This is a genomic window from Novosphingobium sp. MD-1, from assembly GCF_001014975.1.
Classification (GTDB): Bacteria; Pseudomonadota; Alphaproteobacteria; order Sphingomonadales; family Sphingomonadaceae; genus Novosphingobium.
This window is the reverse complement of the sequence record NZ_BBXA01000030.1, coordinates 17501-75171: the sequence shown is the minus strand read 5'-3', so window position 1 is coordinate 75171 and position 57671 is coordinate 17501. Positions and strand designations below refer to the sequence as shown.

The window sequence follows — 57671 nt, the reverse complement described above, 5'->3', positions numbered from 1 at the left end:
CCAGCACGGCAGGCTTGGCGAACGCATCGAACTGGTCGCGGAAGACAAGATCGGTGTGGCACAGGCCGACACCGGCGATCCGCACCAGCACCTCGCCCGCGCGCGGCCCTTCGACCGTGACCTGTTCGAGCGTGAAATCCGCATGGGCGGCCCGCGCAACGGCGGCGGTACAGACAGTCATCAGGCTCTCCTCATCATCTTTCCGCGCCGTTCATTTCCTGAAGTCCCGGCAATCCGCTTCGGTGAACGCATGGGCTGGCCCCAACAACCGGCGCAGCAAGAATTGCGAAAAATGGCAGCATGCCATGCAATCCAACGGACCAATTTAATCGATCAGTTAATTTCGTCCAACCCGTTTGTCTCCCCGTTAGGTCAATCGGGCGCAAGGACCATCTTGAGCGCGCCGGCTTCCCGGCTGTCGAACAGACGATAGGCTTCCGACCCTTGCGACAGCGGCATCCGGTGGCTGATGTAGCGCTCCGGCCGCAGTCGCCCGGATTGCACCAGCGGAAACAGCGCGGGGAGTTCCTCGGGCACGGAGCAGGTGCCGATGCGGAAGGTCAGCCCGGCGGCAAACGCGCGCTCCAGCGGAAAGGCATAGCGCCGCGATTGCTGGACGCCGATCACCGAAACCGTGCCCCGGCGCGCCACCAGCCGCAGCGCCAGATCGACCGTGGCGTCCGACCCGACCACCTCCACCACGCAATCGAGCTTGCGTCCCTTCGTGGCCTCGCGGATCGTTTCCAGCGCGGCATCGGGATGCAGCGAGATCGCCCCCGCTTCGGCGGCCAGCGCGCGCCGTTCGGCAATCGGATCGATCGCATAGACCACATGCGCGCCCATCACGAAGGCGCTGTCCACCGCCATCAGGCCGATCGGGCCAAGGCCGATGACGGCCACGGCGCTGCCCGGCCGGATATCGGCGTTGCGCGCGCCGAACCAGGCGGTCGCCAGCGCGTCGGTCATCATCAGCGCCTGATCGCCGCTCACGCCTTCGGGAATGGGCACCGCGTTCATGTCCGCCGCCGGCACGCGGAACGCTTCGGCCTGCACGCCCTGCAGCCGTGCGGAAAGGCCGTAGCACGATCCCAGGCCGGATTCGCAGTTCAGGACGTTGCCGGCAAGGCATGACCGGCACGCGCCGCAGCCCACCGCCGCCGGCACCATGACCTTGTCACCCACTTTCACGCGCGAAACGGCGCGCCCCACCTCGACCACCTCGCCCACGGCCTCGTGCCCCACGCAGAAGCCGATATCCTCGGAAAAGCCGTGTCCGTGGTAGATGTGCAGATCGCTGCCGCAGATCGAGCAAGCGTCCATGCGGATGATCGCATCGCGATCGGATTCGAGCACCGGATCGTCCATCGTCTCGTGCCGAATGTCCCGCGCGCCATGGTATCGCAGCGCCTTCATGCCCTTGCCCTCCCCGGTTCAGCGCGCGTTGGCAGCGACGTATTCCGCAATCTTGAGCTTGCCGAGCTGCGACATGTGGACTTCCTCCGGCCCGTCGGTGATCCGCACGTAGCGGTTGAGCGTGAAGAAGTGGGCGACCGGGGTGTCATCGCTCACCCCCATGCCGCCGTGGACCTGGATCGCGCGATCGGCCACGGTCTGCGCCATCTGCGGCGCGATGACCTTGATCGCCGCGATCAGGTCGCGCGCCACCTTGTTGCCATGGCGATCCATCGCGTCGGCCGCCTTCAGCGTCAGCAGGCGGGCCATCTCGATCTCGCAGAAGCTGCGTGCCACGTCCTGACGAATGCTGCTCTGGTCCGCCAGCTTGCGGCCGAACGCGATCCGGCTGTCCGCCCGGCGCGCCATGTATTCCAGCGCGCGCTGCGCCTGACCGATCGAGCGCATGCAATGGTGGATGCGCCCCGGCCCCAGACGGCCTTGCGCGATCTCGAACCCGCGCCCTTCGCCCAGGATCAGATTTTCCCTGGGCACGCGCACGTTGTCGAAGCGCAGTTCCACCTCGCCGCCCGGCGAATTGTGCGAACCGAACACCGTCAGGTGCCGCACCACCGTGATGCCCGGCGTATCGCGGGGCACCAGGATCTGCGAATGCTGCGCATGGCGCGGCGCGTCGAAATCGGTCTTGCCCATCACGATGAAGATGTCGCACCGCGGGTGCATCGCGTTGGAAATCCACCACTTGCGGCCGTTGATGACGTATTCGTCGCCCTCGGGCCGGATCGACAGTTCCAGATTGGTGGCATCGGAGGAGGCGACCTGCGGCTCGGTCATCACGTAGGCCGAACGGATTTCGCCATCGAGCAGCGGCTTGAGCCAGCGCTGCTGCTGCGCCGCGCTGCCGAACTTGGCCAGCACTTCCATGTTGCCGGTATCGGGCGCGGAGCAGTTGAACACCTGGCTGGCCCAGGGCACGCGGCCCATGATCTCGGCCAGCGGCGCGTATTCCAGATTGGTGAGTCCCGGCGAGAACGCGCCGTATTCGTGCGGCAGGAACAGGTTCCACAGCCCGGCATCGCGGGCGCGGACCTTCAGCGCCTCCATCCCCGGCCATTCCTGCCAGAGGTTCGCCTGATCGTGGACGAAATCGGCATAGGCCTTTTCGTTCGGATAGACGTGCTCGTCCATGAAGCCTTCGAGCCGGGCGATCAGCCCCTTCACCTTGTCGGTATGGTCAAACTGCATGAGGGGATGCTCCCGGCTGTTTCAGAGGGACAGGCCGCCATCCACCACCAGCGTGTGGCCGGTGACGTAGGATGCCAGCGGCGACGCGAGGAAGATCGCCGCGCCGGCCATGTCTTCGGGCGTGCCCATGCGGCGCTGCGGAATGGCGGCCAGCGCCCCGTCGAGCCGCTGCGGATGCGCGGTGGTGACCTTGGTCAGCTTGGTATCGACCAGCCCCGGCGCCAGCCCGTTCACGCGGATGCCGTCCGCCGCGAACGCCTGCCCCAGCGATTTGGTCAGGCTGATCGCGCCCGCCTTGGACGCGGCATAGGCCGGATTGCCGATATTGGCCTTCAGCCCCGAAATCGAGCTGACGATCACAACCGCGCCGTGACTTTCGGCCAATTGCGGCCGGAACTTGCGCGCGCAATGCATCAGGCTGTCGAGATTGACCGCCATCACCCTGTCCCAGCCGGCGCGCTCGAATTCGCCGCGCTTGTAGACGACTGTCCCCTGGCAGAGGATCAGGACGTCGAGCGAGGGGAACGGCAACGCCGCCGCATCGATGGCGTCGGGATCGCCCACGTCGACGCAGGAATAGCCCAGGCCCGTCAGGTCCGACCCATCACCCGGATCGTACTCGTCCGCCGATGCCCGCGTGCCCCAGACGTGGACTTTCCCGCCACGGGCGCGGAACGCCTGGGCGATGCCGTTGCCGATGCCGCTGGAACCGCCCACGACCAGCACGGTCTTGCCGGAAAAGTCGGTATCTGTGGGCATCCTTGCCTCTCCTTTTGCCGGCCCTCTCTTCCCGTCAGCGGGGCGCCGGACGATCCCGTCCCGCACCCCGCCGATCGGGTATCACGCGTCAGAACGTGGCGCGCAAGCGCAGGCCGTAGGTACGTGGCGCGCCGAGATAGCCGTTCTCGTCACCGGTCTGGAGCGGTGTCGGGAACGACTGGGTAAAGTAGGTGCGGTTGAACAGGTTCTGCACCCACCCTTCGACCAGCAGGTTCCACTTCGGAATCTTGAAGCCCAGGTTGGCGTTGACCAGGCTGACCGGCCCCTGTTCCGACCGCGACGCGGTGCTGATGAGCTGGCGGCTGGTGTACTGGTACTGCACACGCCCCGTCAGGTTCAGGTTGTCGCTCAGCGGCTGATCGAGATTGAGCGCGACGTTGGCCGAAAGCTTCGGCGCGAAGCGGAACCGCGAATCCGACAGGACCGGATCGATCGAGGCATCCTTCGCGTACTTGGCGTGGGGGATCCAGGTGCCGTCGATGCCCAGCGTCAGGCTGTTGGAAAGCTGGAACAGGTTCTCGATTTCGACGCCATAGTCCTTGGCCGACTTGGCGTTGAGTACGGTGAAGCGCAGCCCCACGAACTGCGCGATCTGGAGATCGGACAGGTCGTAGTAGAACAGCGCGATGTTGGTCCGCGCGCGCCGGTTCAGGTACTGGAACTTGGCGCCCACTTCATAGGCGTTGACCTTTTCCGGCTTGTAGGTGGGATCGAGCGGCGTCGACACGGTCGATGTCGGGCTGATCAGGCGGATCAGGCCCTGAAGCTGCGGCGGAAGCGCGTTGAACACGGTCGGGTTGTTGAACAGCGTGCCCGCCGCGTTCGCATCGATGTTCACGCCGCCCGCCTTGAAGCCGCGGTTGTACGTGGCATAGAGCATGACATCGTCGACCGGACGGTACTGGATGCCCAGCGTCCCGCTGACCGCCTTGTCAGTCCGGGTCTTGTCATAGTTCGGGCTCGGCCCAAGGCCGAGAACCGTGAACACGGTGTTCGGGAACGGCGAGAAGAAGGCATTGCGGAACGCGCCCTGCTTCTTTTCGACCGAATAGCGCACGCCGGCGATGATGTTGACCTTCGAGCCGAGCGCGAAATCGAGATGCGCGAAACCGGCGTAGGAACGCGCCTTGCCCGACATCGCTTCCACCGCCCACGGGCCGACGGATGCGTTCACCGTGCCGGCCGGAATGCCCGAAGCGCCCAGCACCGCGTTCCAGTAGGCCTGCCCTTGCGAAGCCCAGGGCAGCGTGCGGCCCATCTTCAGCTTTTCATCCGAGACGAAGCCGCCGAATACGGCATCGGCGTTCAGCGCGCTGATCTTCGTGTTGTAGGTCAGTTCCTGCGAGATGAAGCGGCTGTCGAAGTTTTCGTAGTAGCGGAAGATATCCGCGCCCGAGAAATCCGGGTCCATGTCGCGCTGGTCGAGCTTGAACTTGCGGATCGCGGTTACCGACTTCAGCGTGCCGCCGCCAAGGCCGGCCTCGATCTGCAGCGTGCCACCGTAATCGGTGATCGTCTGGCGGCCATTGCCATTCAGCGTCTGCTGAAAGTCGGACAGCTTGCGCGAAGGCACCTTGCCGCCGTTCAGCGTGGTCAGCAGGTCGACCAGCGGCTGCGTCGGGCCGTTCTTGAAGTCCGAAGTCGCATAGCAGCAGTTGCCGCCGCCGTGTGAATAGTCGCCGATCAGGCGGATGGTGAGGTCCGGCGTCGGCTCGAACAGCAGTTGCGCCTTGATCGCCTGCGTGGAATCGCCGTTCAGGTGCTCGCCATTGGTGGGGTTCGTGTAGAACCCATCGCGGTGCGAGACCACGCCCGCGATGCGGAACGCCGCGTGATCGCTGATCGGCACGTTGCCTGCCGCGCGCACGGTGAAGGTGTTGTAGTTGCCATAGCTGGCGTCAAACAGGCCCTCCATGCGGTCGGTCGAAGGCTTGGCCGAGGAAAGCAGCAACGCTCCGGCGGTGGTGTTCTTGCCGAACAGCGTGCCCTGCGGACCGCGCAGGACCTGCAGGTTGTCGATATCGAGGAAGCTCTGCAGCGCGGCGGCGGCGCGGGTGCGGTACACGCCATCGATGAACACGCCAACCGAGCCTTCGAAGCTGCGGCTGTTGCCCGTGGTGCCCAGGCCGCGAATGATGACGTTGGCCGTGGAGCTGGAAATGTTGGTGGCGCGGAACGTGATCGACGGGCTGACCGCCTGGATGTTGGAGATGTTCTCGACGCGGGCGGTTGCCAGCGCTTCGCCGCTGGCCGCCGTGATGGCGATCGGCACGTTCTGGAGATTTTCGGCGCGACGCTGCGCGGTGACGACGATTTCCTGGAGCCCGGCGCCCTGATTATCCGCCGTGCTTTCCTGAGCGATCACGGGCGTTGCCACAACCGACGAAACGACCATGCCGGCAACGCCGGCAAGGAATACTGCCTTCATGCTTACTACCTCTCTCACTATCCGCTCTACGCCGGATCAGACGGATGGAGTCTGCTTCAATCCTGCGATTAAATCTTGACATATCACGCCACGATCATGACCAATAGCGACAGGAGAGTTTATGACGCCGGTCGCGCATCCATCGTCCATGCAGCAATTCGTCCGGTACGCGCGGCTTACCGGCATACCGCTGGAAGATATTCTCGACCGCGAACTGTGGTCGATCGTGCAATCGAGTGCGACGCGGGAAACCGTGCCCGCGCACGCCATGGTCGATATCATGCAGATCTGCGCGATCATGGCAAACCGTCCGGAAATCGGCGTGGCCTTCGCATCCTGGTGCAACCTGAACGGCTACGGCCCGCTGAGCCTGCTTTGGGGCCACTGCCCGACGGTGGGGGAAACGATCCGCGTCTCGAACCGCTTTCTGCATCTGGAAAGCGATGCACTGGGCGTCCGCTCCATCGAAACCGAGGACGAAATCGCGCTCGTCCAGTTCGTCACCATTCCCACCCGTTTCGGCGGCAGCCAGTTCGTGGAGGCCACGCTCAGCTTGCAGGTTCGCATCCTGCGGCTCGTGCTGGGGGCCGACTGGAGCCCCTTGCGCGTCGAGTTCGACCATCCGCCGCCGCGCAACCTCAACCTCCATCGCACCTTCTTTCGCTGCCCCACTACTTTCGGCGCCGACCGTTCCGCCGTCGTCATCCGCCGCGAGGAGATGAAACGCACCAATCCCAACGGCAACGCGCACCTGCTCGCTTATCTCGAACGCCAACTCGCCGCGACCATGCGCCCCAGCGTGCGCGATTTCGTGCGGCAGGTGGAAGAACTTGTCGCCGCGCATCTGGCGGGCGGACAGGCCACGCTGGAGCGCACCGCCGCGCTGCTGCGACTTGGCGGGCGCAGCCTGCAACGCCGGCTGGCGGCACACGAGATGACCTTCGGCGATGTTCTTACCAATGTACGCCTGCGCGTTGCGCGGGAATATTTCGCGCTTGAGGCAAAACCTAACCTGTCGGAACTCGCTCACCGCCTGGGCTATGGCGAGGCCAGCGCCGCCAGCCGGTTCCTGCGCCGGCACATGGACAGCGGCGCCCGCGCCCTGATCCTGCGCGGCAAGGCGATCCGCGCCCAGCTGTGACCCCGGCAAAACCGGCTCTCACACCAGCAAGAATTGTCAAATCCCGGCGCAACCCTGTGAAACGGCAAAGCGCTCTCCCGAAGATATAGGGTTTCTTCAGATGCAGGCCGGGCCAGCCGGCTGCGAATGTCATGGGAGAAATCCGAATGCGCACCGCCCTCGCCACCGCCCTGTTGCTGGGTGGCGCCTCCTGGCTTCCGACCATCGCCCTTGCGCAAACGGCTGGAGACGGCGCCAGCGACAGCGCCTCCGCGCAGGACGTGATCGTGGTGACGGCCCAGCGGCGCGAACAGTCGGTGCTCGAAGTGCCGATCGCCATTTCCGCCATCGGCGGCGACAGCCTGGCATCGAAGGGAATCACCAATTCCGCCGCGCTGCAATCGGCGGTGCCCAACCTGCAGATCAGCAGCCCCTATGGCTCGACGCAGCCGAATTTCAGCCTGCGCGGCATCAGCGTGGCCAACGAATACAACTCCAACCAGGCCTCACCCGTCGGCGTCTATCTCGATGACGTCTATCTCGCCAACCGCACCTCGCACGGCATGGGTCTGTTCGATCTTGATCGCGTGGAAGTGCTGCGCGGGCCGCAGGGCACGCTGTTCGGCCGCAACACCACCGGCGGCGCGATCAACTTCATCACCCGCGCGCCCGGGCTGCACGACAACGAAGGCTATGCCGAGGTGGGCTATGGCAACTTCAACACCTGGACAGCCCAGGCTGCCGTGGAAACGACGATGGTGGAGAACGAACTCGGCCTGCGCCTTGCCGCCAACTACATCAAGGGCGATGGCCAGATCCGCAACGTGTTCCCGGGCGGACGCGACGGCAATTCGCAGGATACCTTGCAGGGCCGCGCCACGCTGCGCTTCCGTCCCGGAGACGGACCGCTGGACGTGAAGATCAAGGTCTATGGCGGGCGTGATCGTGGCTCGCAGGCAGCCGTTCAGGGCTTCCTGCCGGCGCGTGCCGGCCTCGGCTTCTTCGAGACTAGCGAAAACCGGCTCGGCCTGAACCGTACGGAAGCCTACGGCATCTCCGCCAACGTGGCCTACCACGTCTCGGATGCCCTCACGCTGACCTCGATTACCTCGCGCGATGCGGGCAAGCAGAACCTCCAGCAGGCGGCCGACGGCGCGCCAGTGGACATCCTCGATATCAACTGGCGCTCTTCGTACAACCAGTTCAGCGAGGAGCTGCGGCTGAACTACAGCACCGACATGCTGAGCCTCGTCGCGGGCGGCTTCTATGGCTGGGACACGGTCGTCACCGACAACACCTTCAACATCGGCAGCGCGCTGGGGCCGGGCGTCAACGGCGGCTTCTTCCAGCACTATCGCCAGCGCCGATCGTCCACCGCGCTGTTCGCCCAAGGCGATTACAAGCTGGCCGACCGGCTGACCCTGACGCTTGGCGCGCGCTACACCTGGGACCGCGCGACTTATCGCGATGGCTATGCCTATCTCTTTGCCGGCGATATCGGCGGCGCGCAGACGCCGCTGGCGACGACCGTGCCCTGCGCCGGCGTGGCGGGCACCTGCGCCTATGATCCGACGGCACGCTACGCCATCGACGGGCGCAACCGCGCGCTGACCGGCCGCGTGGCGCTGAGCTACGAACTGCCGGGCGGCACGCTGCTCTATGCCAGCTACAACAGAGGCTATCGTTCGGGCGCGTTCAACGGTGGCGGCTACACCTCCTCGGCCGGGATCACCTATATCGCGCCGGAGCGGGTCAACGCCTATGAAGTGGGCTTCAAGGGCCGCTACGGCGGCATCCTGACGCTGACCGGGTCGGCGTTCTACTACGACTATACCAACCAGCAGGTGCAGGACACGCGGCCCGGCCCGGTCTCGTTCCTCGTCAACGCGCCCAAGTCGGAAGTCTATGGCGCCGAACTGGAGGCCAGCGCGCGCCTTTCGCGCATGTTCAAGCTCAGCGCCTCCGCCGGCTACCTGCACGCCCGCTACAAGCAATTGACTTTGCAGGGCACGAAGCTGGACGGCAACAACCTGCCCTTCGCCCCGGAATGGACGTTCCAGGCCGGCATCGACGCCACGCTGATGGACAACGCCACCGGCAAGATGACGCTCTCCCCCACCGTCGCCTATTTCAGCCGGCAGTATTTCTCGCCGTTCAACGCGATCAACGCCACCGGCACCACGCAGAACAATGCCGAACTGCAACAGGGCGCCTACGCCAAGGTGAATGTCAGCGCCGCGTTCCAGACCGGGCGCTTCACCTTCAAGGCCTTCGCCAACAACCTGTTTGACCGCCAGACCTACGCCTACGGCCTGGACTTGCGCGGGGCGGGCTTCCCCTACAACTTCCTCGTGCCTTCCACGCCGCGCACGTTCGGCGGCTCGGTCAGGGTCGCGTTCTGATGAGCAAGGCCCGCGCCATCGCTTCCAGCCCCATCGACCTGAAGGACGCCCGCCTGTTCGAACAGGGCGTTCCATGGGAGGCGTTCGCCCGGCTGCGGCACGAAGAGCCGGTGTACTGGAACCCGGAAAGCGATGGTGCGGGCTTCTGGGCGGTGCTGCGCCATGCCGACATCGTGGAGGTATCGCGCAACCCCGCCCTGTTCTCCAGCGCCTACGAAAACGGAGGCCACCGCATTTTCAACGAGAACGAGGTTGGGCTGACGGGCGCGGGCGAAAGCGCGATCGGCATCCCCTTCATCTCGCGCGATCCGCCGGTCCACACGCAGTACCGCAAGCATATCATGCCGGCGGTTTCACCAGCACGGCTCGGCGATATCGAGGCGCGCATCCGCACGCGGGTGGAGCACCTCGTCGCGGCGATCCCGCTGGGTGAGGAAGTGGACCTCGTGCCCCTGCTGTCCGCTCCTCTCCCCCTGCTGACGCTGTGCGAACTGCTCGGCCTGTCGCCCGATCTCTGGCCCAAGCTCTATGACTGGACCAACGCCTTCGTGGGCGAGGACGATCCCGATTTCCGCCAGAGCCCCGAAGCCATGGCGGCAACGCTTGCCGATTTCTTCGCCTTCGCAACCCAACTGTTCGAAGCGCGGCGGGCAGCGCCTTCGCACGACATCGCCTCGCTGCTGGCCAACGTGGAAATCCATGGGGAGAAGATCGCCTTCCGGGATTTCGTCGGCAATCTGATCCTCGTTCTCGTTGGCGCCAACGAGACCACGCGCAATTCGCTGTCGCACACCGTGCAGCGCTTTGCCGAAAACCCCGATCAGTGGGCCATGCTGCGGCGCGACCGCTCCCTGTTGAAGACCGCCACCCCGGAAATGGTCCGCCATGCTTCGCCCGTCCTGCACATGCGGCGGACGGCCATGGCGGATACCGAGCTGGGCGGCCGGAAGATCGCCAAGGGCGACAAGGTTGTGCTGTGGTACGTTTCGGGCAACCGCGACGAGACGGTGTTCGATGCGCCGGACCGGTTCGACATCACGCGGGCGAAGAACCCGCACCTGGGCTTCGGATCGGGCCAGCACGTCTGCGTCGGATCGCGCTTGGCCGAAATGCAGTTGCGCGTGGCGTTCGACATTCTCGCGGATCGGGTTATGTCTTTCGAGGTTATACGGTCGCCGCGCCGGTTCCGCTCGAATTTCCTCAACGGGCTCAAGAACCTCGACGTCATATTGCGGCCGGCGTGAGAGGCAGTCGAATGGCGGAAAGCTGGACCAACGAGCAGATCATCTCCGACGTGCTGGGGCGCGGCGCGGACATCCAGCTGGGCGGCGGCGAGAAAGGCTGGCAGCTTTCGCGCTGGCGCCAGTTCGTCGGCAGCTATGAGCTGCCCGCCCTGCCCAGCCCCACGTTCGTGGTCCACATCGCCGGCAAGCCCCGCGTCAAGACCTGGGACCGCGATGGCTGGAGCGAGGCAAGCTCGATTCCCGGTTGCGCGACGATCATTCCTTCGGGCCGCCCGACCGGATGGCTCGTCGATGGCGAGTTGGACGTCGTGACCCTGTCCATCGCGGAAGACCAGCTTCGCGCCGTGCCTGCGCGCGACCAGTTCGACCGGATGCGCTTCGCCTTTTCCGACCCGCTGGGCGTGGCGCTGACGCGGCAAGTGCTGGCGGAACTCTATGCGCCGGAGACGCCGGAGCGGAACGTCTATGTCTCCACGCTGGTCGATGCGCTGAAGGCCCACATGCTGCGCGGCCCGGCGGACGCCAACGCCACGGCCTTTCCAACCTCCGACTTCTCCGCCTATCGCATCCATCACGTCATGAACGCGGTGCTGACCCACCCGGAGGAGGAACATACGGTGGAATCGCTCGCCGCCGAAGTGGGCCTCACGCCATCGCATTTCTGCCGGGTGTTCAAGCGCGCCACCGGCCTCAGCCCGCACCAGTACGTGATGAAGGCCCGGCTGGAGCGCGCGCAGGAAATGCTCTCCAGCACCGAACTGACGGTCGCGCAGATTTCGGAAGCGCTCGGCTTCGGCAGCCAGAGCCACTTCACCCGCGCCTTCCGCAGCTTCGCCGGCCAGCCGCCGACCGCCTGGCGGCAGTTAAAGCTGCATTGACGCGCCAACCAGGATAGCCGGCCGAGATAGGCCGTTGGGCTTTCGCGCCGGGCCTGCTAGGCGCGCGGCATGTTGACGATCAACGATATCACCGTGCGGCTGGGCGGCCGCACCATTCTCGACCGCGCCTCCGCCTCGCTTCCCACCGGCGGCAAGGTCGGCCTGATCGGCCGCAACGGCGCGGGTAAATCGACGCTGATGAAAGCGATCATCGGGGAAATCGAGCCCGACGATGGCGCGATCGACATGCCCCGCCGCGCGCGGCTGGGTTATATCGCGCAGGAAGCGCCGGCCGGCACCGCAACGCCCTTCGAAACCGTGCTGGCGGCCGACAAGGAGCGCGAACAGCTTCTGGCCGAAGCGGAGACCTGCACCGATCCCGATCGGCTGGGCGACGTTCATGATCGACTACTGGCGATCGACGCCTACAGCGCCCCTTCCCGCGCCGCGCGCATCCTGATCGGACTGGGCTTCGACGAAGATATGCAGGCACAGCCTCTCGACAGCTTCTCGGGCGGCTGGAAAATGCGCGTCGCGCTGGCGGCGCTGCTGTTTTCGGCGCCCGACCTGCTGCTGCTGGACGAACCGTCGAACCACCTCGACCTTGAAGCGACCCTGTGGCTGGAGAACTTCCTCAAGTCCTATCCCGGCACGCTGATCGTCATCAGCCACGAGCGCGACCTGCTGAACAACGTGGTCGATACCATCCTGCACCTGCAGGGAGGCAAGATCACGCTTTACCCCGGCGGCTATGACAGCTTCGAACGCCAGCGTGCGGAGCGCGCCGCACAACTCGCCGCCGCGCGCGCCGCACAGGACGCGCAACGCGCCAAGCTGCAGGACTATGTCGCCCGCAACAGCGCCCGCGCCTCCACCGCCAAGCAGGCGCAATCGCGCGCCAAGATGCTGGCCCGGATGCAGCCGATCACCGCGCTGATCGAAGACCCGACGATGCGCTTCGACTTCCCCAGCCCCGACGAGTTGCGCCCGCCGCTGATCACGCTGGACAAGGCGGCGGTCGGCTATGCCCCCGGCGCACCGGTGCTTGCACGGCTCAACCTGCGCATCGATCCGGACGACCGCATCGCGCTGCTCGGCCGCAACGGCAACGGCAAGACCACGCTGGCGCGCCTGCTGGCCGGCCAGCTCGAAGCGATGGATGGCGTGATGCGCCTCTCGGGCAAGACGCAGATCGGCTATTTCACCCAGTATCAGGTGGAGGAACTGGCCAGCGCCTCAACCCCGCTCGAACTCATGACACGGGCGATGGACGGCAAGACGCCCGCCGCCGTGCGCGGGCAGCTCGGGCGGTTCGGGTTCTCGGGCAATACCGCGACGGCGCAAGTCGGCACGCTTTCGGGCGGCGAACGCGCGCGGCTGGCGCTGGCGCTCGTCACGCGCGATGCGCCGCACCTGCTTATCCTCGACGAGCCGACCAACCACCTCGATGTCGATGCGCGCGAAGCGCTGGTACAGGCGCTCAACGCCTATGACGGCGCGGTCATCCTCATCAGCCACGACCGGCACATGGTGGAACTGACGGCGGACCGGCTGGTGCTGGTCGATGGCGGCACGGCGACCGAATACGCCGGGTCGATGGAAGACTACATCGACTTCATCCTGGGCCGGAACCAGCCGCGCGAAGCGCAGTCCAGCGACGCCAAGGGCGCCAAGCCCCAACGCAAGGCCGGCGCGCAATGGCGCGAGGACATGCGCGCGCTGAAGAAGCAGGTGAGCGAGGCGGAAACGCGCATGGGCCGGTTGCAGAAGCAGCTTTCGGCGTTCGATGCCGCGCTGATCGATCCGGCTTCCGCGCCGAACGACCTTGCCCAGCTCAACATGGGCGAACTGTCCCGCCGCCGCGCCACCGTGGCCGACGAACTGGAAGAGGCGGAGGCCGCATGGCTGGACGCCAGCGAGGCGCTGGAAGTGGCGCAGGCTGGAGGCTGAGGCGTACCTAGGCTTCCATGGCAAAGGCGTGCGCCTGCAGCGCCGCCGCATCGGGAACCTCGATCGCGCCGTACCGGCGGCGCACCAGCCCGCGTTGCTCCAGATCGGCAAGGCAGGCGTTCACGGTCTTGCGGCTGAGGCCGACCATCTCGCCCAGCGCCTGCTGGCTGAGAGGCAGCGCCGCCCCGATGCGCGCGTCGGAGGCGAAGCGCGCCAGCCGCGCCGCCAGCCGCTGCCGGGGTGGCAAGGCGGTGATTTCGGCCAGCAATTGCACCATCATCCGCAGTTGCGCGTAGTTGAGGCTGGCGATGGCCTGCCAGATCAGGGGTTCGTCGCGTGCGATGGCCGTCAGTGCGGCGTCGGTCACCTGGAGAACCAGACTGGCCGCCGTGCTGATCGCGGTGACCAGCCGGGGGCCGCCGCCGAAGCGCGCCGTCTGGCCGATGGCATTGCCGTGGCCGATCTGGCCGATCAGCACGTCCCGATCCCCCGGCGCCTGCGCATAGATCTGCAACGCGCCGCGCACGACAACGAGAATGCCGCTGTCGTCATCCCCTTCGGCATAGGCCCAACGGCCCGCAGGCAGCACCCGCAACGTGCCGTGGGCCAGCAGGCGGCGGCGCAGGTCGCCGCCATGTCCATCGAGCCAGCCGCACCGGTCGAGCGCGGCGGCCGCCATTGCAAAATCGTCTTCGCCCATGGCCGCGCAGCCTAAGACGTCAGGGTACGCCTGTCATCGCCCCAGGCAACGGCGATCGCTCCCCGTCCCGCCTACTTCCCGGTGGTGAAACCGATCTGCACCTTGGGCGGGTACTTGCGCAGCACCTGCTGGTAGCGCGCGATTTCCGCGCCGACCGGAATGGCGATCGGCAGGTGCCGGATCGCCACCGAATTATCCTCCTGCGGATTGGCGTAGAGGTTGAACATGGTGCCGCCCGCCGTCTGGCTGACCGTGCCGGTGAACCCGCCGTGGTTGCCGTTGGGCGTCATCGCATAGGGGTCCTGCGTCAGCATGGTGAACTTGAACTCGTCCATTCGCACCGCGGCGAACTGGGTGTTCCAGAAATACAGGATGCTGCGCCGGTTCGAGGCGCCGTTGTCGGCGAGCAGGAACGAGGTCTGGTCAACCCCGTCGAGATAGTTGCCCGCCCCCATCTTCTCGCCGATCGCGGCCCCCTTCACGCCGGCAAGGCTCAGGCTGGTGGGCAGGATGTCCGCGAAATCGAACAGGCCGTCGGACTTGCGCGGCCCGATCATGCCCTTCCAGTACACGAACGTCGGCACGCGGACTCCGCCTTCCCAGGTCGATCCCTTGCCACCCCGGAACGGCGTGCGGCCGTGGGGATCGATTTCCTGTTCCGGCCCGTTGTCCGACGTGAACACGATTATCGTGTTGTCGATCTCGCCCGTCTCTTCCAGCGTCTTGTAGAGCCGCGCGAAGATGTCGTTCATTTCGACGAGGCAGTCGGTGTAGTCGTTTCGCGCGGGCGAACGGCCGGCGTAGAAAGCGTTCGGATAGTTGTCGAAATGGCAGCCGCGCGTGCCGTAGTAGAGGAAGAACGGCTTGCTTCCGCCCTTCTGCCGCTTGAGGAAATCGACGGCGTAATTGGCCCAGCGCTGGTCGAGATCGCGGCTGTAGTCCACCGTGATAAGGCCCACGTTCTCGATCTTGCCGCCCTTCGCGGCGTGAACGTCGTACTTGTTGAACGGCGCTTCCTCGATCAGCCGGCTGCGCGTGGGGCTGAGCGCCACTTCCGGATTGAAATTGGGATCACGCCATTCGGTGTACATGTCGGACACCGAAAGGAAGCCACGGAAATCGTCGAAACCGGCATTCTGCGGCTGCGACCCTTCATTTTCACCCACGTGCCACTTGCCGATGGCCTGGGTGACATAGCCCTGTGCCGAGAGCATCGAGGCGATCGTCGGCTTGCCGTTCAACCCGCCGGCCTCGCCATACATCGGCGGCCGCAGCAGGCCATGATGGATCGGCAATTGCCCGGTGAGAATCGTCGCGCGCGAGGGCGAGCAGCTTGGCTGCGAATAGGCGGAGGTGAGCACCAGCCCTTGCGCCGCCACCTTGTCGACATCGGGCGTCGGCGCGCCCAGCGTCACGCCGCCGCCGTTGAAGCCGAAGTCCATCCAGCCCACGTCATCCATCAGGAACACGATGATGTTGGGCTTCTTTCCGGTCTTGCGCTGGAGATCGGCCAGCTTCTTTCCGGCTTCCGCGGTCTGGTCCGGATGATCGATCATCGGTTCCATGTTGTCGGCAACGGATTTGCCGGGAATCCCGATGTACTGGTCCTGGAAGTCATAGCCGGGCGCCTTGCCGCGCTTGATCGGGCCGGGCGTGCCCGGTCCCTGCACGACTCCGCCGCCCACCGGCTCGCTTTGCGCCCATGCGGCATGGCCGCCCGTAGCCACTGCCAGCGCAATGGCGGCGCACCGCCAGAACCTGCCGGTCCGCTTCCTGCCCATCAGAACCTCCGCCTGCTTTCCGTGATCTCCCATCCACACCATAGCAGACCGAGAGATCCGGATTGTCACGAAGGTTACATTTGAACGCCGCCCGGTAAATCCATCAATACGCGCCGCCGAGCGCGTTCACGAGCGCGACGCTGGCACGCATCTGCTGCGTTTCCACGTTGAGCAGCGCACGCTGGGCATCCAGCGCCTGCGTCTGCGCCGTCACCACTTCCAGATAGTCCGCGCCGCCATCCCGGTAGCTCGCCAGCGCCAGCGTGCTGCTGCGCACCGCCGCATCGGCCGCCGTCTTCTGGTCCACCACCTGCTGGCCGAGCAGCCGCCCGGCCGCAAGCGCGTCCTCGGTCTGGCGAAACGCCATGAGCACGGTCTGGCGGTACTTTTCGGCCTGTTCGGTATACTGCGCCCGGGTCAGCCGCACCTTGGCCGCGCGGCGCCCGCCGTCGAACACCGCCAGCGCGGCCGCGATCGGCCCCAGCCCCCAGAACGTGTTGGGCGCGATCAGCAACGAACCGTCCGTGGTCTGGAAACCGCCGGAAAGGCCAAGCGTGACTGTAGGGAAGAACGCGGCCCGCGCCACGCCGATCCGCGAATTGGCGGCAGCCATACGCCGCTCTGCGGCCGCGATGTCGGGCCGGCGCTGGAGCAGCTCGGAGGGAACCCCGGTGGCCAGCGCCAGCGGCAGCAAGGGCTGCGCGCGTGGCGCAATGGAAAAGTCCGAGGCGACCGCCCCCACCAGCGCGGCGATCTCGTGCTCGGTCGCCGCGCGCTGGCTGGCCACGGCGGCTATTTGCGCACGCGCATTGCCCAGCACCGTCAGGGCGCGACTGACGTCGATGCCCGAGGCAATGCCGCCATCATGGCGTGTCCGCGTCAGGTCATAGGCCCGCTCGAACGCCGCCACCGTTTGCCGCAGCAGTTCGGCTTCCGCATCCAGCCCCCGCAACCGGGCATAAGCGTCCGCCACCGAGGTCTGGAGGCTGAGCCGGGCCGAGACGACGTCCTCGTCGCTCGCCTGCGCTTCCGCGCGCGCGGCGGAAACCGAGGCGCGGATACGGCCCCACAGGTCCACTTCGTAGCTCAACCCGCCACCGACAATGGCGTTGTTGTAGGTTTGCGCGCTGCCATTGGACAGCGGGCGGTCGGCGGACACGCGTGTTCGAGCGAAGCTGCCGCTGGCATCAATCTCTGGCACCAGCGAGGCCCGCTCGCCTTTGATCACGGCCTGCGCCTGATCGTAGCGGGCGAGCGCGGCGGCGAGCGTCGGGCTGGCCTTTTCGGCGCGGTCTTCCAGATCGTCGAGCACCGGGTCATTGAAACCCTTCCACCATGTCCCGCGCGCCGCGCCGTCCATCGGCGTTGCCGCCGCCCACCCCTTCACTTCCTTGAAGGCATCCGGGACCGCCACGCTGGGCGGATGGTAGGCGGGCGTCATCGAACAGCCCGCCAGCAATGCCGGCAGCAGCGCGGCGTAAGCCACCTTGCCCGCGCGCATTACTTGCCGGCCTTTCCGCTTTCGGAAGCCTGCACGTGCACACGGTCGCCGGTCTGGATCGCATCGGGCGGGGTATCGACCAGGCGTTCCCCCCGCGCGACGCCGGACGAGAGCAGCACCGTGGCGCCTTCGTCCCGCGCGATTGTCACCGGACGGACGGTCACGCGGTTGTCCTGCCCGACGACAACCACGCTCGGCCCCTTGCTGCTGTAGAGGATCGCGCTGCCCGGCACCGACACCGCGTTGCCTCCACCACCGCCGACCTTGAAGCTGACTTGTGCGAAGGCGCCCGGCTTCAGGGCGCCATCGGGGTTGTCCGCCTGCAATTCCACCAGCACGGACCCGGACTGCGCGTCCACGGCACCGGCGCTGCGCGTCAGCACCGCATGGAACGTGCGGCCGGGATATTCCGGCAGGCTCAGATCCGCCGCCATGCCGGGCGCGATATCGGCGGAATAGTTTTGCGGCACTTTCACATAGATGCGCATCCGGTGCGTGTCCGACACCGTGAACAACGGCTGCGAGGAGGCGTTGCCCGCCACCACCAGCGCGCCCACCTGGGCCGATCGGCTGGTGACGGTGCCGGCGAACGGCGCCGAAAGCCGGGTGAAGCCCTGCAGCGCCTGCAAGCGCTTCACATTGGCCAGCGCCGCGTTCGATACCGCCGTGCGCGCGGCAAGATCGCCGGCCTTCTCGTCAGCCGACTGCCGCGAAACGGCATCCTGCGCCAGCATCGCGTGCCAGCGCGCGGACGTGGTGGCGGCCAGCCGCTGGTTGGCCAGCGCCGTCTGGTAATCGGCGCGCGCGGCGGCGAACTGCTGATCGACTTCGGGCGCATCGAGCACGGCCAACACCTGCCCCGCGCGCACGCGATCGCCGATGTCCGCCAGCCATTGCCGCACATAGCCGTTGGTCCGCGCATAGATCGCCGCGCTGTTGAACGCCTGCACGTTGCCTGGCAGCACCAGCGGCGCGCCATCGGCATCGGCCTTGGGCACGACCACGCTGACGGTGGGAATCGCCGCCTCGGCCGCGGTCTGGCGCAGCGCGCCCGTGGCATGGATGCGCACGCCCACGCCCACGGCCACCACGGCCAGCGCCACCACCACTGCGCCCATCCCGGCGCGCTTCAACCCGCGGCTGTCCGGACCGGACGAGATGGAAGGCTGGATTTCCTGTTCGGTATGCGAAGTCGTGTCATGCATGGCTGGGTTGCAGCTCCGGGGACGTGGCTTCGACCTTCCGCTTGCGGTGGGCGAAGCTGAAAACAACGGGAACGAAGAACAGCGTGGCGATGGTGGCGCAGACGAGGCCGCCGATCACGGCGCGGCCGAGCGGGGCATTCTGTTCGCCGCCCTCGCCGAGGCCCAGCGCCATCGGCGCCATGCCGATAATCATGGCCAGCGCCGTCATCAGCACCGGGCGGAAGCGGACGAGACCGGCTTCCAGCGCGGCCCGTCTGGCATCGCCGAACTCCGCCAGTTTCTCGCGCGCGAAGCTGACGACAAGGATCGAGTTCGCAGTGGCGACGCCCATGCACATGATCGCACCGGTCAGGGCTGGCACGGACAAGGTGGTGCCGGTGCCGAACAGCATCCACACGATCCCGGCCAGCGCCGCCGGCAGCGCGGTGATGATGACGAAGGGATCGACCCAGCTCTGGAAGTTGACGACGATCAGCAGGTAGATCAGCACCACCGCGCCGATCAGGCCGAAGCCAAGACCCGAAAACGCGGTGTTCATCGTGGCGAACTGGCCACGGATGGTCACGTTCACGCCCTTGGGCTGCTCCTTTTCCAGCGCCTTGATGGCGGCCTGGATGTCACCCGAAACCGCGCCCAGGTCGCGCCCTTCGGTCGTGCCGTAGATGTCGAGCGCGGGCTGAATGTTATAGTGCGAAATGACGGGAACGGTATTCCCGCGCGAAACACCGGCCAGGCCCCCGAGTGGCTGGATCGCGCTGCCGGCCGCGCCGGAGACTGGCACGTTCGAAAGGGCGCTGACGGAATCCAACAGGTATTCCGGCGCCTGCGCCACGACCGGGTATTGCACGCCGTTTTCGGGATTCACGAAGAACACCGGTGCGGTCTGCGAGGTTCCGGCCAGCGAAGCGGCGAGACTGTTGGTCACGTCGCGCTCCGTCAGGCCATATTGCCCGATACGGGCGCGACTGACGTCCACGTTGAGCTGCGGCGCATTGGCCGGTTGCTGGATACGCGCATCGGCAAGGCCGGGGATCAGCTTCATCCGCGCCAGCAGCTTCTGGGCATAGACCCGCGATGCCTGCACGTTCCTGCCCGTGATCTGCACATCGATCGGGGCCGGCGCGCCAAAGTTCAGGATCTGGCTGGTGATATCCGCGGGCAGGAAGGCGAACGTCGTGCCCGGAAAGCGGCGTGCCAGTTCGGAGCGCAGGCGCGATACCACGCGGTCGGTTGGCTCGTGCCCTTCCTTCAGCGCAATCAGGATATCGCCGTCCTGCGGGCCGATGGTGCCGCTGTTGTTGTACACGGTGTTGATCGAGCTGACCGGCAGGCCGATGTTGTCCGTCAGCGATCCCAGCTGGTCCCCCGGGATGATCTGGCGGATCGCGGTTCCGATCCGGTCGAAGCGCGCCGCCGTATCCTCGATCCGCGCGCCCACCGGCACGCGGACATGCATCGCGATCTGGCCGGAATCGACGCTGGGAAAGAAATTGCTGCCCAGGAATGGCAGCAGCCCGAACGAGAGCACCACCACAGCGAGAAAGCCCACAATGAAGGGCTTTCTTGCCTCCAGGGCGCGATTCAGCAGGCCGAGATAGCTATCACGGATTGCCTCGAAGCGCCGTTCGAACCCGCGCTGGAAACGGACCAGCGGATTGCGCGATCGCGGCGCGCCGGCAAGGTGGTGGTTCTCGCTCTCCGGCTGATGCGGCTTCAGCAGGTACATGGCCATGGTCGGAACGAGCGTGCGCGACAGGATGAACGAGGCGATCATGGCGAAGACCACCGACAGCGCCATCGGCACGAACAGGAAGCCCGCCACGCCCGGCAGGAAGAACATCGGCACGAACACGATGCAGATGCACAGCAGCGAAACGAAGGCCGGCGTCACGATCTGGGCGGCGCCGTCGAGGATCGCCTCCATCACGCCCTTGCCCTGTTCCAGATGCCAGTTGATGTTCTCGATCGTTACCGTCGCATCGTCGACGAGGATGCCGACCGCGAGCGCCAGCCCGCCCAGCGTCATCACGTTCATCGTCTGACCAAACGCCGCCAGCGCCGCGACCGCGGCAAGGATAGCCAGCGGGATCGACAACGCGATGATGACGGTGGACCGCCACGAGCCAAGGAACAGCAGGATCATCAGCGACGTCAGCGCCGCCGCGATGGCGCCTTCGTGGATCACCCCGCTGACCGCCGCCTTCACGAACAGCGATTGGTCGCCTACCGGCACGATGCGCAGGGCATCGGGCAGCCCGGCGGCGATCTTGGGCAAAGTGGTCTTCACACCATCGATGATGGCCAGCGTCGAGGTCGCGCCGTTCTTGAGCACGGTGAGCAGCACGGACCGGCGGCCATCGACATGCACCACGTTCTGCTGCGGCGCGCTGCCATCGCGCACGAAGGCCACATCGCGCATGGTGATGGTGGCCCCGTTGACCACCTTGACCGGCAAGTCGTTCAGCGCGGCGACGGAATCCGGCGCGTTGTTCAGGCGCACGCTGTACTGCGTCGGCCCGATCTTGACGAAGCCGGCCGGGTTGATCTGGTTCTGAGCCGCGATCGCGTTGCCCACGTCCTGCGCCGAAAGGCCCTTGGACTGGAGCGCCAGCGGATTGAGGTCGATCTGGATCTGGCGCTGCTTGCCGCCCGAAGGATAGGGCATGGCAAGGCCCGGAACCGTCACCAGCTGCGGGCGGATCTGGTTCTGGCCAAGATCGAACAGTTGCTGTTCGGACAAGCCCTTGCCCGACATGGCAAGCTGGATGATCGGCACGGTGGAAGCGTTGTAGTTCAGGATCAGCGGCGGGGTGATGCCCGGCGGCATCTGCTTGAGCACCGATTGCGAGATCGAGGTGACCTGCGCGGTCGCCGTGCGGATGTCCGCGCCCGGCTGGAAATAGATCTTCACGATGCCAATGCCCTGGAAGGACTGGCTTTCGATGTGCTCGATATCGTTGACGGTGGTTGTCAGCGTGCGTTCGTAAGGGGTGATGATGCGCGCCGCCATATCGTCGGGCGGCAGGCCGGAATATTGCCACGCCACGGCGATCACCGGGATGCGGATGTCCGGAAAGATATCGACCGGAGTGCGCAGCGCCGCCAGCACGCCACCGATGGCGATCAGGATCGCCATCACGATGAAGGTCAGGGGACGGTGCAACGCGATCTTGACGATATTGAACATTCACGACTCCACGCCTTCTCCGCACATCGCGGAAAAGTCCGTTCACGCTTCCTCTCCCCGGATGCACCTGATTGCCGCCTGCGACCGAAGCCCGACCCCAAGGCTTCCGCGACAGCAAGAGACCGCCAACTGGAACGTGGCGGCGGTGGTGCCGCTCCATGCGCTTTCCGTCATGTTGCGTCTAATATATAATACGGCATGATTGATATGCAGAGCAACATAAACTGATGGATCTCAGGCACCTTCGCTATTTCCTGTGCGTGGCTGATGAAATGCATTTCGGCCGCGCCGCCGCGCGGCTCGGCATTTCGCAACCTCCCCTGAGCCAGCAGATCCGCGCGCTGGAGGATGAACTGGGCGTGCGGCTGTTCGACCGGACCAGCCGGCGCGTGCGGCTTACCCGCGCGGGCGAACTGTTCGCGCCCGAAGCGAGGCTGGCCTTGCAGCAGGCGGACTATGCCGCGCACACCGCCCGGCGCGCGCAGAGGGGGGAAATCGGGCGCCTGGCGCTGGGGTTTACCGCCTCCGCGCCGTTCGTCCCGAAAATCTCGCAGGCGCTGTACCACTTCCGGCAGGCGCACCCGGAAGTGGAGCTGAAGCTGGAGGAACTGGGCCGCGACGAACAACTCGACGCGCTGGCGCAAAACGAGATCGAGGTGGCGATTATCCGCGGGTTCGGGAAGCCCTTGCTCTCGTCCGATCTGACCGCGACCTGCCTGATAGAGGAAAGCATGGTGCTGGCCCTGCGCGAGGATCACCCGCTCGCCACACGTGATCTCGATCCCACCATCGCCGACCTGCGCGACGAGCCGCTGGTGCTTTACAGCGCGGCGGCCGGAGCAGGGTTCAACGAACATTTCTTCTGGTTGTGCGAACAGGCCGCCGTTCAGCCCAGGGTTGCGCACGAAGCGAACGGGCTGGCCACCCTGCTTGGCCTGGTAGCAGCGGGCTTCGGCGCCACGATCCTCGCCGAATCGTTGGTCCGCCTCCACGTGGACAATCTGGTCTACCGCCAGTTTCCCCCGCCGCTCGAGACGCGGCTATGGCTGGTCCATCATGCCCAGCTGTCTCCGACGGCACGCAATTTCGTGGAGCTTGTCCAGCGCTCCAACGCGGTTGAGGACGCCGCAGCCTGACGTCCGGAACGACACATCAACCCCTTTCGCCTACCGGGTGAATGGCTATGCTGACCGCCGAACAGCACAACGGCACGGAGGAACCGGCCGGGCAACGAACGGGAGGATGAAGACATGCGCAAGAGAACCATCGCGCTCGGCATTGCGATCGTGGCATTGGCGGCGGGAGGCGGCTGGTACGCCAGTCTCGACAAGGAAACGCGCGGCATCCTTGCCGCGATGCCGACCAATGCCGATGTGCTGATGTGGTCCGAAAGCCAGCGCGATGCCGCGTTCCGGGCAATGGACCGCCTGCCGTTGCTGGCGCAGGCCAACGAGATCGCGCCATCGCCGCATCCGCTGGCCCTGCCCGAAGGGAAACCGCTGACGATTCCAGGGATCGATGACTATCTCGCCAAACAGCGCGAAGCGGGGATCGTGATCCTGCAGGATGGCAAGGTCCGGTTCGAACGCTACGGGCTGGGTTTCGACGCGCAAGGGCGATGGACCAGCTTCTCGGTCGCGAAGTCGTTTACCTCGACGCTGGTCGGCGCGGCGATTCAGGACGGCGCGATCCGAAGTCTGGAAGACAAGGTCAGCCAGTACATTCCCGATCTGCGCGGCTCCGCCTACGACGACGTCAGCATCCGCCAGTTGCTGACGATGAGTTCCGGCGTGCGCTGGAACGAGGACTACGAAGATCCCAATTCGGATGTCGCGCGTTTCAACACCGCGAAGCCCGATCCTGGTGTCGACGCGACCGTCAGCTACATGCGCAAGCTGCCGCGCGCACACCCACCTGGCGAAGTGTGGCACTACAACACGGGCGAGACGAACCTGATCGGCGTGCTGGTTTCATCGGCGGTGAAGAAGCCGCTGGCGCAGTACCTGCAGGAAAAGGTCTGGCAGCCCGCCGGCATGGAAGCCGAGGCGACATGGCTAAAGGGCAAGACGGGGCATGAAATCGCCGGTTGTTGCCTCCAGGCCGCCACGCGCGATTTCGCGCGGTTCGGGCTGTTCGTGCTGGCCAACGGCAAAGCGGGCGACCGGCAGATCGTGCCCACAGACTGGTTCGCGCAGGCGACAACCAAGCAGAAGGATATCGGCCACCCGGGCAAAGGCTATGGCTTCCAGTGGTGGACCTACGATGATGGCTCGGTCGCCGCGCAAGGCATTTTCGGGCAGGGCATTTTCATCGATCCGAAGCGGAAGCTGGTGATCGCGTCAAACGCCGACTGGACGCGCGCGAGCAAGGGGCCGGAGCCGGCGGCACGCGAAGCCTTCTACAAGCAGATCCAGGCACGGATCGACGCAGGGAACTGAGCCACAGCGTCTGCCGGGGTCAGGCTACCAAGTCCACTGCAAGATCATCGTCCGGCCGCGGACCGCTGGCAACCACGCAATCGCGGCCCCGCCGCTTGGCCTCGTACAGCGACCGGTCTGCCTGCCGGTAAAGACTCTGGAAATCCGCATCCTCGGTCGCGGTGGCGAGGCCGATGCTAACGGTGATGCGCCCCGCACCGATAACCGCGCCATAGTCGGCCGCGGCAATATCCTCGCGCAGGCTTTCGGCGAACTGGGTCGCGGCGAACGCATGCAGCCCGCTGATTGCCAGGGCGAACTCCTCGCCCCCGAAGCGGGCCGGCAGGCACAGCGCGCCCTCCCACCGTTCCAGTTGCCGCGCGATGATGCACAGTACCTGATCGCCGGCATCGTGCCCGTGCGTATCGTTGACCACCTTGAAGCGATCCACGTCGATCAGCAGCAGCGCGAAGGGGCTGTCACCGGCGGCCGCACCCGATACCATCGGTTCGATCGCCTCCGTAAAGCCGCGCCGGTTGCGGAGGCCGGTCAGGGGATCGCGACGGGCCAGATCGTGCGCTATCGCCTGGGCCTGCAAGGCATGATCGCGCTCTACACGCAGACGGCCCAGACGGCGCGTCGCCGAAACGGAAACCCAGATCGTCTGCCAGGTCGCCGCCAGCAGGACCAGCATCTGCGATCCCCCGCCCCAGAACAGCCGGTCCGTCGGCAGGAACTGCGTCACCCCCAGCGTGATCATCGGCACTGCCCAGGCAGCGGCGAAATCGCGCGCCAGCGCGTTGCCGCGCCGCCATGCGATGGTCAGGCTGACCGTGATCGCCGTCAGATCCGCAAGCACCAGCATACCAAGCACGGAGGCCCATAATTCCAGCGGCCCCGCGCGCATGAAGCTCAAGGGCACGCCCAGCGCGCCGATGCCGATGCCCAGCGCCAGCGTCGCGATCCGCAGGGCAACGGGTATCTCCCGGCGGTCGAGCGCGGTGATCGCGCCGAAGGTCGCCAGCATCACCGCGAGGCACGATAGCCCGGTACAAAGCTGCGCGGAAAAGCTGCCGGCCATGCCGGGCAGCACGAACAGGTTGAGCTGCGACCAGACGGCCCCCCAGATCACCATGCAACCCGCCCACGCGGCCTGCCAGGCCGGGAATTGCCGGCGCACCGCGAAAGACAGCGAGATATTGTACAGGGCCGCGATGAACAGCAGCATCAGCGCGGCGCCCACACAGGCGGCCAGCGCCACCACTTCCAGCGCACCATCGCCTTGCGTCGCCAGCCGCATCCGCAGCAGATCGTAGCTGGTCAGGCGGTCGAATTGCAGCACGATCGTGCGCAACGGCGCTTCGCGATCAGGCGCCGCGAACGCAATCTGCGCGCCGGGGCGCCAGTGCGTGCCGAAATCGCCGCCGTGCACGCCCTGCCATGCGGTTACGCCATCGGCATAGACAAAGCCCACCGACAAGGCGTCGAACCGGGTGTTGTGGATGCTGAGAACCAGATCGTTTCGCGGGATCGGAATCGTGTCCAGATCGACCCGCAGCCACAGCGTTCCGCGTTGATAGCCGGTTGGCGTACCGTTGCAGGAATAGGGAGAACGCGGCGCGGCACGGGGCGATTGCGCCATCACGCTGACGGCGTGGCAAAGGGAGTGTGGCAACGGCCAGTGCGCGGCCTGTACGGCAGATCCAAAACCAATGGCGAACACTGCGGCAAGCGCCAGCAAGGCGCGCCGCAACCACATCCCCCATCCGCCAGGCGAATCCTTCATGGTTCGCTATTGGCATATCTTCATCATCAAATTCTTACTGCCGCGCCGCCGGCCGGACGCGGCGACGGCTGGATCATCGCTGCACCACCGCGCCACCCGCTTCGAGTGCGGCAAGTTCCGCATCGTCCAGCACCAGCCATTCGTGCAGCAATTCACGCGTGTTTTCACCGATGCGCGGCGGGCGATGGCGATAGTCGGCCGGCGTGGCGGACAGCTTAGCCGGAAAGGCCACGGCGGGGATCTCCACGCCGTCCTCGCGCACGAACCGGTGCACCGTCTTGCGCGCGGCGATGAACGGATCGGCAAAGATATCGCGGATGGTGTTCACCGGTCCCGCCGGCACATTGACGGCCACCAGCCGTTCCACCAGCGGTCCGCCTTCCAGATCGGCCACGATTTCCTGGAAGATGCCCTCGATCGCGTCGCGATTGATCAACCGCTGCGATCCGGTGACGAAGCGGGGATCGTCCGCCAGTTCGGGCCGCCCCATCTCCACGCAGAAACTGCGGAACTGGCCGTCGTTGCCCACCGCGATGATGATCTCACCATCCTTCACACGGAAGGTCTTGTAGGGCACGACCGTAGGGTGGCGGTTGCCCATCCTTCCGGGATTAACGCCGCCGACAAGCCAGTTCGACGCCTGGTTGGCCAGTGTGGCGATCTGCGTATCGAGCAGCGAGATGTCGATATGCTGCCCCTCGCCCGTCCGTTCGGCATGGCGCAGCGCGGCCAGCATGGAAACGGTGGCGTACATGCCCGTGGAAATGTCGGCCATGGCCACCCCGGCGCGCAGCGGTCCGCCGTGTTCTTCCCCGGTGATCGACATGAAACCGCCCATGCCCTGCGCCACGAAATCATAACCCGGCCGATCGGCGTAAGGGCCGGTCTGGCCGAACCCCGTGATCGAGCAATAGACAAGGCGGGGATTGATCGCCCGCATGCTGTCGTAATCGAGGCCATACTTGGCCAGGCCGCCGACCTTGAAGTTCTCCACCATGATGTCCGCCCGCTCGGCCAGCCGCCGGATCAGCGCCGCGCCATCGGGATGGGCCAGGTTGATCGCGGCCGAACGCTTGTTGCGGTTAGCGCAGAGATAATAGGCGCTTTCGCGTGGATCGTCGGAACCGTCCGGCAGCTTCAGGAAGGGAGGTCCCCAGCTACGGGTATCGTCTCCCTTCCCGGGCAGTTCGACCTTGAGCACGTCCGCGCCCAGATCCGCCAGAATCTGCGTGGACCAGGGGCCGGCCAGCACGCGGGAGAGATCGAGTACCCGGACACCTTCGAGCGCTCTGTGCTGCTTGCCTGCCTCCACGCCCCGACTTCCTTGTCCCGTTGCCGGATCGGGCTAGGGATCGCGACGGCAAAACTCAAGCCGCATTGGCGCAACCATTCATGCCCGGTTGCGCCAATCGCGCGGGGTGATGCCATGATGATGCCGGAACCAGGTGCTGAACGCCGATGCGCTGGAAAAGCCCAGGAGGTCTGCGATCTCGGCAAGACTTCGCGCCTTCGCCTCCAGTTGCCGCCGCGCCACGTCGATCCGCGCTTCGTCCAGCAGCGCAAGAAAACGGGTTCCTTCCATCTCCAGAGCGCGCGTCAGCGTCCGTCGCGACACGCCCAGTTGCGCGGCGACATGCTCCGCCGTGCAACGGCCGCTCGAAAGGAGCAAGGACAGGACGCGGCGGACCCGGTCGGCCATCGCTTCGGGTTGCCCCGGATCGCCGATCCGCAAAAGCCGGCTGGCGTAGGAGCGCAGTCCTTCCTCCGCCATGGGATTGGGCCGCTCCAGCAGATCGGACCGGACGACGATGCCATCGAATTCGGCATTGAAGCGGACGTGCGGGCCCAGCACGCGCCGGAAGCGGGACACATCGGCGGGCGGTGAACGGGTCAGGCATACCTCTTCCGCCTCCCACGCGGGTCCGGCAAGCTGCTTGAGAATGCGATGCTGCATCGCGACGGCAATATCGCGCGCCTGCACTTTCGGGCCGGGCACGAGGATGGCGGAGCGCAGGACGACGACATCGCCGAAGAGTTCGCGCGTTACGGCCAAGGCATCGTTATGCAGGGGCAAATAAGCCTCGATAGCGGCCAGCGCCGATCCCACGCTGGGTTCGTCGCGTGCGATCAGGCCGATCGGGCCGAGATTGGAAAAGCCGCGCAGTTCGGAAAGGCGCAGCCCGAAATCATCGCGCCCGCAGGCCACGGCAGCCCGCTCCAGCGCTTCGTTCACGGCTGTTACCGGCACCCGCCGGTCCGGCTGCGCCTCAATGTCCGCCGGCAATCCCGCCGCACGCAACACGCGCCCCGCATCCACGCCATAACTGCGGCAAAGCGCGGTCATGCCGGTAACGGCCGCGGCGCGAACGGTCAGGCGGGCGATATGGCTCATATTGAAAATATTATAGCGCAAATCAGAAAGATTGAACACCCCGTCCCGCCTATTCCGAACAACGACGAACGAGGGAGAGAGCGATGAGCCAGACACCGGTTTGCGACGCCATGCGCGCGCAGGGGCAATGGAATGCCGCCTGGGACGAGGCCGCCGCCATCGATGCGGAATGGGTCGAACGCTTCATGGCGATGGGCACGCACCCGATCACCAGGGGCGTGCTCGATCCCAAGACCTACGAACTGATCGCCATCGCGGTGGATGCATCCTGCACCCACATGTACGCGCCGGGCGTTCGCCGCCACATCGCCAAGGCGCTCGATCTGGGCGCCTCGCCCGAGGAAATCATGGCCGTGCTGCAATGCGTGGCCGTGCTGGGCATTCATTCGGTGGCGCTGGGCGCCCCGATGCTTGCCGATGAAATGAAGGCGCGCCGCCTCGCGCCAGTCACCGCGTAAGCCAGCCGCAGCTCAAGGAGGCCCGACATGCATTTTCTCGACGATAGCCTGCTGCCCGAAAACCAGGAAAAGCTGGTCATTCAGGTCGCGCCCTATGGCCCGCAATGGTTGCCGGGCGATTTTCCCGAAGACATCCCCGTCTCGATGCAGGAACAGGTGCAAAAGGCGGTGGACTGCTACAACGCCGGCGCCTCGGTGCTGCACCTCCATTGCCGCGAGGCCGACGGCCAGGGATCGAAGCGTATCTCGATGTTCAACGAGATGGTCGACCGCATCCGCACCGCCTGTCCCGACATGCTGATCCAGGTGGGCGGATCGATCTCCTTCGCGCCCGAAGGCGAAGGCGCCGAAGCCAAGTGGCTGAGCGACGATACGCGCCACATGCTCGCGGACCTTTCGCCCAAGCCCGATCAGGTGACGATCGCGATCAACACCACGCAGATGAACATTACCGAACTGATGATGGACGGCGATGTCGACGGCACGATCCTGGAAAACCCGGCCTATGCCTTCGCCTATCGCGACATGTACCTCGAATCCGGGCCGAAGTTCTATCTGGAGCACCTCAAGCGCCTGCGTGACGCGCAGATCCAGCCGCATTTCATGCTGGCGCACATCGCCCAGTTCGAAACCGTGGAGCGGCTGATCCGCAAGGGCGAATACATGGGGCCGCTGATCCTGAACTACGTGGCCATCGGCGGCGGTGCATCGGGCACGCACCCGGCCGACCTGATCGAATTCGCCCGCCGCGTGCCCGATGGCGCGGTGCTGACGATCGAATCGATCATGCGCAACGTGATCCCGTTCAACACGATCGCGATCGCGCTGGGCCTCCATGTCCGCGTGGGGATCGAGGACAACATCTGGCGCCGCAAGGGCGAACGGATGACCTCGGTGCAGCAGATCGAACAGATGGTGCGCATTTCCGAGGAAATCGGGCGCGATGTAGCCGGTGGGGCGGACGCCAAGCGGATCTACCAGATCGGCAACTGGTACCAGTCGGCCGACGAAACGCTGCGCAAGCTCGGCATGCCGCCGAACCGCCGGACGGGGCAGCGCGGCAACCCGATGTGGGAATACGCCTGAGAGCTGGAGGGGGCCTTGCCGGGCGTCGAAGGGCGCCCGGCAAGCGTCGTCAGTTGACCTGCCGCTCCCGCCCCTGCCAGTAGGGTTCGCGCAACTGGCGGCGCAGGATCTTGCCAGATGGATTGCGCGGTAGTGCGGCGATCACATCCACGCTCTTGGGCACCTTGAAGCCGGCCAGCCGTTCTCGCGCCCACGCGATCACGCTCGCCGGATCGATCGCGTGCCCCGGCTTGGGCGCGCAGACCGCCTTCACCGCTTCGCCCCAGGTTTCGTCGGGCACGCCGATCACGGCCACTTCCAGCACATCGGGATGCCCGTAGATCGCGCTTTCGACCTGCGCGGGATAGACGTTCTCGCCGCCCGAGATGATCATGTCCTTGATGCGATCGTGCATGTAGACATAGCCGTCGGCGTCGATGTAGCCGGCGTCGCCGGTCGCGATCCAGCCGTCCTCGCTGACCGTCGACCGCGTCGCGTCGGGCAGGTTCCAGTAGCCCAGCATGTTGTTCGATGAGCGGGTCTGGATTTCGCCGATGCTGCCCTGCGGCACTTCCCGGCCTTCGCCATCCACCACGCGCACCTCCACGCCCGGCAGCGGCTTGCCGGCCGATCGCATCCGCTGGTTGCCGTCCACCGAATGATCCTCCGGCGGCAACATGCAGATCGTGCCGGTGGTCTCCGTCATGCCATAGGCCTGGATGAACTGCGCATCGAACATCGCGATGCACTGCCGCAGAAGCTCCAGCGGGATCGGCGAGGCGCCATAGATGATGTAGCGCAACCGGCTGTAGTCCACGCTGGCGCAATCGGGATGGTTGAGCAGCATCTGCAAAGCCGCCGGCACGATGAAGAAGCGCGTCACGCCCTTCTGTTCCACCGCATCGAACACCGCGCGCGGCTCGAATTCCGCCAGTATGATCGCGGGAAGGCCTGCAGCCAGCGCCATGACGCCAAGCCCGGTCCCGCCGATATGCGCGCAAGGCATGGCAACGAGAATGGCCTCGTCCTCGGCCAGCACGTTGTGCGGAAGCTCCTGCCCGCGCGATTGCTTGCGCAACCCGAACAGGTTGTGGTTGGACAGCACCGCGCCCTTGGGATTGCCTGTCGTGCCCGAGGTGTAGAGTTGCAGGACCGCATCATGAAGCCCGGCCGGCTGGAAGGGACGGGGCTCCGCCGCGGCGATCCATGCGCGCGCTTCACCGGCGGTGATGCACCGCGCGACGCCCTCCACGGCCGCGAAGGTATCGCGCATCGCATCGAAGCCATCGCCCAGAAATACCGCCTTCGCCTGCGCGTTTTGCACGATCCACGCCGCCTCCGGCGCGGCGAGCCGCCAGCCGACCGGGACCATCACGATGCCCGCCCGCGCCACCGCGAAGAACAACGAAAAATACAACGCGCTGTTCTTGCCGAACCATGCAATGCGATCGCCCGGCACCAGCCCCATATCGAACAGGCCGCTGACGATGCGGCGCGTCACCTCATCCAGTTCGCGGTAGGTGACGACGCCATCGGGGCCGTCGAGCGCGGCGCGGTCCGGCCTGTCTTCCGCCCAGAACGCAATGAATTCGTCGAAGGTGAAAAGCGCGGCGGTCCGTTCCGCCGTCGATGCTGCCGTCGATGCTGCCGTCGTCAGGGCCTCTGCCTGCGCCATATCCCGTTCTCTCCCTGCCTCCGCATTTCGCGGGGCTTTCGTGCCTTGCCGCGTGCGTTCAGGCACCCACGTCCTTCATTTGAAAAGCGCGAGCACGACATCGATGAATGTCACCCCGGCTATGGGCGCCGCCAGCACGAACAGCAGGTTCACCCCCACCACGCCCAGCAATACCCTTTCGCGCCGCTTGCTCAGCGTCGGCCGGCGCTCAGGCCCTGGCCTGATCGGCTCCTGCGGCGGCCAATAGTTGTCCAGATCTAGAAACACGCATCCTCTCCATGGATTCGTGGCCCCATGATGGCGCGATCCGCGCGAGACACCAAGCACGTTCCGTAGCCACGGCCGCCATCATGGCCAGCCGCACTATCCGGCTGCATCGCCTTTCGGCGTAAAGCGCGCCACCAGATCGAATGCGTCGGCCGCAAACAGCTGCCTTACCCAGGTGACGTGCGCATCGCCGCGCCATGTCCGGCGCTCCAGCATCAGGCAGGGCGCGCCCTTGGCAATGTTCAGCAGTTCGGCGGCACGCGCATCGGCGGCTCGCGCACCGATGCGGTGCTCCGCCTCGGTCCACGGCACATGCGCCAGCAGCCAGGTGCCCGGCGGGGTCCTGCTGAAATCCGCTTCCGCCGCGGCAGGAACGACGGCCAGACTGATCAGCCGGTGTTCGAATGCGAACGGAATGCCATCCGCCAGATGGAGACAATCGATTTCCAGCACATCGCCGCTGCCGCCAAAGCGATCTTCCTCGCCCCCCGCCGCCGCCACACGTCGCCGCGCGGACAGCAAGCGCAGATCGTAGGCCTTGCCGCGCTCGGCGATCGTCGCCGGAATGTCGGGAATGCCCAGCACGGCAGATTCGATGCGGGGTTGCGCCACGAACGATCCCGCGCGCTTGCGCCGCACGATCAGGCCCGCTTCGGCCAGCGCTTCGGTAGCGCGCGTCACGGTCATGCGCGCGCAGCCATATTGCGCGGCCAGTTCGTGCTCCACGGGGATGCGATCGCCCGGCCGCCACGCGCCGGACATGATCTTTTCCTCGATATCGGCGCGGATGCGCTGGCTCAGCGACAGCGTTTCCGCACCCTTTCCCCGCGTCATGCTTCCAGCAGCCCTTTCACCACCCGCCGATACCGCGCCTCGATAGCCGCATGATCGCGATGGCGTCCATCGATCACGACGCGATCGCCCGCGCGCCAGACATCGGCGATGTCGCGCCGGCCACCAGCAAAGACGAACGTATCGAGCATCGCATCGCCGCTGCGCGCCAAGGCAAGATCGCCATCGTCGCGCAGCACGACGAGATCGGCCGACGCGCCGACCGCAAGGCCGCCGGGCACGCCCAGCGCCTGGGCACCGCCTGCGACCGCGCGCTGCCACAGGCTCCGTCCAGTCGAAAGACCCGGCTCGCCCAGCATGTTGCGCGCCCGCGCGACGAGGCGCTGGCCATATTCCAGCAGCCGCAGTTCCTCGCCCAGATCGATGCGGACGTTGGAATCCGACCCCACCCCGAAGGTGCCGCCGGCATCGACGAACGCGCGCGCCGGGAAAATGCCGTCGCCCAGATTCGCTTCCGTGATCGGGCACAGCCCAGCGACCGCGCCAGACCGGCCCATGTCCGCCAGCTCGCCGGCATCGACATGCGTGGCATGGACAAGACACCAGCGGCGATCGACCGGGGCATGGTCCAGCAGCCAGCGCACCGGCCGCGCACCGCTCCACGCCAGGCAATCCTCCACCTCGCGGATCTGTTCGGCGATATGGATATGGACCGGCCCTTCCTCCGCCAGCGGCAGGATTTCCGCTAGTTCATCGGGTGTCACCGCGCGCAGGCTATGCGGCGCGATGCCGACCACCGCATCGGGAAGACCGTCCAGCGCGGCGCGGCTTGCCGCCATCAGCCGGGCGAAGCTGTCCGGGCTTTGAAGGAAACGGCGCTGCGCCGCGCCGGCCCGCTGCCCACCGAAACCGCCGTGCGCATAGAACACAGGCAGCAGCGTCAGTCCGATACCGGTGCCGGCAGCAGCGGCGGCAAGGCGCACGGCCATTTCACCGGGATCGGCATAAGCGCCCCCTTCGGGATCGTTGTGCAGGTAATGGAACTCGCCAACCCGGCAGAAGCCCGCTTCCAGCATGTCCATATAGGCGCGCGCCGCAATCGCCTCCATCGCATCGGGGCCGATCGCGCCGACGAAGCGGTACATCAGATCGCGCCAGCTCCAGAAGCTGTCGCCTTCGTGCCCGCCGATTTCGGTGAGCCCGGCCATGGCGCGCTGGAACGCGTGGCAGTGCAAATTGCCGATGGCCGGAACGCCCATGCCGATCCGCACGTCGCCGGCCCGCACAGGCTGCCCCGCTGCGATGGAAGCGATCTTCCCCGACACGACCCCGATCCGCACGTCGCGCGCCCAGCCATCCGGCAGCAGCGCCTGCGCCAGATGCCAAACCGTCGCCCCCTCCGTCATTCCGATCATGCTGTCCACCATGGCCGACTCCGCCTTGCGCTCATTTTGTCTATACATTATTGAAGGCGCTGCCAAGAACAACGACTCACGGGAAATGCGATGCGCTGCGACACGATCTGGCAAAACGCCCGGCTCTGCACGCTGGCCCCGCACATGCCCGGGCTGGGCGTGGTCGATGACGGAGTGATCGCGGCGGACGAAGGCCGCATCGTGTTCGCGGGCGCGGCGAGCAGCGCCCCCGCTTTCGAAGCCACGCGCACGATCGATTGCGCCGGACGCTGGATCACGCCAGGGCTGATCGACTGCCACACCCACCTCGTCCACGGCGGCAACCGCGCCGGCGAGTTCGAGATGAAACTGGCCGGCGCCAGTTACGAGGACATCGCGCGCGCCGGCGGCGGCATCCGTTCCACCATGCGCGCCACGCGCGCCTCGAGCGAGGCCGACCTGGTGGCAAGCGCCCTGCCCCGGCTCGACGCGCTGATCGCGGAAGGTGCGACGACGGTGGAGATCAAGTCGGGCTACGGCCTTTCGCCCGAGAGCGAGGCCCGCCTGTTGCGGGCCGCCCGCGCGCTGGGCCGCGAACGCCCGGTCACGATCCGCACGACCTTCTTGGGCGCGCACGCCGTGCCGCCGGAATTCGACGGCGATGCCGATGGCTATATCGACCTCGTCTGCGACCGGATGCTGCCGGCCGTGGCCGCTGCCGGGCTGGCCGACGCGGTCGATGGGTTCTGCGAAGGCATCGCCTTTTCACCCGCCCAGATCGAACGCGTATTCGCCCGCGCGCGGGAACTGGGCCTGCCGGTCAAGCTCCATGCCGAACAGTTGTCGAACCTTGGCGGCGCGGCGCTGGCAGCCCGCCACGGCGCGCTCTCGGCCGATCACCTCGAACAACTGGACGCGGACGGCATCGCGGCGATGAAGCAGGCCGGCACCGTGGCGGTGCTGCTGCCCGGCGCGTTCTATTTCCTGCGCGAGACGCACCTGCCGCCGATCGACCAGCTCCGCTCGGCCGGCGTGCCCATCGCCATCGCCACCGACTGCAACCCCGGCACCTCGCCACTCACCTCGCTGCTGCTGACGATGAACATGGCCGCCACGCTGTTCCGCCTGACGGTGGAGGAATGCCTGACGGCCGTGACCCGCAACGCCGCGCGGGCACTGGGCCTTGGCCACGAGACCGGCACGCTGGAAGCCGGCCGGTGGTGCGACCTCGCCATCTGGGACGTCGAAAGCCCGGCCGAACTTGTCTATCGCATGGGCTTCAACCCGCTCCATGCCCGTATCTGGAGAGGGAAATGAACGCCGCACTTATGCTGAACCCCGGCGCGGTCTCGCTGGCCGACTGGAAGCGCGTCCATGCCGGTGCGCCGGTTTCGCTCGCACCATCGTCCGGCCCGGCGATCACGGCGGGGGCGGCGGCGGTCGAGCGTATTCTCGACCGGGGCGAACCGGTCTATGGCATCAACACCGGCTTCGGAAAGCTGGCGAGCGTGCGCATCGACACGGCCGATCTCGCCACGCTTCAGCGCAATATCGTGCTGAGCCATGCTGCCGGCACCGGCGAACCGTCGCCCATCGCGGTCGTGCGCCTGATGATGGCGCTGAAGCTGGGCAGCCTGGCGCAGGGCGCGTCGGGGATCGCCCCGTCGACGGTGGCGCTGCTCGAAGCCATGCTCTTGCGCGGTGTAACCCCGGTCGTGCCCGCGCAAGGCTCGGTCGGCGCATCGGGCGATCTCGCCCCCTTGTCGCACATGGCCGCCGCGATGATCGGGGTGGGCGAGGCATTCTTCGCGGGCGAACGGATGAGCGCCGCCGCCGCGCTGGCGAAAGCCGGGCTGGAACCCGCCGTGCTCGGCCCCAAGGAAGGGCTGGCCCTGCTCAATGGCACGCAGTTCTCGACCGCCAACGCGCTGGCCGGGCTGTTCGCGGCGGAAACGCTGTTTCAGGCCGCGCTTGTCACCGGCGCGCTGTCGACCGAGGCCGCCAGAGGATCGGACGCGCCATTCGATCCGCGCATCCACCTGCTGCGCCGTCAGCCGGGCCAGATCGCGGTGGGCGATGCCCTGCGCGGACTGATGGCCGGCTCCGCGATCCGCGCCTCGCACCTCACCGGCGATCCGCGCGTGCAGGACCCCTACTGCCTGCGCTGCCAGCCGCAGGTGATGGGCGCGGCGCTCGACGTGCTGCGGCAGGCCGCGTCGACGCTGGCGATCGAGGCCAACGGCGTCACCGACAACCCGCTGATCTTCCCCGAAACCGACGAGGCACTTTCGGGCGGCAATTTCCACGCCGAACCGGTCGCCTTCGCCGCGGACATGATCGCGCTGGCGATCTGCGAGATCGGCTCGCTGGCCGAACGGCGCATCGCCATGCTGGTCGATCCCGCGCTGTCCGGGCTGCCCGCATTCCTCACGCCCCGGCCCGGTCTCAATTCCGGCTTCATGATCCCGCAGGTGACCGCCGCCGCGCTGGTCAGCGAGAACAAGCAGCGCGCCTATCCCGCCAGCGTCGATTCCATACCCACCTCGGCCAACCAGGAAGACCATGTCTCGATGGCCGCGCACGGCGCGCGCCGCCTGATAGGCATGGCGCGCAACGCCAGCGCCGTGATCGGGATCGAGGCGCTGGCCGCGGCGCAAGGGTGCGATTTTCATGCCCCGCTGGCATCGAGCGCGGCGCTGGAAGCCGCCCGCGCCCTGATCCGTGCGCACGTGCCGCATCTGGAGGACGACCGCCATTTCCATCCCGACATGGAAGCGGCCAATGCCCTTGTCCGTTCGGGCGCGCTCGCCACCGCGACGGGCGCGGACCTGCCCGGCGTCGCATGAGCGGCTGGCTCCATATCCACCGGGGCGATGCGCCGCTGGTCGTGGCCTTCCCCCACACCGGAACGGACATTCCGGACGATGTCGCGCCGGCGCTCCGTTCGCCTTGGCTGGCGCGCAAGGATGCCGACTGGTGGATCGACCGGCTCTACGATTTCGCCACCACGCTGGGCGCGACCACGATCCGCACCACGATTTCGCGCAGCGTGATCGACGTGAATCGCGATCCCTCGGGCGCGTCGCTCTATCCCGGCAAGGCGACCACCGCGCTCTGCCCGGTCGATACGTTCGATGGCGAACCGCTCTACCTTCCCGGCGCAGAACCGGACGCGGCGGAGATCGCCCGGCGGCGCGAATGCTATTTCGCCCCCTATCACGCGGCGATAACCACCGAGATCGCGCGTCTCCGGCAGGTCCACACACGGGTCGTGCTCTATGACGCGCATGCGATCCGCTCGGTCGTGCCGCGCCTGTTCGATGGCACGCTGCCCCAGTTCAACATCGGCACGTTCGACAACGCGGCCTGTGATCCCTCGCTGGCGGAAACGATCGCCGGCATCGCCGCCGCATCCCCGTTCGACCACGTCGTCAACGGCCGCTTCAAGGGCGGCTGGACCACGCGGCACTATGGCCGCCCCGCCGACGGCATCCACGCCGTGCAGATGGAACTCGCCTGCCGGGGCTACATGGACGATCCCGCCGGGCCGCTGGATCACGCCAACTGGCCATCCCCCTACCAGCCCGAACGCGCCGAAGCGCTGCGTTCGGTGCTCACCACGATGCTCGAACCATGTCTCGATTTCGCGAGAGGACAATCATGACCCGTATCGACAACAGCCGCGTCATCCGCCCGGCCACCGGCACCGAACTTTCCGCGCGAAGCTGGCTGACCGAAGCCCCGCTGCGGATGCTGATGAACAACCTGCATCCCGATGTGGCCGAACGGCCGGAGGAACTCGTCGTCTATGGCGGCATCGGCCGCGCCGCGCGCGACTGGGAAAGCTATGACCGGATCGTCGAGACGCTGAAGCGGCTGGGCGACGATGAAACGCTGCTGGTCCAGTCGGGCAAGCCGGTCGGCGTGTTCCGCACCCATGCCGATGCCCCGCGCGTGCTGATCGCCAATTCCAACCTCGTGCCCCATTGGGCGACGTGGGAACATTTCCACGAACTGGATCAGCGCGGCCTGGCCATGTACGGCCAGATGACCGCCGGATCGTGGATCTACATCGGCACGCAGGGCATCGTGCAGGGCACCTACGAGACGTTCGTGGAAATGGGCCGCCAGCACTACGGCGGCGATCTTTCGGGCAAGTGGCTGCTGACCGCCGGCCTGGGCGGAATGGGCGGGGCGCAGCCGCTGGCGGCGGTGATGGCGGGCGCCTCGTGCCTCGCCATCGAATGCCAGCCGAGCCGCATCGATATGCGCCTGCGCACCGGCTATCTCGACAAGGCGACGGACAATCTGGACGAGGCGCTGGCGATCGTCACCACGGCAAAGACGCCCACCTCGGTCGGCCTGCTCGGCAATGCCGCCGAACTGCTGCCGCTGCTGTACGAACGCGGCGTGCGCCCCCACCTGCTGACCGACCAGACGAGCGCGCACGATCCGGTCAACGGCTACCTGCCCGCCGGCTGGACGCTGGAACGCTGGTTCAGCGAGCGCGAACGCGATCCCGCCGCCGTCGCCCGCGCGGCCAAGGCCTCGATGGCCACGCACGTCCGCGCCATGCTCGCCTTCCAGGCGGCGGGCGTTCCGACCACCGACTATGGCAACAACATCCGCCAGATGGCCAAGGACGAAGGCGTGGACAACGCCTTCGACTTCCCCGGCTTCGTGCCCGCCTATATCCGGCCGCTGTTCTGCCGGGGCATCGGCCCCTTCCGCTGGGCCGCGCTTTCGGGCGATCCGGAGGACATCTACAAGACCGACGCCAAGGTGAAGGAACTTCTGCCCGACAACGCACACCTGCACCGCTGGCTCGACATGGCGCGCGAACGCATCCACTTCCAGGGCCTACCGGCGCGCATCTGCTGGGTCGGCCTCGGCGACCGGCACCGGCTGGGCCTGGCCTTCAACGAGATGGTCGCGAAGGGCGAAATCAAGGCGCCGGTGGTAATCGGCCGCGATCATCTCGATTCCGGATCGGTCGCCAGCCCCAACCGCGAAACCGAAGCCATGCGCGATGGATCGGATGCGGTATCGGACTGGCCGCTGCTCAACGCCCTGCTCAACACCGCCAGCGGCGCGACCTGGGTATCGCTGCACCACGGCGGCGGCGTGGGCATGGGCTTTTCCCAGCATTCGGGCATGGTGATCGTGGCCGACGGCACCGATGCGGCGGCCCGCCGCCTCGAACGGGTGCTGTGGAACGATCCGGCGACGGGCGTGATGCGCCATGCCGATGCAGGCTATGACATCGCGCTGGATTGCGCGCGCGAAAAGGGGCTGGATCTGCCCGGTATCCTCGGCTGATCGCCAGCCGCTGAAGTTGCAGAAAAGCCTCCCGGCGCAGGGCATCGGGAGGCTTTTGTGTGTTCGGCACGCGCCAACCGGGTGGCACGCGAAATCAGAACGGCAGCTTGAAGCCCGGCGGGATACCCGCTGCCATCTGCACTTTCTGCATTTCCTCCGCCGCGGCGGCATCCGCCTTGCCGCGCGCATCGTTGAATGCGGCGGCGATCAGGTCTTCGAGAATGCCCTTCTCCGAAGGAGCAAGCAGGCTTTCATCGAGCGATACGCCGATCACGCGGCCCTTGGCCGACGCCTTGATCCTGACCAGCCCGCCACCGGCCGCGCCTTCCACCTCGATCGCGTCCAGCTTGGACTGCGCATCTTCCATCTGCTTCTGGATGGTCTGCGCCGCCTGCTGCGCGGCCTGAATCATTTCTTCCATGGACTTCATGCGTGTCTGCTCCGACTCTGGCCCCAAGGCCGTGCCTGATGCTCTCTCGAGCTGTCTTCATCGATGATCTTCGCGTCAGGAAACGCGGCGAACGCGGCCTTGACCAACGGGTCTTCCAGCATGGCCTGATGGGCCTGCTGCTGATGAGCCGTTTTGGTTTCCTCAAGGCTGGGCTGCGCCTCACCACTGGAAACGGCGTCGTCGCGCTCCACCTGCCATGGCTCGCCGGTCGCGTGCTGCAGCGCCTTGCGGATGTCGGCCGAAGGATCGCCCGGCAGCCCCGGCGCCAACTGATAACGCAGATACCCTGCGCGCAACTCGATCACCCGCACGGACAGCCGCATCGACGATCCGACCAGCGGCGCGTGATGCTCCACCTGCTCGACCAGTTCCGCCCAGTCCAGCGCCACGGGCACCGGTGCGGGAACGTGCAGGACCGGGGAACCGCCGCCGCTTCCATCGCCGTTTTCGCCAGCCGGCGCGGCCGCCATCACCACCGGGCGTGAGGCGATGTCCTCCAGCTTCTTCACCAGCGATCCCGGATCGGGCATGTCGGCCGCATGAAGCACGCGCAGCAGCGCCATCTGCGCCGCCACCAGCGGGTCCGGCGCGGTCTTCACTTCCTCGTAACCCTTGAGCAGCAGTTGCCACAGCCGATGGAGCTGCCCCGCCGCCAGGTCCTTGGCCCAACCCTCGATCGCGGCGCGCTCCTCGGGCGATCGGGTGTCGGAACCCGAACCGCCGATCTGCGCCACCGTCACCTTGTGAACGATGTCCATTTGCGCGCGCATCATCGCAATCGGCTCGATGCCCAGCGCGTATTGCTGCGCCACTTCCTCCAGCAGCGCGCCGCCGTCGCCCCCCAGCACGGCGGCGAACAGGCGGCGCTGCATGGTCTTGTCGGCAAGGCCCAGCATCTCGCGAACCTGCTCGGCGGTGACGACGGTCGCCTCGCCGCCGCCCGCAAGATCAGCGTGGCTGATCGCCTGATCGAGTATCGACAACCCGTCGCGCACCGAACCCTCAGCTGCCGTGGCGATCATCGCCAGCGCCTCGTCCTCGGCCTCGACGCCTTCCTTGCCGCAGATCATGGCGAAATGGCTGGCCAGCAGCGGCGCGGGAATACGCTTGAGATCGAACCGCTGGCAGCGCGACAGCACGGTGACGGGCAGCTTGTCCACCTCGGTGGTGGCGAACAGGAACTTCACATGCGCCGGCGGCTCCTCCAGCGTCTTGAGCAGCGCGTTGAACGCGTTGCGCGAGAGCATGTGAACTTCGTCGATGATGTAGATCTTGTAGCGCGCCGAAACGGCGGCATAGCGCACCGCCTCGATGATCTCGCGCACGTCGTCCACGCCGGTATGGCTGGCGGCGTCCATCTCGATCACGTCGATGTGCCGCCCTTCGGCGATGGCCACGCAAGGCTCGCACTGGCCGCAGGGGTCGATCGTCGGCCCGCCCTGGCCGTCCGGCCCGATGCAGTTGAGCGCCTTGGCGATAAGGCGCGCGGTGGACGTCTTGCCCACCCCGCGCACGCCGGTCATCAGGAAGGCATGGGCCAGCCGGCCGCGCTTGATCGCGTTGGCCAGCGTCTGCACCATCGCGTCCTGCCCGATCAGTTCGGCAAAGGTCTGCGACCGGTACTTGCGCGCCAGCACGCGATAGGGCTGCACATCGCCGCCCGTTGTCGAAGGCGGCGCGGGCTTCGGCGGCGGCGGCATGTCCAGGCCAAGACCGAGCGCGTCCTCCGGCATATCGGGATCGCGTTCGGTCGGCGTATCGTTGCCGAAGATGTCGGTTGAATCGACCATGATGACCCTAGGTAGGCGCTGCCGCGCGGAATGTCGATTTGCACCACATCAGAATGCAGCGAATTGACACGTCAGTTTCACCATGAAACCAATCGCGCATGAACGCCATTCAACCCGGCCGCTTCACCGCCAACCACGCCGGCCCACTGGTCGTTTTCGCCATCGGCATGCGCATCAACCGCTTCTGGCGCTTCGGGAAATGGTTGCCGGTGATCCGCGCGATGCGGCCCATGCTGGCCGAGCTTTCCACGAATCCGGACAGTGGCTTCCTGGGCGCCGAATACCTTCTGCGCGGCCCGCGCACGGTCATGCTGCTGCAGTACTGGCGCGATTTCGACAGTCTGGAGGCCTATGCGCGTGATCGCGATCGGGCGCATTGGCCGGCCTGGACCGCCTTCAACAAGGCCGTCGGCGCTGATGGCACGGTGGGCATTTTCCACGAGACATACGTTGTTCCGGCGGGCGGGCACGAAACGGTCTATGCCAACATGCCGCCGTTCGGGCTGGGCAAGGTTGCCGGCACGATTCCCGCCACGGGATCGCGCAACGAAGCGCGCTCGCGCCTGAAGGCGGCGGTATCGGACGACTGAAATGTGCGATGGAAGGAGCCGGGCGACCCGCCGCTATCCGTTGTGGCTGCTTCCTTCCGGACCTGACCAGGTTGGCGAACGCTAACGTCCACCCGACTCCCGGTGGGGCATATGGAGACAAGGCAACCGTTTGTCCAGCCTTGCGACCGGTCGGCGCGGATCAGCGGAAATTGTCGGCGTAGCTCTGCAGCTTCAGCTTGCGCGGCGGGGTCGGCGTGACGTGCGCCTCGATGCCGTAGCGATCGGCATAGGCCTTCGCTTCCACTTCCGAACCGAAGCGCAGCACCACCTGCTGCTGCGTATCGCCGGAGCCGGTCCAGCCCATTAGCGGATCGGGCCGCTTAGCCTCGGCCGGTTCGAATTCGAGAAGCCAGTCGGCGGTCCGGGCCTTGCCGGACTGCATGGCGTTTTTCGGGCGCTGATAGATGCGTGCAGGCATGGGCTGCGCTTTCGGTCGAATCGTTGCCGGAATCAAGAGAGACTTTCCGCGCACCCCGCCAAAGGTGGCTGCGAACGCAGGATCGGGCCATCATCAGGATCGCCGCGAAGCCTCGAACGCGTTCTTGGTCTTGAGACTCGGGTCTTCGGCCCACGGCTCGTCGGGCCAGCGGTGCCGGGGATAACGGCCTTTCATGTCCTTCACCACATCGCGCCAGCTTCCGCGCCAGAACGCGGGCAGATCGGCCGTCGTCTGGATCGGCCGTCCGGCGGGCGAGGTCAGGCTGAGCAGCAATGGCCGCGCCGGCTGGCCGATCACGGGATGCCGGTCCAGCCCGAACAGTGCCTGCACTCGCAGTTCCACGGTCGGGCCGCCCTCGTGCGCGTAATCGATGGCGTGGCTGGTTCCGGCTGGCGAGCGATACTCGGCCGGAGCCAGCCGGTCGAGTGTCTGCCGCTCGTTCCAGTCCAGCCGGTTTGCCAACGCATCGTGCAGCTTGCCGGCGGGGATGGAAAAGTCACGCCTTCCCGCAAGCAACGGCCCGAGCCATTCGTCCAGCCCATCCAGCAAGGCCGCTTCCGAGAGCGCCCTAAGCCCGGCATGGCGCGCGCGTTCGAGCAGCGCCCTGACCCCTTCCCCCAGCGGCAGCAAGGCGAGCCCCGAACGCCGCACCTGATCGAGCAGGAGCGCGGCCACCGCATCCGGATCGGGCGAAGGATCGGGCACCCGCGCCAGCACGATCGCGCCGAGCCGCCGCTCCAGCCGCGCCTCGACACGGGCCTCGGCCTCGTTCCACGTCAGGGCGTGGCGCGCTTCCAGCCGGTGCGGCAGCCAGCGGGTGATGTCCGCTTCGTCCAGCGCCAGCGCGGCCATGATCCGCGCGCCTTTGGCTTCGCCCTGCGCATCGCCGATCACCAGCCATTCGGCGGTGGCGAGCGGCGATGCGGGATCGAGCCGATAGCCGCGCCCGCCGGAGGACAGCCATTCCTCTCCGCTGGCGGACCGGCGGCGGGCGATGCGATCGGGGAAGGCTTCCGCGAGAAGCACGCCCGGGGGCGGGGTTTGCCCGCGTCCGTCGGCAGGTTCCGGGCGGGCGGACGAAGAGACGCGCTCCGCCATCTCCGCCCAACGCGCCGCCAGTTTGCGCGATGCCTCCGCCCGGCCGCCGCGTTCGCCGTTCCAGCGATCGAGCCGTCGGGCCAGATCCTCGCCCTTTCCGCCAAGGCCGCGCTCCTGCAACAGCAGCGCCAACCGCGCCGCCTCCCGCGCGACGCTGCGCCCTGCGGCAAAGACCAGCATATGGGCGAGCGCCGGCTCCATCGGCAGCTTCGCCAAGGCGCGGCCGTGCGTGGTGATCCGGTTGTCGGCATCGAGTGCGCCCAGCGCCAGCAACTGCGCCTGCGCGGCCGCCATCGCCGGCACCGGCGGCGGATCGATCCAGGCCATGCCGGCCGGATCGCCCGCGCCCCATTGCGCGAGCGTAAGCGCCAGCGGCGCCAGATCGGAAGTGAGGATTTCCGGCGGGTCGAACGCCGGCCGCCCGGCATGGGCCGCTTCCTCCCACAGGCGATAGGCCACGCCCGGCCCTTGCCGCGCCGCGCGGCCCGCGCGCTGCGCCGCGGCGGCCTGGCTGGCACGCTGCGTGACCAGCCGCGTGACACCGGCGGTCTTGTCGAACTCGGCCCGGCGCGAAAGGCCGGCATCGACCACCACTGAAACCCCGTCCAGCGTCAGGCTGGTTTCGGCGATGGCGGTGGCGAGCACGATCCTGCGGCGGCCGCCGGCATCGCGGCGGATCGCGGTCCGCTGCCCCGCCGGCTCCACCTGCCCGTGCAGCGGCAGCACGAGCGCTTGCGGCAGGCGATCCGCGAGGAGATCGGCGGTGCGCTCAATGTCGCGCACGCCGGGCAGGAAGGCCAGGACATCCCCCTGTTCGCTGCGCCATGCCTCGCCGATGGCGGAGGCCATGGCCTGTTCCAGCCGCAGATCGGGTCGCGCGCCCAGCCAGCGGATAGCCAGCGGGAATGCCTTCCCTTCGCTTTCGATCACGGGCGCATTGCCCAGCAGGCCGGCAAAACGCGCGCCGTCGATCGTGGCGGACATGACGATCAGGCGCAGGTCTTCCCGCAACACCGCCTGCGATTCGATCGCCAACGCCAGCCCCAGATCGCTGTCGAGATGGCGCTCGTGCGCTTCGTCGAACAGCACGGCGGAAACCCCCTTCAGGTCGGGATCTCCAAGGATCGTCGCCACGAAGATCGCCTCGGTCATGACGAGGATGCGGGTCCGGGCAGAACGCCGGCTATCGAGGCGGGTGAGATACCCTACGGTTTCGCCGGGCTGTTCGCCCAGCAGCTCGGCCATGCGCTCGGCGGCCGCGCGCGCTGCGACGCGACGGGGCGAAAGCAGGATCACCGTGCCCTTGCACCACGGCTCACCAAGCAGCGCGGGGGCGACGGAGGTGGTCTTGCCCGCGCCCGGCGGCGCGATCAGCACGGCGGACGGCTGCGCGCGCAAGGCGGCAAGCAGGTCTGGCAGGACGGCGTGGATCGGCAGGTCGGTCACGCCGGTTCCCTAGGCGGCAATCGCGGCCCAGGGAACCGGGTACGTCAATGGCGGCTCGCCAGTTCCGAATTGAGCCACAGCGCCACCAGCGTCGCCAGCGCGCCCGACAGCAGGTAGGCCCCCGAAGCGAGCAGCCCGCCCTGCGCGGCCAGCCACAGCGCCACCAGCGGCGCGAACCCCGCGCCGAACAGCCACGCCAGATCGCTGGTCAGCGCCGAACCGGTATAGCGATGGCGCGTGGCGAAGTTGGACGAGACCGCGCCCGACGATTGGCCGAACGCCAGCCCCAGCAGGATGAAGCCCAGCACCATGAAGGCGATCTCGCCGCCTTCGCCCAACCCCAGCAATTGCGGCGCGAACCCGCTGAACACGGCGATCGCCGCGGCCGAAACCACCAGCAGGCGGCGGCGCCCGATGCGGTCGGCCAGCAGGCCCGACGCGATGATTGCCAGCACGCCGATCGCCGCCGCGCCGGCTTCGATCAGCAGGAAGCTGGTCGGCTGTTCGGGCGTGAACAGCAGTACCCACGACAGCGGAAACACGGTGACCATGTGAAACAGCGCGAAGCTCGCCAGCGGGGCGAACACCCCGATCGCGACCGTCCGCCATTCGCGCGAGACTGTCTCCAGCACCGGCGCGGCCTGAAGATCGCGCGATTCGTACAACCGCCGGAACTCGGGCGTCGCCACCATGCGCAGCCGCGCGAACAGGGCAACGACGTTGATCGCGAAGGCGACGAAGAACGGATAGCGCCAGCCCCATTCAAGGAAATCGGCGGTGGACAGCGATGCGGTGAAGAACGCGAACAGCAGGCTCGCCACGATCAAGCCCAGCGGCGCGCCAAGTTGCGGGATCATCGCATACCAGCCGCGCCGGTTCTCGGGCGCGTTGAGCGCCAGTAGCGAGGCCAGGCCATCCCAGGTGCCCCCCAGCGCGAAGCCCTGCCCCAGCCGGAACAGCGCCAGCAGCCAGATCGCCCGCGCGCCCAGTGTCTCATAGCCGGGCAGGAAGGCAATCGCGGCGGTCGATCCGCCCAGCAGGAACAGGGCGATCGTCAGCTTCGCCTCGCGCCCCAGCATGCGGTCGACGGCCATGAACGCCACCGACCCCACCGGACGGGCCAGAAAGGCCAGCGCAAACAGCGAGAACGACCACAGCATCGCCTGAAGCGGGGGAGCGAAGGGGAAAAAGACCTTCGGGAACACCAGCACCGAAGCGATCGCATAGACGAAGAAATCGAAGAATTCGGACGTGCGACCGATGATCACGCCGATGGCGATGTCGCCCGGCGAAACGGCGTGACCGGCATGCCCGCGCGGGCCTTGCCCCGCCATGCCGTTATCGAAGGGAACTGCAGTCATGTCAGGCACCTCGTTCGTGCCCGTTGCGGGCTTCACCCCGGTCTGTTCCGACCGTTGAGGACAAGGTTTCACTGTCATTGATCCGCGTCAAGGCGCGGGTGGGACAAATTGTCCAATCGAACGCACCATCCGACGCGCCTAGTCCGCGCGCCATGCCAGCGATCCCCCCGTCCCTCTGGCGCCTCGCGCGCGGTGCCGTCGTCCTCCCGCTTGCTGCCCTCCTCTCCGGCTGCGACTGGGTCGTTCTCAATCCCTCGGGCGATATCGCGCAACAGCAGGCGCATCTGGTGATCGTCGCCACGGCGCTGATGCTGCTGATCATCGTGCCGGTCATGGTGCTGACGGTCGCCTTCGCCTGGCGTTACCGTTCATCCAACACGGCGGCGACCTATGCGCCCGAATGGCACCATTCCACCAAGCTGGAACTGGTGATCTGGTCGGCGCCGCTGATGATCATCATCGCGCTGGGGTCGATCACCTGGGTCACGACTCATACGCTTGATCCCTACCGCCCGCTGTCGCGCATAGACGCCGCCCGGCCCCTTCCCGCAGGTACGAAGCCGCTGGAAGTGCAGGTCGTCGCGCTCGACTGGAAGTGGCTGTTCATCTATCCCGAACAGAAGATCGCCACCGTGAACGATCTGGTCCTGCCGGTGGATCGCCCGGTGCAATTCCGCCTGACCGCGTCGTCCGTGATGAACTCGTTCTACGTGCCCGCACTCGCCGGCCAGATCTATGCCATGCCGGGCATGGAAACGAAGCTCCATGCCGTGCTCAACCGGACGGGCGCGTTCCAGGGCTTTTCCGCGCAATACAGCGGCGCCGGCTTCTCCAAGATGCGTTTCGTGACGCGCGGCGTATCCGCGGACGATTTCGACGCCTGGGCCGCCGGCATCCGCAAGGGTGCCGACGCGCTGGACCGCACGGCCTACCTGAAGCTCGAACAGCCGAGCGAGAAAGAACCGGTCCGCCACTTCGCCAACGTCGATCCGGCGCTGTTCGACGCAGCCGTCAACCTCTGCGTCCGCCCCGGCAAGATGTGCGTGAACCAGATGATGGCGATCGACGCCGAAGGCGGCACCGGCCGCGCCGGGCAGTTCAACCTTGCCGCGCTGACCTACGACAAGTTCGGTCGCGAACAGGTGGTGCCCGTGCTTCCCGGTCGCCAGCCCAGCGGCGCGCAACTGTTCGTCAACGCGAATGCCTATTGCGCCGGCAAGGGACCGCTGAAGGAGGCACCGCCCCAACAGCCGGCCAGCCGCACCCTATCCCTCGCCGCTCCGGCGTCCTCCCCCGTTTCCTGATCGCGGACACTGATCCATGACACCTGCCGAACCACACTGGTCGTTCCTGCTCGGGCGCCTCGGCCCCGATGCGATCCCGACCGAGCCGATCGTGCTCGCCACGTTCGCGGTCGTCGCGCTAGGCGGCGTCGCGCTGCTGGCGGCGCTCACCTATTTCCGCCTGTGGGGCTATCTCTGGAAAGAGTGGTTCACCAGCGTGGATCACAAGAAGATCGGCATCATGTACATGGTGCTGGGCCTCGTCATGTTCCTGCGCGGCTTTGCCGACGCGCTGATGATGCGCATCCAGCAGGCGATCGCGTTCAACGGATCGGAAGGCTATCTCAACGCGCACCACTACGATCAGATCTTCACCGCACACGGCGTGATCATGATCTTCTTTGTGGCCATGCCGTTCGTGACCGGGCTGATGAACTACGTGGTGCCGCTGCAGATCGGCGCGCGCGACGTCTCGTTCCCGTTCCTCAACAACTTCAGCTTCTGGATGACCACCAGCGGCGCTGCGCTGGTGATGGCCTCGCTGTTCGTCGGGGAATTCGCGCAGACCGGATGGCTCGCCTATCCGCCGCTCTCCGGCCTTGCCTACAGCCCCAACGTCGGCGTCGATTACTACATCTGGTCGCTGCAGATCGCGGGCGTGGGCACCACGCTGTCGGGGATCAACCTGATCGCCACGATCGTGAAGATGCGCGCGCCTGGCATGACGATGATGCGGATGCCGGTGTTCACCTGGACCTCGCTGTGCACCAACGTGCTGATCGTGGCGTCCTTCCCCGTGCTGACCGCCGTGCTCGTGCTGCTCAGCCTCGATCGCTATGTCGGCACCAACTTCTTCACGAACGATTTCGGCGGCAGCCCGATGATGTACGTGAACCTGATCTGGATCTGGGGCCACCCGGAAGTCTATATCCTGATCCTGCCGATCTTCGGCGTCTTCTCCGAAATCACCTCCACGTTCTCGGGCAAGCGGCTCTTCGGCTATTCGTCGATGGTCTATGCCACCGTCGTCATCACCATCCTGTCCTACCTCGTGTGGCTGCATCACTTCTTCACGATGGGTTCGGGCGCGAGCGTGAACAGCTTCTTCGGCATCACCACGATGGTGATCTCGATTCCCACCGGGGCGAAGATGTTCAACTGGCTGTTCACGATGTACCGCGCGCGCATCCGCTTCGACCTGCCGATGATGTGGACGATGGCGTTCATGCTAACGTTCGTGATCGGCGGCATGACCGGGGTGATGCTGGCGGTGCCGCCGGCGGACTTCGTGCTGCACAACTCGCTGTTCCTGATCGCGCACTTCCACAACGTGATCATCGGCGGCGTGGTGTTCGGCGTGTTCGCGGCGATCAACTACTGGTGGCCCAAGGCGTTCGGTTTCCGTCTGGAGCCGTTCTGGGGCAAGGTCAGCTTCTGGTGCTGGGTCGTCGGCTTCTGGATGGCCTTTACCCCGCTCTACGTCATGGGCCTGATGGGCGTGACGCGCCGGATGCGGGTGTTCGACGATCCCTCGCTGCAGATCTGGTTCCAGATCGCGGCGGCGGGCGCCTTCCTTATCGCGCTGGGCATCGTGGCCATGCTGATCCAGTACACCGTCTCGATCCTGCGGCGCGACGAACTGCGCGACGAAACCGGCGATCCCTGGAACGCGCGCACGCTGGAATGGTCGACGAGTTCGCCGCCGCCCGCCTACAACTTCGCCTTCACCCCGATCGTGCATGATCTGGACGCGTGGGAGGACATGAAGCGCGCGGGCGTGGCCCGTCCGGTCGAAGGCTTCCGCCCGATCCACATGCCCAAGAACACGGGCGCGGGCGTGATCCTGGCCGGAATCAGCGCGGTCTGCGGCTTCGCCCTGATCTGGCATATCTGGTGGCTGGCCGTGGCAAGCTTCGGCGCGCTGCTGATCACCGCCATCGCGCATACCTTCAACTACCGGCGCGACTTCCACATTCCCGCCGAAACCGTGGCGGAAACCGAAGCCACCCGCACCCGGCAGCTTGCCGCGCTTGAGGGAGCCGCAGCATGAGCCATTCCGTTTCCCCGGCGACCCTGACGGGCCGCTACTACGACCTGCACGAGCACGATCATCCCGAAGGCGGCAGCACCATGCTGGGCTTCTGGATCTACCTGATGAGCGACTGCCTCATCTTCGCGATGCTGTTCGCCGCCTTCGGCGTGCTGGGCGGCAACCTCGCGGCGGGGCCAGGGCCGAAAGACCTGTTCGACCTGCCACTGGTCGCGCTCAACACCTCGATGCTGCTGTTCTCGTCGATTACCTACGGGTTCGCGATGCTGGCGATGCAGCGCGGGCAGAAAGGGCAGACGCAGCTCTGGCTGCTGATCACCGGCCTGTTCGGCGCGGCGTTTCTCGGGATCGAGCTTTACGAGTTCTCGCACCTGATCCACGAAGGGGCGACGCCTCAGCGCAGCGCCTTCCTGTCGTCGTTCTTCACGCTGGTTGGCACGCATGGCCTGCACGTCACGTTCGGCCTGGTCTGGCTGACGGTGCTGATGGTGCAGGTCGGCCAGCGCGGTCTGATCGCCGCCAACAAGCGCCGCCTGATGTGCCTCAGCCTGTTCTGGCACTTTCTCGACGTCGTCTGGATCGGCGTCTTCACGTTCGTCTATCTGATGGGAATGCTGCGATGAGCGCTGCACACGATGTTCATGGGCACGGGCATGACGAGGGCCACGGTTCGCTGCGCGATTACGTCTGGGGCTTCGGTCTTTCCGTCATCCTCACCGCCGTCCCGTTCTGGCTGGTGATGAGCGGCGCCATTGCCGACAAGGGCACCACAGCGCTGGTCATCACCGGCTTCGCCGCGGTGCAGATCGTGGTCCACATGATCTTCTTCCTGCACATGAATGCCAAGGCGGAAGGCGGCTGGAACCTTCTGGCGCTGCTTTTCACGGTGGTGCTGGTGGTAATCGTGCTCAGCGGATCGCTGTGGGTGATGTATCACCTCAACCACAACATGATGCCCCAGGGCACCATGCAGGGCATGGAACAAGCGCCTTGAACACCAGGGCGGCGCGGCGCGGGTTCAACTGGCTCGCGCTCGCCCTTCTTCTCCTTGTGCCCGCCTTCATCGCGCTGGGCGTGTGGCAGGTCCACCGGCTGGCGTGGAAGGAAGCCCTGATCGCGCACGTTGAACAGGCCACGCATGCCACGCCGATCCCGGTGGCGGTGCTTCCGCAAGGCCCGCTCAAGCCGCTCGAATACCGCCGCCTCACCATGAGCGGCACATATGACGCACGAGGCGTAACACTCGTGACGGGCACATCAATTCTCGGCAGCGGCTACTGGGTGCTCGTCCCACTCCAGCCCGATCGTGGTCCGCCCGTCCTCGTCAATCGCGGCTTCGTCCCGAGCGGTTCCCGAGTTGATCCGGTGCGCCGCGCGACGCCCTCCGGCCGCGTCACCGTCACCGGCCTGCTCCGCCTGACCGAACCCGGCGGCGCCTTCCTGCGCGCCAACCGGCCCGGTGATGATCGCTGGTATTCGCGCGATGTCGTCGCGATTGCCGCCAGGCGCGGCGTGACCATCGACCCACGGCTGTTTATCGACGCGCAGTTGGAAAGCCCCCGCGCTTCAGAAACACCCGTCGCCGGGCTCACCGTGCTGACGTTCCCCAATAACCACCTTGCCTATGCCCTGACCTGGTTCGCCCTCGCCGCGCTGTGCGCCGCCGGGGCAATCGTGGTATGGCGCAGGCAATCATGACCAGAAGCCTCGCCCAGCTCTCCTATCCGCCCGCCAGCGCGCGCAACATGGCGCTGCTCGTCCAGTTGCGCTGGATGGCTGTGGCGGGACAATTGCTGACGATCTGGATTGCCGCGGCGGCGATGGGCGTGAACCTGCCGTTACCACAGCTGATAACCGTGCCGGTCCTCCTCGGCTTCGTGAATCTTGCCACCTCGGTGATGGGGCGGGAGCGCGAAGGGTACAGCTACATGGAACTGCTCGGCGCGCTGATGCTGGATGTCGCGGCACTGGGCTGGCAGCTCTATTTCAGCGGCGGGACGACCAATCCGTTCACCTTCCTGTTCCTGCTGCAGATCGTGATCGGCGCCATCCTGCTGCCGCCGGACTGGAGCTGGATCGTCGCCGCGATCGCCGCGCTGGGCGTGGCGCTGCTGACGTTCCTGTACCGTCCGCTTGCGCTGCCACCGCAATACGCCGCGGAACCCTTGCGCCTCTATCTGCTCGGCAGCCTCCTCTGCTTCCTTCTCATCGCCGCGCTGCTGGTGTTCTTCGTAATCCGCATGGACCGCAACCGCCGGCAGAGCGATGCCGCACTCGCCACGCTGCGCCAGCAGGCGGCCGAGGAACATCACATCGTCCGCATGGGTCTGCTTGCTTCGGGCGCGGCGCACGAACTGGGCACGCCAATGTCCACGATGTCGGTGATCCTGGGGGACTGGGCGCACCACCCCGTGGTCAAGGCCACGCCTGAACTGTCCGGCGAAGTGGATGAAATGCAGACCGAGTTGAAGCGCTGCAAGACGATCGTCTCGGGCATCCTGATGTCCGCCGGCGAAGCGCGGGGCGAAAGCCCATCGGTTATCCGGCTCGGCGCGTTTCTCGATGAAATCGCCGCCGACTGGCGTGATCGCAGCGCCGGTGCCGTGCAATTTCGCAACGAAGTCTCGCAGGACGTCGCCATCGTCTCCGATCCTGCCTTGCGCCAGGTTATCGGCAACGTGATCGACAACGCGCTCGAAGTTTCCCCCGCGCGCGTCACCATCCACGCGCGAACGCCCCTCCGGGATCTGGTCATCGAAGTGCGCGACAACGGACCGGGCTTCGCGGAGGAAATGCTCGAAGCTTTCGGCAAACCCTATTCCTCCACCAAGGGCCGCGCCGGCGGTGGACTGGGCCTGTTTCTCGTGGTGAACGTGATCCGCAAGCTCGGCGGCCGGGTGGAAGTCGGCAATCCCAATGACGGCGGCGCACTGGTGCGCATCAGCATTCCGCTCGAAGCCTTGATCTTTTCCGGAAAAGGGGCGCGCTGATGCAGGACGATACCGCGCCATCGCGGCACTCGCTGGTGATCGTCGAGGACGATCCCGCTTTCGCGCGGACCTTGCAGCGATCGCTGGAGCGCCGTGGCTACACCGTCAGCCATGCCGCCTCGCCGGAAGATCTTGAAGTCCTGCTTGCCGCCACGCGCTTCGACTACGCCGTCGTCGACCTCAAGCTGGGCACCGCATCCGGTCTGGGCTGCGTGCAAATGCTTCACCAGCGCGATGCCGATACGCGCATCGTCGTCCTTACCGGTTTCGCCAGCATTGCCACGGCTGTCGAAGCGATCAAGCTCGGCGCTTCGCACTATCTGGCGAAGCCCGCCAATACCGACGATATCGAGGAGGCCTTCCACAAGGCCGATGGTGATCCCGACACCCCGCTCGAAGGCCGCAAGAGCTCGATCAAGACGGTGGAATGGGAATACATTCACGCCACGCTAGCGGAATGCGATTTTAATATTTCGGAAGCCGCGCGCCGCCTTGGCATGCATCGCCGGACGCTGGCACGGAAGCTCGAAAAACGCCAGTTGCGCTAGGGAGCCCAGAAGGCCCCGTTAATGCGTGCGCCTGACGCGGGAAGTGAAGACCGGCGCCCTGCCACTGGCAAGGCGCCGGCTGCAACGGCTCAGCCGTTGAGCTTGTCCTTCACGGCCTTCGCCGGAGAGAAGGTCAGCTTGTTCGACGCCGCGATCTGGATGGTCGCGCCCGTCGAGGGGTTGCGGCCTTCACGCGCGGGGGTGTTCTTCACCTTGAACTTGCCGAAGCCGTTCAGGGAAACTTCGTCGCCCTTGCCGGCGGCATCGGCGATGGCAGCGAAAACGCCGTCCACGGCCTTGCGCGCGTCGGCCTTGGTAAGGCCGTGGCTCGCGACGAGGACATCGGCCAGATCATTGCTGTTCATGGTCTTGCTTTCATTGGTAATGGGATGGACCGGCTAACGCGACAAAGCCTCACTAATCCATCGCTCCGACCAAGCTATCCACTGTTTTCCGCCTGAAAGAGCCGAAAATAGGGCGTTTTTGGCAAAACGATGGTGCCTCCGGCGCTTCCGGAGCGCGCGTTGTGTCGTGAAATCCGCATTTGCGCAAGCGTCATCACGCGCGGAAACGCCACCTTTGCCAACACCGTGCGGGCAGCCGAACGCAAAAAAGCCCCGCACAAGGCGAGGCTGGAATACGTCCGATCAATGGTTGCGGGGGTAGGATTTGAACCTACGACCTTCAGGTTATGAGCCTGACGAGCTACCGGGCTGCTCCACCCCGCGTCACCTTGGCACGTACCGATAGCGGCAGGCACCTTTAGTCATCATGAATGGGTTTTTATGTTGTTATAATCCGTCGGCTTCAATGCCTGGCGGCGACCTACTCTTCCAACGCTTGAGCGTTAGTACCATTGGCGCGGACTGGTTTCACGGCCGAGTTCGAGAAGGGATCGGGTGGTTCACAGACGCTATGGCCACCAGGCAATGGAGCCGACGGATTGTGTCGATGCATTGGGTCCATCTTTTCGGGATGGATTTTGCGATGTTGTTAAGTTGGCTGGTATCGTCCGTCATCGTTGGACGGGACCTGCAAGGGCAGGCCTGTCATTGATGGCGGGATTCTCAAGCATGAACAGAGTTATTAGGACCGGTTAGCTTCATGCGTTACCGCACTTCCACACCCGGCCTATCAACGTGATGGTCTATCACGACTCGAAGATACCTTATCTTGAGGGAGGCTTCCCGCTTAGATGCTTTCAGCGGTTATCCCGTCCATGCATAGCTACCCTGCTGCACTCCTGGCGGAATGACAGGTACACCAGAGGCATGTTCACCCCGGTCCTCTCGTACTAGGGGCAACTCCTCTCAAGTATCGACGCCCACGGCAGATAGGGACCAAACTGTCTCGCGACGTTCTGAACCCAGCTCACGTACCACTTTAATTGGCGAACAGCCAAACCCTTGGGACCTGCTCCAGCCCCAGGATGTGATGAGCCGACATCGAGGTGCCAAACGATTCCGTCGATATGAGCTCTTGGGAATCATCAGCCTGTTATCCCCGGCGTACCTTTTATCCGTTGAGCGATGGCCCTTCCACGAGGGACCACCGGATCACTATGACCGACTTTCGTCTCTGCTCGATTCGTCAATCTCGCAGTCAGGCAGGCTTATGCCATTGCACTCTAACAGCCGGTTTCCAACCGGCCTGAGCCTACCATCGCGCGCCTCCGTTACTCTTTAGGAGGCGACCGCCCCAGTCAAACTACCCGCCACAGAGGGTCCCCGAACCGGCTAACGGTCCTGGGTTAGACATCAGAAAACAACAGGGTGGTATTTCACCTATGGCTCCACACCGGCTGGCGCCAGTGCTTCAAAGCCTCCCACCTATGCTACACAATTCTTTCCTAATGCCACTCTGAAGCTGCAGTAAAGGTGCACGGGGTCTTTCCGTCTAACCGCGGGTACTCCGCATCTTCACGGAGAATTCAATTTCGCTGAGCATATCCTGGAGACAGTGGGGAAGTCGTTACGCCATTCGTGCAGGTCGGAACTTACCCGACAAGGAATTTCGCTACCTTAGGACCGTTATAGTTACGGCCGCCGTTTACCGGGGCTTCAATTCGGAGCTTGCACTCCTCCTCTTAACCTTCCGGCACCGGGCAGGCGTCAGACCCTATACGTCGTCTTGAAGCCGACTTAGCAGAGTCCTGTGTTTTTGCTAAACAGTCGCTACCCCCTGGCCTGTGCCCCCCACAAATGCTTGCGCATATGTGGGGCCTCCTTCTTCCGAAGGTACGGAGGCAATTTGCCGAGTTCCTTCAGGATACTTCTCTCAAGCGCCTTGGTATACTCTACCAGACCACCTGTGTCGGTTTCGGGTACGGTCTATACGGTGGGGCTATTTCCTGGAACCGCTTCGAAGCCTGACCAATCCGATAAGGTCAGACAACACACGCGATCCGTCACACACCACCAGGCCCACGAATATTAACGTGGTTCCCATCGACTACCCCCTTCGGGCTCGTCTTAGGGGCCGGCTCACCCTGCTCAGATTAGCTTTAAGCAGGAACCCTTGGTCTTTCGGCGAGAGGGCATCTCACCCTCTTTGTCGCTACTCATGTCAGCATTCGCACTTCCGATACCTCCACGGCCCATTACCAGACCGCTTCACAGGCTTACGGAACGCTCCGCTACCGCTTGGACCGAAGTCCAAACCCTAAGCTTCGGTGCACGTCTTGAGCCCCGTTACATCTTCGCCGCAGGAACCCTTATTTAGACCAGTGAGCTGTTACGCTTTCTTTAAAGGATGGCTGCTTCTAAGCCAACCTCCTGGTTGTTTTGGGATTCCCACATGCTTTCCCACTTAGACGTGACTTGGGGACCTTAGCTGTAGGTTAGGGCTGTTTCCCTTTTGACGACGGACCTTAGCACCCGCCGTCTGTCTGCCGGATAAATCTCGTTGGTATTCGGAGTTTGGTTAGAATTGGTAGATCTCGCGACCCCCGCATCCATCCAGTGCTCTACCCCCAACGGTATACGTCCGACGCTCTACCTCAATAGATTTCGCGGAGAACCAGCTATTTCCCGGTTTGATTGGCCTTTCACCCCTAAACACAACTCATCCGACAATTTTTCAACATTGAACGGTTCGGTCCTCCAGTGCGTGTTACCGCACCTTCAACCTGGTCATGCCTAGATCACCGGGTTTCGGGTCTAATTCATCGAACTCAGTCGCCCTATTCAGACTCGCTTTCGCTGCGCCTACACCTATCGGCTTAAGCTTGCTCGATAAACTAAGTCACTGACCCATTATGCAAGAGGTACGCAGTCACCCCCTATGGGGCTCCTACTGCTTGTAAGCATTCGGTTTCAGGTACTGTTTCACTCCCCTCATCGGGGTGCTTTTCACCTTTCCCTCACGGTACTGTGTTCGCTATCGGTCATGTACGAGTATTTAGGCTTGGAGGGTGGTCCCCCCATGTTCAGACAGGATTTCACGTGTCCCGCCCTACTCGAGTCCTCATCCATCACTTTCGCATACGGGGCTGTCACCCGCTATGGCCAGTCTTTCCAAACTGTTCTGCTAGTTGAAGATGAGGCACTGGCCTGGTCCGCGTTCGCTCGCCACTACTAACGGAATCTCGGTTGATGTCTTTTCCTCCAGGTACTGAGATGTTTCAGTTCCCCGGGTTCGCTTCACCAAGTCTATTTTATTCAACTCGGTGATACCTTATCCACCTCTCCAACCAACCGGTTGCCCGGTTGACGGAAGAAATGGTGAAGGTGGGTTTCCCCATTCGGAAATCGCCGGATCAAAGTTTGCTCACAACTCCCCGACGCTTATCGCAGCGTGCCACGTCCTTCATCGCCTGTACATGCCAAGGCATCCACCAAATGCTCTTACCTCACGCTTGAGAATCCACACCATCAACGACAGGCCTGCATAATGCCTGCGTTGTCTTCAGGTGCGGACGATAATCTCAGCCAGATTACAACATCTGTAAGTGCCGCATCCATGGTCCGACCGTAATCGAACCACCAATGCGCCACGGCATCGATTAAAAACCCATTCACAATGTCAAATAGCGGCGGGATCGCTCCCGCATGACCGGCGCAACGCGCCGGATATCGTGTCTTCATCTCTGGAGTATTTCGGAAAGTGGTGGAGCCTATCGGGATCGAACCGATGACCTGATGCTTGCAAAGCAACCGCTCTCCCAGCTGAGCTAAGGCCCCGTCCATGAACAATGGTGGGCCGAG

General features: G+C 65.5%; 44 protein-coding genes, 3 tRNA genes, 2 rRNA genes and 1 other RNA gene (2 of these 50 running past the window's edge). 21 read left to right on the top strand and 29 right to left on the bottom strand.

The genetic code is table 11. The features are described 5' to 3' along the window. From NMD1_RS13505 to NMD1_RS13485, 5 genes are all read right to left on the bottom strand, one after another. Positions 1–181, bottom strand: partial view of an NAD(P)-dependent alcohol dehydrogenase gene (locus NMD1_RS13505; RefSeq protein ID WP_199558132.1) — the start only. 932 nt of this gene lie to the left of the window's left edge; 181 of the gene's 1113 nt are visible here — the first part of the coding sequence; the start codon lies at positions 179–181; its stop codon lies beyond the left edge, outside the window. A 191-nt stretch (positions 182–372) separates the two neighbouring features. Next, entirely contained in the window at positions 373–1413 is a 1041-nt protein-coding gene (locus NMD1_RS13500; protein ID WP_125955156.1) for an alcohol dehydrogenase family protein, read from the bottom strand. Between the two features lie 18 nt (positions 1414–1431). Further along, positions 1432–2658 (bottom strand): acyl-CoA dehydrogenase family protein, encoded by a 1227-nt coding sequence (locus NMD1_RS13495; RefSeq protein ID WP_125955155.1) that lies wholly within the window; start codon positions 2656–2658, stop codon positions 1432–1434. Positions 2659–2679: 21 nt separating this feature from the next. Then, positions 2680–3417 (bottom strand): SDR family NAD(P)-dependent oxidoreductase, encoded by a 738-nt coding sequence (locus tag NMD1_RS13490; RefSeq protein ID WP_125955154.1) that lies wholly within the window; start codon positions 3415–3417, stop codon positions 2680–2682. Positions 3418–3505: 88 nt separating this feature from the next. After that, positions 3506–5866, bottom strand: a complete 2361-nt coding sequence (locus NMD1_RS13485) for a TonB-dependent receptor (protein WP_125955153.1) — start codon at positions 5864–5866, stop codon at positions 3506–3508. Positions 5867–5987: 121 nt separating this feature from the next. Here NMD1_RS13485 and NMD1_RS13480 point away from each other — a divergent pair, with 121 nt between their 5' ends. The 5 genes from NMD1_RS13480 to NMD1_RS13460 all read left to right on the top strand — a co-directional run bounded on the left by NMD1_RS13480 (position 5988) and on the right by NMD1_RS13460 (position 13460). Further along, the gene (locus NMD1_RS13480) at positions 5988–7007 is read left to right on the top strand and encodes an AraC family transcriptional regulator ligand-binding domain-containing protein (RefSeq protein WP_125955152.1); all 1020 of its coding nucleotides are present in this window, start codon (positions 5988–5990) and stop codon (positions 7005–7007) included. Between the two features lie 146 nt (positions 7008–7153). Further along, entirely contained in the window at positions 7154–9388 is a 2235-nt protein-coding gene (locus NMD1_RS13475) for a TonB-dependent receptor (protein WP_125955151.1), read from the top strand. Further along, positions 9388–10632, top strand: coding sequence for a cytochrome P450 (locus NMD1_RS13470; protein ID WP_125955150.1), 1245 nt, complete (start codon positions 9388–9390; stop codon positions 10630–10632). Before NMD1_RS13475 ends, NMD1_RS13470 begins: the two co-directional genes overlap by 1 nt. 11 nt (positions 10633–10643) lie before the next feature. Beyond that, positions 10644–11510, top strand: coding sequence for a helix-turn-helix domain-containing protein (locus tag NMD1_RS13465; protein WP_125955149.1), 867 nt, complete (start codon positions 10644–10646; stop codon positions 11508–11510). Between the two features lie 69 nt (positions 11511–11579). Further along, positions 11580–13460, top strand: a complete 1881-nt coding sequence (locus NMD1_RS13460; RefSeq protein ID WP_125955148.1) for an ABC-F family ATP-binding cassette domain-containing protein — start codon at positions 11580–11582, stop codon at positions 13458–13460. Between the two features lie 7 nt (positions 13461–13467). Here NMD1_RS13460 and NMD1_RS13455 read toward each other — a convergent pair whose 3' ends face one another. From NMD1_RS13455 to NMD1_RS13435, 5 genes are all read right to left on the bottom strand, one after another. After that, positions 13468–14160: a Crp/Fnr family transcriptional regulator gene (locus NMD1_RS13455; RefSeq protein WP_125955147.1), complete on the bottom strand. Its 693-nt coding sequence runs from the start codon at positions 14158–14160 to the stop codon at positions 13468–13470. Between the two features lie 71 nt (positions 14161–14231). Next, positions 14232–15941 (bottom strand): sulfatase-like hydrolase/transferase, encoded by a 1710-nt coding sequence (locus tag NMD1_RS13450; RefSeq protein WP_125955146.1) that lies wholly within the window; start codon positions 15939–15941, stop codon positions 14232–14234. Between the two features lie 103 nt (positions 15942–16044). Beyond that, the gene (locus NMD1_RS13445) at positions 16045–17442 is read right to left on the bottom strand and encodes an efflux transporter outer membrane subunit (RefSeq protein ID WP_125955145.1); all 1398 of its coding nucleotides are present in this window, start codon (positions 17440–17442) and stop codon (positions 16045–16047) included. Continuing rightward, the gene (locus tag NMD1_RS13440) at positions 17442–18647 is read right to left on the bottom strand and encodes an efflux RND transporter periplasmic adaptor subunit (RefSeq protein ID WP_125955144.1); all 1206 of its coding nucleotides are present in this window, start codon (positions 18645–18647) and stop codon (positions 17442–17444) included. The genes NMD1_RS13445 and NMD1_RS13440 overlap by 1 nt, the downstream gene beginning before the upstream one ends. Next, the gene (locus tag NMD1_RS13435) at positions 18640–21834 is read right to left on the bottom strand and encodes an efflux RND transporter permease subunit (RefSeq protein WP_125955143.1); all 3195 of its coding nucleotides are present in this window, start codon (positions 21832–21834) and stop codon (positions 18640–18642) included. The genes NMD1_RS13440 and NMD1_RS13435 overlap by 8 nt, the downstream gene beginning before the upstream one ends. A 227-nt stretch (positions 21835–22061) precedes the next feature. On the opposite strand from NMD1_RS13435, the gene NMD1_RS13430 reads away from it, so the two are divergent. Together NMD1_RS13430 and NMD1_RS13425 are read left to right on the top strand one after the other, a co-directional pair. Further along, positions 22062–22970, top strand: coding sequence for a LysR substrate-binding domain-containing protein (locus NMD1_RS13430; protein WP_125955142.1), 909 nt, complete (start codon positions 22062–22064; stop codon positions 22968–22970). Positions 22971–23084: 114 nt separating this feature from the next. Continuing rightward, positions 23085–24272 carry a serine hydrolase gene (locus NMD1_RS13425; protein WP_125955141.1) on the top strand — a complete coding sequence of 396 codons (1188 nt, stop codon included), beginning with the start codon at positions 23085–23087 and terminating at the stop codon, positions 24270–24272. A gap of 19 nt (positions 24273–24291) precedes the next feature. On the opposite strand, the gene NMD1_RS13420 is transcribed toward NMD1_RS13425, so the two are convergent. From NMD1_RS13420 to NMD1_RS13410, 3 genes are all read right to left on the bottom strand, one after another. Continuing rightward, on the bottom strand, positions 24292–26037 hold the full coding sequence (locus NMD1_RS13420; protein WP_125955140.1) for a diguanylate cyclase: 1746 nt from the start codon (positions 26035–26037) through the stop codon (positions 24292–24294). A 73-nt stretch (positions 26038–26110) separates the two neighbouring features. After that, positions 26111–27349 carry a CaiB/BaiF CoA-transferase family protein gene (locus NMD1_RS13415; RefSeq protein ID WP_125955139.1) on the bottom strand — a complete coding sequence of 413 codons (1239 nt, stop codon included), beginning with the start codon at positions 27347–27349 and terminating at the stop codon, positions 26111–26113. 78 nt (positions 27350–27427) lie between these two features. Continuing rightward, positions 27428–28429 (bottom strand): AraC family transcriptional regulator, encoded by a 1002-nt coding sequence (locus NMD1_RS13410; protein ID WP_124808769.1) that lies wholly within the window; start codon positions 28427–28429, stop codon positions 27428–27430. 83 nt (positions 28430–28512) lie between these two features. Here NMD1_RS13410 and NMD1_RS13405 point away from each other — a divergent pair, with 83 nt between their 5' ends. After that, positions 28513–28887 carry a carboxymuconolactone decarboxylase family protein gene (locus NMD1_RS13405; RefSeq protein WP_199558131.1) on the top strand — a complete coding sequence of 125 codons (375 nt, stop codon included), beginning with the start codon at positions 28513–28515 and terminating at the stop codon, positions 28885–28887. Between the two features lie 27 nt (positions 28888–28914). Next, positions 28915–29973 carry a 3-keto-5-aminohexanoate cleavage protein gene (locus NMD1_RS13400; RefSeq protein ID WP_125955138.1) on the top strand — a complete coding sequence of 353 codons (1059 nt, stop codon included), beginning with the start codon at positions 28915–28917 and terminating at the stop codon, positions 29971–29973. Positions 29974–30022: 49 nt separating this feature from the next. Here NMD1_RS13400 and NMD1_RS13395 read toward each other — a convergent pair whose 3' ends face one another. The 4 genes from NMD1_RS13395 to NMD1_RS13380 all read right to left on the bottom strand — a co-directional run bounded on the left by NMD1_RS13395 (position 30023) and on the right by NMD1_RS13380 (position 34101). Continuing rightward, positions 30023–31627 (bottom strand): fatty acid--CoA ligase, encoded by a 1605-nt coding sequence (locus tag NMD1_RS13395; RefSeq protein ID WP_125955137.1) that lies wholly within the window; start codon positions 31625–31627, stop codon positions 30023–30025. A gap of 75 nt (positions 31628–31702) precedes the next feature. Beyond that, positions 31703–31894 carry a hypothetical protein gene (locus tag NMD1_RS13390; RefSeq protein ID WP_124808766.1) on the bottom strand — a complete coding sequence of 64 codons (192 nt, stop codon included), beginning with the start codon at positions 31892–31894 and terminating at the stop codon, positions 31703–31705. Between the two features lie 96 nt (positions 31895–31990). Next, the gene (gene hutC, locus NMD1_RS13385) at positions 31991–32728 is read right to left on the bottom strand and encodes a histidine utilization repressor (protein WP_125955136.1); all 738 of its coding nucleotides are present in this window, start codon (positions 32726–32728) and stop codon (positions 31991–31993) included. Beyond that, positions 32725–34101, bottom strand: coding sequence for a formimidoylglutamate deiminase (locus tag NMD1_RS13380; protein ID WP_233497633.1), 1377 nt, complete (start codon positions 34099–34101; stop codon positions 32725–32727). Before NMD1_RS13380 ends, hutC begins: the two co-directional genes overlap by 4 nt. Before the next feature lie 90 nt (positions 34102–34191). Here NMD1_RS13380 and hutI point away from each other — a divergent pair, with 90 nt between their 5' ends. From hutI to hutU, 4 genes are read left to right on the top strand one after another with little or no spacing between them, the layout of a single operon-like run. Beyond that, entirely contained in the window at positions 34192–35397 is a 1206-nt protein-coding gene (gene hutI, locus NMD1_RS13375; protein ID WP_125955135.1) for an imidazolonepropionase, read from the top strand. Next, positions 35394–36926 (top strand): histidine ammonia-lyase, encoded by a 1533-nt coding sequence (gene hutH, locus NMD1_RS13370; protein WP_125955134.1) that lies wholly within the window; start codon positions 35394–35396, stop codon positions 36924–36926. The genes hutI and hutH overlap by 4 nt, the downstream gene beginning before the upstream one ends. Beyond that, a complete protein-coding gene (gene hutG, locus NMD1_RS13365; RefSeq protein WP_125955133.1) occupies positions 36923–37744 on the top strand; it encodes an N-formylglutamate deformylase in 822 nt (273 codons plus the stop codon). Before hutH ends, hutG begins: the two co-directional genes overlap by 4 nt. Continuing rightward, positions 37741–39399 carry a urocanate hydratase gene (gene hutU, locus NMD1_RS13360; RefSeq protein WP_125955132.1) on the top strand — a complete coding sequence of 553 codons (1659 nt, stop codon included), beginning with the start codon at positions 37741–37743 and terminating at the stop codon, positions 39397–39399. Before hutG ends, hutU begins: the two co-directional genes overlap by 4 nt. Before the next feature lie 94 nt (positions 39400–39493). On the opposite strand, the gene NMD1_RS13355 is transcribed toward hutU, so the two are convergent. Both NMD1_RS13355 and NMD1_RS13350 read right to left on the bottom strand, forming a co-directional pair. Next, positions 39494–39829 carry a YbaB/EbfC family nucleoid-associated protein gene (locus NMD1_RS13355; RefSeq protein ID WP_124808760.1) on the bottom strand — a complete coding sequence of 112 codons (336 nt, stop codon included), beginning with the start codon at positions 39827–39829 and terminating at the stop codon, positions 39494–39496. Further along, entirely contained in the window at positions 39826–41640 is a 1815-nt protein-coding gene (locus NMD1_RS13350; RefSeq protein ID WP_375600802.1) for a DNA polymerase III subunit gamma/tau, read from the bottom strand. The genes NMD1_RS13355 and NMD1_RS13350 overlap by 4 nt, the downstream gene beginning before the upstream one ends. A gap of 98 nt (positions 41641–41738) precedes the next feature. On the opposite strand from NMD1_RS13350, the gene NMD1_RS13345 reads away from it, so the two are divergent. Further along, positions 41739–42230: a DUF4188 domain-containing protein gene (locus tag NMD1_RS13345; protein WP_125955131.1), complete on the top strand. Its 492-nt coding sequence runs from the start codon at positions 41739–41741 to the stop codon at positions 42228–42230. A gap of 8 nt (positions 42231–42238) precedes the next feature. Here NMD1_RS13345 and ffs read toward each other — a convergent pair. The 4 genes from ffs to NMD1_RS13325 form a co-directional block, all read right to left on the bottom strand. Next, positions 42239–42333: signal recognition particle sRNA small type (ffs, locus tag NMD1_RS13340), an RNA gene on the bottom strand. 57 nt (positions 42334–42390) lie between these two features. Continuing rightward, positions 42391–42669, bottom strand: a complete 279-nt coding sequence (locus NMD1_RS13335; protein ID WP_125955130.1) for an ETC complex I subunit — start codon at positions 42667–42669, stop codon at positions 42391–42393. A 93-nt stretch (positions 42670–42762) separates the two neighbouring features. Further along, positions 42763–45234, bottom strand: coding sequence for an ATP-dependent helicase HrpB (gene hrpB / locus NMD1_RS13330; protein ID WP_125955129.1), 2472 nt, complete (start codon positions 45232–45234; stop codon positions 42763–42765). A gap of 44 nt (positions 45235–45278) precedes the next feature. Then, complete coding sequence (locus tag NMD1_RS13325; RefSeq protein ID WP_125955128.1) at positions 45279–46595, bottom strand: MFS transporter; 1317 nt, start codon at positions 46593–46595, stop codon at positions 45279–45281. A gap of 152 nt (positions 46596–46747) precedes the next feature. On the opposite strand from NMD1_RS13325, the gene cyoA reads away from it, so the two are divergent. From cyoA to NMD1_RS13290, 7 genes are read left to right on the top strand one after another with little or no spacing between them, the layout of a single operon-like run. After that, positions 46748–47899, top strand: coding sequence for a ubiquinol oxidase subunit II (gene cyoA, locus NMD1_RS13320; RefSeq protein WP_125955127.1), 1152 nt, complete (start codon positions 46748–46750; stop codon positions 47897–47899). Between the two features lie 16 nt (positions 47900–47915). Continuing rightward, on the top strand, positions 47916–49928 hold the full coding sequence (cyoB, locus tag NMD1_RS13315; RefSeq protein WP_125955126.1) for a cytochrome o ubiquinol oxidase subunit I: 2013 nt from the start codon (positions 47916–47918) through the stop codon (positions 49926–49928). Beyond that, positions 49925–50551 carry a cytochrome o ubiquinol oxidase subunit III gene (cyoC, locus tag NMD1_RS13310; protein ID WP_125955125.1) on the top strand — a complete coding sequence of 209 codons (627 nt, stop codon included), beginning with the start codon at positions 49925–49927 and terminating at the stop codon, positions 50549–50551. Before cyoB ends, cyoC begins: the two co-directional genes overlap by 4 nt. Continuing rightward, a complete protein-coding gene (gene cyoD, locus NMD1_RS13305; RefSeq protein ID WP_124808752.1) occupies positions 50548–50922 on the top strand; it encodes a cytochrome o ubiquinol oxidase subunit IV in 375 nt (124 codons plus the stop codon). Before cyoC ends, cyoD begins: the two co-directional genes overlap by 4 nt. After that, positions 50919–51626, top strand: coding sequence for an SURF1 family protein (locus tag NMD1_RS13300; RefSeq protein ID WP_223806543.1), 708 nt, complete (start codon positions 50919–50921; stop codon positions 51624–51626). Before cyoD ends, NMD1_RS13300 begins: the two co-directional genes overlap by 4 nt. Beyond that, a complete protein-coding gene (locus NMD1_RS13295) occupies positions 51623–52918 on the top strand; it encodes an ATP-binding protein (protein ID WP_233497632.1) in 1296 nt (431 codons plus the stop codon). Before NMD1_RS13300 ends, NMD1_RS13295 begins: the two co-directional genes overlap by 4 nt. Then, positions 52918–53466 (top strand): response regulator transcription factor, encoded by a 549-nt coding sequence (locus tag NMD1_RS13290; protein ID WP_124808751.1) that lies wholly within the window; start codon positions 52918–52920, stop codon positions 53464–53466. Before NMD1_RS13295 ends, NMD1_RS13290 begins: the two co-directional genes overlap by 1 nt. Positions 53467–53555: 89 nt before the next feature. Here NMD1_RS13290 and NMD1_RS13285 read toward each other — a convergent pair whose 3' ends face one another. The 6 genes from NMD1_RS13285 to NMD1_RS13260 form a co-directional block, all read right to left on the bottom strand. Further along, complete coding sequence (locus NMD1_RS13285; protein ID WP_223806555.1) at positions 53556–53852, bottom strand: HU family DNA-binding protein; 297 nt, start codon at positions 53850–53852, stop codon at positions 53556–53558. 265 nt (positions 53853–54117) lie between these two features. After that, positions 54118–54194: transfer RNA gene (locus NMD1_RS13280), tRNA-Met, on the bottom strand. Between the two features lie 84 nt (positions 54195–54278). Then, positions 54279–54393, bottom strand: a 5S ribosomal RNA gene (gene rrf, locus NMD1_RS13275). A gap of 139 nt (positions 54394–54532) precedes the next feature. Beyond that, positions 54533–57325: ribosomal RNA gene (locus NMD1_RS13270) — 23S ribosomal RNA — on the bottom strand. 246 nt (positions 57326–57571) lie between these two features. Then, a tRNA-Ala gene (locus NMD1_RS13265) sits at positions 57572–57647 on the bottom strand. A gap of 12 nt (positions 57648–57659) precedes the next feature. Beyond that, a tRNA-Ile gene (locus tag NMD1_RS13260) sits at positions 57660–57671 on the bottom strand; it runs 65 nt beyond the window's last position.

Coding starts and splice junctions, on each gene's coding strand:
- NMD1_RS13500 (WP_125955156.1), bottom strand. CDS start 1,413: ATGAAGGCGCTGCGATACCATGGCGCGCGGGACATTCGGCACGAGACG.
- NMD1_RS13495 (WP_125955155.1), bottom strand. CDS start 2,658: ATGCAGTTTGACCATACCGACAAGGTGAAGGGGCTGATCGCCCGGCTC.
- NMD1_RS13490 (WP_125955154.1), bottom strand. CDS start 3,417: ATGCCCACAGATACCGACTTTTCCGGCAAGACCGTGCTGGTCGTGGGC.
- NMD1_RS13485 (WP_125955153.1), bottom strand. CDS start 5,866: ATGAAGGCAGTATTCCTTGCCGGCGTTGCCGGCATGGTCGTTTCGTCG.
- NMD1_RS13480 (WP_125955152.1), top strand. CDS start 5,988: ATGACGCCGGTCGCGCATCCATCGTCCATGCAGCAATTCGTCCGGTAC.
- NMD1_RS13475 (WP_125955151.1), top strand. CDS start 7,154: ATGCGCACCGCCCTCGCCACCGCCCTGTTGCTGGGTGGCGCCTCCTGG.
- NMD1_RS13470 (WP_125955150.1), top strand. CDS start 9,388: ATGAGCAAGGCCCGCGCCATCGCTTCCAGCCCCATCGACCTGAAGGAC.
- NMD1_RS13465 (WP_125955149.1), top strand. CDS start 10,644: ATGGCGGAAAGCTGGACCAACGAGCAGATCATCTCCGACGTGCTGGGG.
- NMD1_RS13460 (WP_125955148.1), top strand. CDS start 11,580: ATGTTGACGATCAACGATATCACCGTGCGGCTGGGCGGCCGCACCATT.
- NMD1_RS13455 (WP_125955147.1), bottom strand. CDS start 14,160: ATGGGCGAAGACGATTTTGCAATGGCGGCCGCCGCGCTCGACCGGTGC.
- NMD1_RS13450 (WP_125955146.1), bottom strand. CDS start 15,941: ATGGGCAGGAAGCGGACCGGCAGGTTCTGGCGGTGCGCCGCCATTGCG.
- NMD1_RS13445 (WP_125955145.1), bottom strand. CDS start 17,442: ATGCGCGCGGGCAAGGTGGCTTACGCCGCGCTGCTGCCGGCATTGCTG.
- NMD1_RS13440 (WP_125955144.1), bottom strand. CDS start 18,647: ATGCATGACACGACTTCGCATACCGAACAGGAAATCCAGCCTTCCATC.
- NMD1_RS13435 (WP_125955143.1), bottom strand. CDS start 21,834: ATGTTCAATATCGTCAAGATCGCGTTGCACCGTCCCCTGACCTTCATC.
- NMD1_RS13430 (WP_125955142.1), top strand. CDS start 22,062: ATGGATCTCAGGCACCTTCGCTATTTCCTGTGCGTGGCTGATGAAATG.
- NMD1_RS13425 (WP_125955141.1), top strand. CDS start 23,085: ATGCGCAAGAGAACCATCGCGCTCGGCATTGCGATCGTGGCATTGGCG.
- NMD1_RS13420 (WP_125955140.1), bottom strand. CDS start 26,037: ATGAAGGATTCGCCTGGCGGATGGGGGATGTGGTTGCGGCGCGCCTTG.
- NMD1_RS13410 (WP_124808769.1), bottom strand. CDS start 28,429: ATGAGCCATATCGCCCGCCTGACCGTTCGCGCCGCGGCCGTTACCGGC.
- NMD1_RS13405 (WP_199558131.1), top strand. CDS start 28,513: ATGAGCCAGACACCGGTTTGCGACGCCATGCGCGCGCAGGGGCAATGG.
- NMD1_RS13400 (WP_125955138.1), top strand. CDS start 28,915: ATGCATTTTCTCGACGATAGCCTGCTGCCCGAAAACCAGGAAAAGCTG.
- NMD1_RS13395 (WP_125955137.1), bottom strand. CDS start 31,627: ATGGCGCAGGCAGAGGCCCTGACGACGGCAGCATCGACGGCAGCATCG.
- hutC (WP_125955136.1), bottom strand. CDS start 32,728: ATGACGCGGGGAAAGGGTGCGGAAACGCTGTCGCTGAGCCAGCGCATC.
- NMD1_RS13380 (WP_233497633.1), bottom strand. CDS start 34,101: ATGATCGGAATGACGGAGGGGGCGACGGTTTGGCATCTGGCGCAGGCG.
- hutI (WP_125955135.1), top strand. CDS start 34,192: ATGCGCTGCGACACGATCTGGCAAAACGCCCGGCTCTGCACGCTGGCC.
- hutH (WP_125955134.1), top strand. CDS start 35,394: ATGAACGCCGCACTTATGCTGAACCCCGGCGCGGTCTCGCTGGCCGAC.
- hutG (WP_125955133.1), top strand. CDS start 36,923: ATGAGCGGCTGGCTCCATATCCACCGGGGCGATGCGCCGCTGGTCGTG.
- hutU (WP_125955132.1), top strand. CDS start 37,741: ATGACCCGTATCGACAACAGCCGCGTCATCCGCCCGGCCACCGGCACC.
- NMD1_RS13355 (WP_124808760.1), bottom strand. CDS start 39,829: ATGAAGTCCATGGAAGAAATGATTCAGGCCGCGCAGCAGGCGGCGCAG.
- NMD1_RS13350 (WP_375600802.1), bottom strand. CDS start 41,640: ATGGTCGATTCAACCGACATCTTCGGCAACGATACGCCGACCGAACGC.
- NMD1_RS13345 (WP_125955131.1), top strand. CDS start 41,739: ATGAACGCCATTCAACCCGGCCGCTTCACCGCCAACCACGCCGGCCCA.
- NMD1_RS13335 (WP_125955130.1), bottom strand. CDS start 42,669: ATGCCTGCACGCATCTATCAGCGCCCGAAAAACGCCATGCAGTCCGGC.
- NMD1_RS13325 (WP_125955128.1), bottom strand. CDS start 46,595: ATGACTGCAGTTCCCTTCGATAACGGCATGGCGGGGCAAGGCCCGCGC.
- cyoA (WP_125955127.1), top strand. CDS start 46,748: ATGCCAGCGATCCCCCCGTCCCTCTGGCGCCTCGCGCGCGGTGCCGTC.
- cyoB (WP_125955126.1), top strand. CDS start 47,916: ATGACACCTGCCGAACCACACTGGTCGTTCCTGCTCGGGCGCCTCGGC.
- cyoC (WP_125955125.1), top strand. CDS start 49,925: ATGAGCCATTCCGTTTCCCCGGCGACCCTGACGGGCCGCTACTACGAC.
- cyoD (WP_124808752.1), top strand. CDS start 50,548: ATGAGCGCTGCACACGATGTTCATGGGCACGGGCATGACGAGGGCCAC.
- NMD1_RS13295 (WP_233497632.1), top strand. CDS start 51,623: ATGACCAGAAGCCTCGCCCAGCTCTCCTATCCGCCCGCCAGCGCGCGC.
- NMD1_RS13290 (WP_124808751.1), top strand. CDS start 52,918: ATGCAGGACGATACCGCGCCATCGCGGCACTCGCTGGTGATCGTCGAG.